Source organism: Nocardia australiensis (assembly GCF_020733705.1).
Classification (GTDB): domain Bacteria; phylum Actinomycetota; class Actinomycetes; order Mycobacteriales; family Mycobacteriaceae; genus Nocardia; species Nocardia australiensis.
The window spans coordinates 1,724,067-1,781,737 of the sequence record NZ_JAJFZM010000001.1; the positions used below are offsets into that span (position 1 = coordinate 1,724,067).

At 65.2% G+C, this 57,671-nt stretch carries 51 protein-coding genes and 3 tRNA genes (2 of these 54 cut by a window edge); 24 read left to right on the top strand and 30 right to left on the bottom strand.

Going from position 1 to position 57,671, the window contains the following annotated elements; translation table 11 throughout:
• Window positions 1–619 carry the 3' portion of a polyketide synthase Pks13 gene (pks13, locus tag LKE06_RS07750; RefSeq protein WP_227997937.1) on the top strand. The gene continues 4,841 nt to the left of window position 1, outside the view, so the window shows 619 of its 5,460 coding nt (coding positions 4,842–5,460); its start codon lies beyond the left edge, outside the window; the stop codon is at window positions 617–619.
• On the top strand, window positions 616–2,160 hold the full coding sequence (locus LKE06_RS07755) for an acyl-CoA carboxylase subunit beta (protein WP_227997938.1): 1,545 nt from the start codon (window positions 616–618) through the stop codon (window positions 2,158–2,160). The genes pks13 and LKE06_RS07755 overlap by 4 nt, the downstream gene beginning before the upstream one ends.
• A gap of 66 nt (window positions 2,161–2,226) precedes the next feature.
• On the opposite strand, the gene LKE06_RS07760 is transcribed toward LKE06_RS07755, so the two are convergent.
• Window positions 2,227–2,724, bottom strand: a complete 498-nt coding sequence (locus LKE06_RS07760; protein WP_227997939.1) for a peptidylprolyl isomerase — start codon at window positions 2,722–2,724, stop codon at window positions 2,227–2,229.
• 251 nt (window positions 2,725–2,975) lie between these two features.
• Between LKE06_RS07760 and LKE06_RS07765 the strand changes: the two genes are divergently transcribed.
• Window positions 2,976–6,338 carry an arabinosyltransferase domain-containing protein gene (locus LKE06_RS07765; protein ID WP_227997940.1) on the top strand — a complete coding sequence of 1,121 codons (3,363 nt, stop codon included), beginning with the start codon at window positions 2,976–2,978 and terminating at the stop codon, window positions 6,336–6,338.
• 96 nt (window positions 6,339–6,434) lie between these two features.
• Here LKE06_RS07765 and LKE06_RS07770 read toward each other — a convergent pair whose 3' ends face one another.
• The 6 genes from LKE06_RS07770 to dprE1 form a co-directional block, all read right to left on the bottom strand.
• A complete protein-coding gene (locus LKE06_RS07770) occupies window positions 6,435–6,596 on the bottom strand; it encodes a hypothetical protein (protein WP_227997941.1) in 162 nt (53 codons plus the stop codon).
• A 131-nt stretch (window positions 6,597–6,727) separates the two neighbouring features.
• A complete protein-coding gene (locus tag LKE06_RS07775; protein ID WP_227997942.1) occupies window positions 6,728–10,009 on the bottom strand; it encodes an arabinosyltransferase domain-containing protein in 3,282 nt (1,093 codons plus the stop codon).
• Window positions 10,010–10,045: 36 nt separating this feature from the next.
• Window positions 10,046–11,836 (bottom strand): DUF6541 family protein, encoded by a 1,791-nt coding sequence (locus tag LKE06_RS07780; protein WP_227997943.1) that lies wholly within the window; start codon window positions 11,834–11,836, stop codon window positions 10,046–10,048.
• A 149-nt stretch (window positions 11,837–11,985) separates the two neighbouring features.
• A complete protein-coding gene (locus tag LKE06_RS07785) occupies window positions 11,986–13,998 on the bottom strand; it encodes a galactan 5-O-arabinofuranosyltransferase (RefSeq protein ID WP_255648459.1) in 2,013 nt (670 codons plus the stop codon).
• 320 nt (window positions 13,999–14,318) lie between these two features.
• A complete protein-coding gene (gene dprE2, locus LKE06_RS07790) occupies window positions 14,319–15,080 on the bottom strand; it encodes a decaprenylphospho-beta-D-erythro-pentofuranosid-2-ulose 2-reductase (RefSeq protein WP_227997944.1) in 762 nt (253 codons plus the stop codon).
• Window positions 15,077–16,534: a decaprenylphosphoryl-beta-D-ribose oxidase gene (gene dprE1 / locus LKE06_RS07795; RefSeq protein WP_227997945.1), complete on the bottom strand. Its 1,458-nt coding sequence runs from the start codon at window positions 16,532–16,534 to the stop codon at window positions 15,077–15,079. The genes dprE2 and dprE1 overlap by 4 nt, the downstream gene beginning before the upstream one ends.
• Before the next feature lie 101 nt (window positions 16,535–16,635).
• On the opposite strand from dprE1, the gene LKE06_RS07800 reads away from it, so the two are divergent.
• Window positions 16,636–17,091, top strand: a complete 456-nt coding sequence (locus LKE06_RS07800) for a GtrA family protein (protein ID WP_308188317.1) — start codon at window positions 16,636–16,638, stop codon at window positions 17,089–17,091.
• A 172-nt stretch (window positions 17,092–17,263) separates the two neighbouring features.
• Here the strand turns inward: LKE06_RS07800 and LKE06_RS07805 are convergent, their stop codons facing one another.
• Window positions 17,264–17,746, bottom strand: a complete 483-nt coding sequence (locus LKE06_RS07805; protein WP_227997946.1) for a hypothetical protein — start codon at window positions 17,744–17,746, stop codon at window positions 17,264–17,266.
• Window positions 17,747–17,908: 162 nt separating this feature from the next.
• On the opposite strand from LKE06_RS07805, the gene LKE06_RS07810 reads away from it, so the two are divergent.
• Together LKE06_RS07810 and LKE06_RS07815 are read left to right on the top strand one after the other, a co-directional pair.
• A complete protein-coding gene (locus LKE06_RS07810) occupies window positions 17,909–18,235 on the top strand; it encodes a hypothetical protein (RefSeq protein ID WP_227997947.1) in 327 nt (108 codons plus the stop codon).
• Between the two features lie 220 nt (window positions 18,236–18,455).
• Window positions 18,456–19,331, top strand: a complete 876-nt coding sequence (locus LKE06_RS07815; RefSeq protein WP_227997948.1) for a helix-turn-helix domain-containing protein — start codon at window positions 18,456–18,458, stop codon at window positions 19,329–19,331.
• Here the strand turns inward: LKE06_RS07815 and LKE06_RS07820 are convergent.
• The 3 genes from LKE06_RS07820 to rfbA form a co-directional block, all read right to left on the bottom strand.
• The gene (locus tag LKE06_RS07820) at window positions 19,328–19,753 is read right to left on the bottom strand and encodes a MarR family winged helix-turn-helix transcriptional regulator (protein WP_227997949.1); all 426 of its coding nucleotides are present in this window, start codon (window positions 19,751–19,753) and stop codon (window positions 19,328–19,330) included. The genes LKE06_RS07815 and LKE06_RS07820 overlap by 4 nt on opposite strands.
• 125 nt (window positions 19,754–19,878) lie before the next feature.
• Entirely contained in the window at window positions 19,879–20,427 is a 549-nt protein-coding gene (locus LKE06_RS07825) for a dTDP-4-dehydrorhamnose 3,5-epimerase family protein (RefSeq protein WP_227999328.1), read from the bottom strand.
• Between the two features lie 2 nt (window positions 20,428–20,429).
• On the bottom strand, window positions 20,430–21,302 hold the full coding sequence (gene rfbA / locus LKE06_RS07830; protein ID WP_227997950.1) for a glucose-1-phosphate thymidylyltransferase RfbA: 873 nt from the start codon (window positions 21,300–21,302) through the stop codon (window positions 20,430–20,432).
• A gap of 183 nt (window positions 21,303–21,485) precedes the next feature.
• On the opposite strand from rfbA, the gene LKE06_RS07835 reads away from it, so the two are divergent.
• Both LKE06_RS07835 and LKE06_RS07840 read left to right on the top strand, forming a co-directional pair.
• Complete coding sequence (locus tag LKE06_RS07835; protein WP_227997951.1) at window positions 21,486–22,478, top strand: alpha/beta hydrolase; 993 nt, start codon at window positions 21,486–21,488, stop codon at window positions 22,476–22,478.
• Window positions 22,479–22,660: 182 nt separating this feature from the next.
• Window positions 22,661–22,912, top strand: coding sequence for a hypothetical protein (locus LKE06_RS07840; RefSeq protein WP_227997952.1), 252 nt, complete (start codon window positions 22,661–22,663; stop codon window positions 22,910–22,912).
• Between the two features lie 80 nt (window positions 22,913–22,992).
• Here LKE06_RS07840 and LKE06_RS07845 read toward each other — a convergent pair whose 3' ends face one another.
• Window positions 22,993–23,718 carry a DUF8020 domain-containing protein gene (locus tag LKE06_RS07845; RefSeq protein ID WP_227997953.1) on the bottom strand — a complete coding sequence of 242 codons (726 nt, stop codon included), beginning with the start codon at window positions 23,716–23,718 and terminating at the stop codon, window positions 22,993–22,995.
• A gap of 174 nt (window positions 23,719–23,892) precedes the next feature.
• Window positions 23,893–24,612, bottom strand: a complete 720-nt coding sequence (locus LKE06_RS07850; RefSeq protein ID WP_227997954.1) for a DUF8020 domain-containing protein — start codon at window positions 24,610–24,612, stop codon at window positions 23,893–23,895.
• Window positions 24,613–24,917: 305 nt separating this feature from the next.
• Between LKE06_RS07850 and rfbB the strand changes: the two genes are divergently transcribed.
• Window positions 24,918–25,931, top strand: coding sequence for a dTDP-glucose 4,6-dehydratase (gene rfbB, locus LKE06_RS07855; RefSeq protein WP_227997955.1), 1,014 nt, complete (start codon window positions 24,918–24,920; stop codon window positions 25,929–25,931).
• A gap of 332 nt (window positions 25,932–26,263) precedes the next feature.
• Here the strand turns inward: rfbB and LKE06_RS07860 are convergent, their stop codons facing one another.
• Window positions 26,264–27,892: a DUF2142 domain-containing protein gene (locus tag LKE06_RS07860; protein WP_227997956.1), complete on the bottom strand. Its 1,629-nt coding sequence runs from the start codon at window positions 27,890–27,892 to the stop codon at window positions 26,264–26,266.
• Window positions 27,889–28,893, bottom strand: coding sequence for a glycosyltransferase (locus LKE06_RS07865; RefSeq protein ID WP_227997957.1), 1,005 nt, complete (start codon window positions 28,891–28,893; stop codon window positions 27,889–27,891). Before LKE06_RS07865 ends, LKE06_RS07860 begins: the two co-directional genes overlap by 4 nt.
• A gap of 119 nt (window positions 28,894–29,012) precedes the next feature.
• Between LKE06_RS07865 and LKE06_RS07870 the strand changes: the two genes are divergently transcribed.
• A complete protein-coding gene (locus LKE06_RS07870) occupies window positions 29,013–29,567 on the top strand; it encodes a GtrA family protein (protein WP_227997958.1) in 555 nt (184 codons plus the stop codon).
• A gap of 192 nt (window positions 29,568–29,759) precedes the next feature.
• Window positions 29,760–31,661: a glycosyltransferase gene (locus LKE06_RS07875; protein WP_227997959.1), complete on the top strand. Its 1,902-nt coding sequence runs from the start codon at window positions 29,760–29,762 to the stop codon at window positions 31,659–31,661.
• A 61-nt stretch (window positions 31,662–31,722) separates the two neighbouring features.
• On the opposite strand, the gene LKE06_RS07880 is transcribed toward LKE06_RS07875, so the two are convergent.
• The 4 genes from LKE06_RS07880 to LKE06_RS07895 form a co-directional block, all read right to left on the bottom strand.
• The gene (locus LKE06_RS07880; protein WP_227997960.1) at window positions 31,723–32,241 is read right to left on the bottom strand and encodes an O-acetyl-ADP-ribose deacetylase; all 519 of its coding nucleotides are present in this window, start codon (window positions 32,239–32,241) and stop codon (window positions 31,723–31,725) included.
• A 62-nt stretch (window positions 32,242–32,303) separates the two neighbouring features.
• The gene (locus LKE06_RS07885; RefSeq protein WP_227997961.1) at window positions 32,304–33,155 is read right to left on the bottom strand and encodes an SDR family oxidoreductase; all 852 of its coding nucleotides are present in this window, start codon (window positions 33,153–33,155) and stop codon (window positions 32,304–32,306) included.
• 137 nt (window positions 33,156–33,292) lie between these two features.
• Window positions 33,293–33,877, bottom strand: a complete 585-nt coding sequence (locus LKE06_RS07890; RefSeq protein WP_227997962.1) for a hypothetical protein — start codon at window positions 33,875–33,877, stop codon at window positions 33,293–33,295.
• Window positions 33,878–34,130: 253 nt separating this feature from the next.
• Window positions 34,131–35,327, bottom strand: a complete 1,197-nt coding sequence (locus tag LKE06_RS07895; protein ID WP_227997963.1) for a DUF418 domain-containing protein — start codon at window positions 35,325–35,327, stop codon at window positions 34,131–34,133.
• A 115-nt stretch (window positions 35,328–35,442) separates the two neighbouring features.
• Between LKE06_RS07895 and LKE06_RS07900 the strand changes: the two genes are divergently transcribed.
• Window positions 35,443–36,168, top strand: coding sequence for a TetR/AcrR family transcriptional regulator (locus LKE06_RS07900; RefSeq protein ID WP_227997964.1), 726 nt, complete (start codon window positions 35,443–35,445; stop codon window positions 36,166–36,168).
• Here LKE06_RS07900 and glfT1 read toward each other — a convergent pair.
• The 4 genes from glfT1 to LKE06_RS07920 all read right to left on the bottom strand — a co-directional run bounded on the left by glfT1 (window position 36,165) and on the right by LKE06_RS07920 (window position 39,769).
• Window positions 36,165–37,190, bottom strand: coding sequence for a galactofuranosyltransferase GlfT1 (glfT1, locus tag LKE06_RS07905; RefSeq protein ID WP_227997965.1), 1,026 nt, complete (start codon window positions 37,188–37,190; stop codon window positions 36,165–36,167). The two genes, LKE06_RS07900 and glfT1, sit on opposite strands and share 4 nt — an antisense overlap.
• The gene (wzt, locus tag LKE06_RS07910) at window positions 37,187–38,026 is read right to left on the bottom strand and encodes a galactan export ABC transporter ATP-binding subunit Wzt/RfbE (RefSeq protein ID WP_227997966.1); all 840 of its coding nucleotides are present in this window, start codon (window positions 38,024–38,026) and stop codon (window positions 37,187–37,189) included. Before wzt ends, glfT1 begins: the two co-directional genes overlap by 4 nt.
• A gap of 12 nt (window positions 38,027–38,038) precedes the next feature.
• Window positions 38,039–38,905, bottom strand: coding sequence for a galactan export ABC transporter permease subunit Wzm/RfbD (gene wzm / locus LKE06_RS07915; RefSeq protein WP_227999329.1), 867 nt, complete (start codon window positions 38,903–38,905; stop codon window positions 38,039–38,041).
• A gap of 255 nt (window positions 38,906–39,160) precedes the next feature.
• A complete protein-coding gene (locus LKE06_RS07920) occupies window positions 39,161–39,769 on the bottom strand; it encodes a bacterial proteasome activator family protein (RefSeq protein ID WP_255648462.1) in 609 nt (202 codons plus the stop codon).
• Window positions 39,770–40,066: 297 nt separating this feature from the next.
• On the opposite strand from LKE06_RS07920, the gene LKE06_RS07925 reads away from it, so the two are divergent.
• Complete coding sequence (locus LKE06_RS07925; RefSeq protein ID WP_227997967.1) at window positions 40,067–41,269, top strand: cysteine desulfurase-like protein; 1,203 nt, start codon at window positions 40,067–40,069, stop codon at window positions 41,267–41,269.
• Window positions 41,270–41,286: 17 nt separating this feature from the next.
• Here LKE06_RS07925 and LKE06_RS07930 read toward each other — a convergent pair whose 3' ends face one another.
• Window positions 41,287–42,291 carry an NAD(P)H-quinone oxidoreductase gene (locus LKE06_RS07930; protein ID WP_227997968.1) on the bottom strand — a complete coding sequence of 335 codons (1,005 nt, stop codon included), beginning with the start codon at window positions 42,289–42,291 and terminating at the stop codon, window positions 41,287–41,289.
• 221 nt (window positions 42,292–42,512) lie between these two features.
• Here LKE06_RS07930 and LKE06_RS07935 point away from each other — a divergent pair, with 221 nt between their 5' ends.
• Both LKE06_RS07935 and LKE06_RS07940 read left to right on the top strand, forming a co-directional pair.
• The gene (locus tag LKE06_RS07935) at window positions 42,513–42,923 is read left to right on the top strand and encodes a MarR family winged helix-turn-helix transcriptional regulator (protein WP_227999331.1); all 411 of its coding nucleotides are present in this window, start codon (window positions 42,513–42,515) and stop codon (window positions 42,921–42,923) included.
• A 24-nt stretch (window positions 42,924–42,947) separates the two neighbouring features.
• Window positions 42,948–43,032 (top strand) — tRNA-Ser (locus LKE06_RS07940).
• Window positions 43,033–43,044: 12 nt separating this feature from the next.
• On the opposite strand, the gene LKE06_RS07945 is transcribed toward LKE06_RS07940, so the two are convergent.
• Window positions 43,045–43,185: a hypothetical protein gene (locus LKE06_RS07945; RefSeq protein ID WP_227997969.1), complete on the bottom strand. Its 141-nt coding sequence runs from the start codon at window positions 43,183–43,185 to the stop codon at window positions 43,045–43,047.
• 74 nt (window positions 43,186–43,259) lie between these two features.
• Here LKE06_RS07945 and nicT point away from each other — a divergent pair, with 74 nt between their 5' ends.
• Together nicT and LKE06_RS07955 are read left to right on the top strand one after the other, a co-directional pair.
• Window positions 43,260–44,309, top strand: coding sequence for a Nickel transporter NicT (nicT, locus tag LKE06_RS07950; protein ID WP_504787235.1), 1,050 nt, complete (start codon window positions 43,260–43,262; stop codon window positions 44,307–44,309).
• Between the two features lie 81 nt (window positions 44,310–44,390).
• On the top strand, window positions 44,391–45,458 hold the full coding sequence (locus LKE06_RS07955; protein WP_227997970.1) for an alpha/beta hydrolase: 1,068 nt from the start codon (window positions 44,391–44,393) through the stop codon (window positions 45,456–45,458).
• A gap of 159 nt (window positions 45,459–45,617) precedes the next feature.
• On the opposite strand, the gene hisC is transcribed toward LKE06_RS07955, so the two are convergent.
• Window positions 45,618–46,703, bottom strand: coding sequence for a histidinol-phosphate transaminase (gene hisC, locus LKE06_RS07960; protein WP_227997971.1), 1,086 nt, complete (start codon window positions 46,701–46,703; stop codon window positions 45,618–45,620).
• A gap of 93 nt (window positions 46,704–46,796) precedes the next feature.
• Between hisC and LKE06_RS07965 the strand changes: the two genes are divergently transcribed.
• The 3 genes from LKE06_RS07965 (at window position 46,797) to LKE06_RS07975 (ending at window position 47,827) form a co-directional block, all read left to right on the top strand.
• Window positions 46,797–47,537 (top strand): dienelactone hydrolase family protein, encoded by a 741-nt coding sequence (locus LKE06_RS07965; RefSeq protein ID WP_227997972.1) that lies wholly within the window; start codon window positions 46,797–46,799, stop codon window positions 47,535–47,537.
• A gap of 91 nt (window positions 47,538–47,628) precedes the next feature.
• A tRNA-Ser gene (locus LKE06_RS07970) sits at window positions 47,629–47,718 on the top strand.
• A 36-nt stretch (window positions 47,719–47,754) separates the two neighbouring features.
• A tRNA-Arg gene (locus tag LKE06_RS07975) sits at window positions 47,755–47,827 on the top strand.
• A 112-nt stretch (window positions 47,828–47,939) separates the two neighbouring features.
• Here the strand turns inward: LKE06_RS07975 and LKE06_RS07980 are convergent.
• Window positions 47,940–48,743: a maleylpyruvate isomerase family mycothiol-dependent enzyme gene (locus tag LKE06_RS07980; protein WP_227997973.1), complete on the bottom strand. Its 804-nt coding sequence runs from the start codon at window positions 48,741–48,743 to the stop codon at window positions 47,940–47,942.
• An 87-nt stretch (window positions 48,744–48,830) separates the two neighbouring features.
• On the opposite strand from LKE06_RS07980, the gene LKE06_RS07985 reads away from it, so the two are divergent.
• Window positions 48,831–50,405: an esterase-like activity of phytase family protein gene (locus tag LKE06_RS07985; protein WP_227997974.1), complete on the top strand. Its 1,575-nt coding sequence runs from the start codon at window positions 48,831–48,833 to the stop codon at window positions 50,403–50,405.
• Here LKE06_RS07985 and LKE06_RS07990 read toward each other — a convergent pair.
• The 3 genes from LKE06_RS07990 to LKE06_RS08000 form a co-directional block, all read right to left on the bottom strand.
• Complete coding sequence (locus LKE06_RS07990; protein ID WP_227997975.1) at window positions 50,402–51,109, bottom strand: DUF998 domain-containing protein; 708 nt, start codon at window positions 51,107–51,109, stop codon at window positions 50,402–50,404. The genes LKE06_RS07985 and LKE06_RS07990 overlap by 4 nt on opposite strands.
• A 238-nt stretch (window positions 51,110–51,347) precedes the next feature.
• On the bottom strand, window positions 51,348–51,719 hold the full coding sequence (locus LKE06_RS07995) for a very short patch repair endonuclease (protein WP_372477294.1): 372 nt from the start codon (window positions 51,717–51,719) through the stop codon (window positions 51,348–51,350).
• 47 nt (window positions 51,720–51,766) lie between these two features.
• Window positions 51,767–52,900, bottom strand: a complete 1,134-nt coding sequence (locus LKE06_RS08000) for a DNA cytosine methyltransferase (protein WP_227999333.1) — start codon at window positions 52,898–52,900, stop codon at window positions 51,767–51,769.
• 353 nt (window positions 52,901–53,253) lie between these two features.
• Between LKE06_RS08000 and LKE06_RS08005 the strand changes: the two genes are divergently transcribed.
• The 3 genes from LKE06_RS08005 to LKE06_RS08015 form a co-directional block, all read left to right on the top strand.
• Entirely contained in the window at window positions 53,254–54,504 is a 1,251-nt protein-coding gene (locus LKE06_RS08005) for a KasA/KasB family beta-ketoacyl-ACP synthase (protein WP_227997977.1), read from the top strand.
• A gap of 106 nt (window positions 54,505–54,610) precedes the next feature.
• The gene (gene fadD32, locus LKE06_RS08010) at window positions 54,611–56,515 is read left to right on the top strand and encodes a long-chain-fatty-acid--AMP ligase FadD32 (RefSeq protein WP_255648463.1); all 1,905 of its coding nucleotides are present in this window, start codon (window positions 54,611–54,613) and stop codon (window positions 56,513–56,515) included.
• 214 nt (window positions 56,516–56,729) lie between these two features.
• Window positions 56,730–57,671 carry the 5' portion of an ABC transporter ATP-binding protein gene (locus tag LKE06_RS08015; protein ID WP_255648464.1) on the top strand. Its footprint extends 879 nt past the window's final position, so only the first 942 of its 1,821 coding nucleotides appear in the window; it begins with the start codon at window positions 56,730–56,732; its stop codon lies beyond the right edge, outside the window.

Sequence of the window (57,671 nt, forward strand, 5' to 3'; positions counted from 1 at the left end):
GTTCGTGCTGTACGGCTGGTCGCTCGGCGCGGTATTCGCGTTGCAGGTCGCACAGCTTCTGCGGGCCGAGGGCGCCGACGTTCGCATCGTCGGGCTTATCGATCTGGCCATCCCGACCGAGGGTGAGGACAACAGTCCCGAAGAGCGGCTGCGACGCATCGAGCGCTACCAGGTGTTCGCGAAGAAGACCTACGGCGTCGAGGGGGAGCTCGATCGTGAGCAGCTCGAAACGCTGGCGGCGGCTTCGGATGAAGAGCAGTTCAAGATGATCAGCGATCTCATCAAGATCAGCGGCACCAAGATTCCCGGCGGTGTGCTCGAGCATCAGCGCACCTCATGGGTCGAGAGCCGTCACCTTGCCAAGACTCAGCTGTCGCACTACGACGGTGATGTCGTGCTCTACCTCGCCGATCGCTATCACGACGGCATGATCGAGCTCGAGCCTCGATTCGCCGAACGGCAGCCCAACGGTGGCTGGGACGACTACCTGCCGAACCTGGAGGTCATCCACATCCCGGGTGACCATCTGCAAATCGTTGACGAGCCGCGGATCGGCAAGATCGGAGCCGACCTCACCGCGAAACTCGCCACGATCGCGGAAACGAAAGGCGCCAAGTGAGCACCACGGCCGAGAAGCTAGCCGACCTGCGTAAAAGACTCGAATTAGCGCAGGAACCGGCGGGTGCGGCGGGGGTGGCCAAGCGGGCGAAGAAGGGAATCCCCAGCGCCCGCGATCGAATTAATATGCTGGTCGATCCGGGTACATTCGTGGAACTCGGTGCGCTGGTTCGTAAGCCAGGTGATCCTGAGGCGCTCTACGGCGACGGCGTGGTCACCGGGCACGGCCTGGTCGAGGGGCGGCCGGTCGCGGTGTTCTCACATGATCAGACCGTGTACGGCGGGTCGGTCGGTGAAATGTTCGGCCGCAAGGTCGCCTACATCATGGAATACGCGGCGAAGGTCGGGTGCCCGGTTGTCGGCATCAACGATTCCGGCGGCGCGCGCGTGCAGGAGGCCGTGACGTCGCTGGCCTGGTACGCCGAGCTCGGTCGCCGCCAGGAACCGCTGTCGGGCATGGTGCCGCAGGTTTCGATGATTCTCGGCAAGTGCGCGGGTGGCGCGGTTTACGCCCCGATCAATACCGATGTGGTGGTGGCGACCGAAGAGGCGTACATGTTCGTCACCGGCCCCGGCGTGATCCGGGAGGTCACCGGCGAGGATGTCAGCCTCGAGGAACTCGGTGGCGCGAATAGCCAAGCGCAGTACGGCAATATCCATCATGTCGCCAAAGATGAGGGTGCCGCGTTCGAATGGGTGCGCGCGTATCTGAGCTTCCTGCCGACGAGCTGCCAGGAGTTGGCGCCGGTGGTGAATCCGGGTATGGAGCCCGAAATCACCGACACCGACCTGGAATTGAATTCGATTGTCCCGGACTCGGACAATGCGGGTTACGACATGCACGACATTCTGTTGCGCATTTTCGACGACGGTGACTTCCATGAGGTCGGTGCGACCGCGGGACGCAATGTCATCACCGGCTTCGCCAGGGTGGACGGCCGCAGCGTCGGAGTGCTGGCCAACCAGCCGATGGTGTACGCGGGCGCGTTGGACGCGCGGGCATCGGATAAGGCCGCGCATTTCGTGCGCCTCTGCGACGCATTCGAAATTCCGCTGGTATTTGTCGTGGATACCCCTGGTTTCCTGCCGGGTGTGGAGCAGGAAAAGATCGGCGTCATCAAGCGCGGTGGCCGCTTCCTGTTCTCCTATGTCGAGGCCACTGTGCCGAAGGTGACCGTGGTGATCCGCAAATCCTACGGCGGCGGATACGCGGTGATGGGTTCGAAACAGCTTGGCGCGGACGTGAATTTGGCGTGGCCGACCGCGCGCATCGCGGTGATGGGCGCGGAGAGTGCGGTCAGCCTGATCGGGCGCAAGCAAATCGCGGCGGCCCCGGAGGATCAGCGCGCGGCGGTCCGTCGGCAGATGATCGATTTCTATAACGCGACGATGGCGACGCCGTGGGTGGCCGCCGAGCGCGGCTATATCGATGCGGTCATCGAGCCGTCGGCCACCCGGCTGGAGCTTCGCCGGGCGCTACAGCTATTGCGCGACAAGAAGCTTTCGCGCAATCCGCGCAAGCATCATCTGCTTCCGCTCTGAGCGCTCGCACGCGATCGGGCCGCACCCCAGCCGGGTGCGGCCCGATTCGCGTTGTGTGACAACAGGTCAGGCGATGGCCGCGGACTCGATGATCACATCGTCGCGCGGCACATCCTGGTGCCCGCTCTTCGAACCGGTCGAGACGGCGGCGATCTTGTCGACCACGTCGGTGCCATCGACAACCTTGCCGAACACCGTGTAGCCCCAGCCCTGCGCGGTCTTCGCGGAGTGGTTGAGGAAGTCGTTGTCCGACACGTTCACGAAGAACTGCGCGGTGGCGGAGTGCGGGTCGTTGGTGCGTGCCATCGCCACGGTGTACTTGTCATTCTTCAGGCCGTTATCGGCCTCGTTCTGGATCGGACGCTGTGTGGGCTTCTGCTGCATGCCCGGGGCGAAGCCACCGCCCTGGACCATGAAGCCCGGGATGACGCGGTGGAAGATGGTGCCGCTGTAGTGGCCGGAATTCACGTAGTCCACGAAGTTCGCGACCGTGCCCGGCGCCTTCTGCTCATCCAGCTCCAGCACGATCTGCCCGTAATTCGTCTCGAGATTCACCTTGGTCATACCCCTACCTTTCCATTGCCCCCACCACCCCCCAGCAGTTCGGGTCGATTTCCGCAAGAACTGCCCAGCTCACAGCCTCGCCCCCCGCCGAAACACCCCAGATCATCCGCCCAGCCCCCCAGACGTGCCCCCTCGCCACGCCCACAAATCCCGCGCGAACCAACGTCGAACCCTGAACTCCACACCTTCGAGCCCAGCGAACACGCCGCGCCGCAGGCGTCGCAAATTGAACACCGCTAGCATTGCCAACCGTGCCCGACGCCGCTACTGCTGTCTTGACTAAACCGCCTGCTGTGCCGGCGGCCGCGCGGAATGACTTCCGCACCGCGCGAATGATCGCGCTGTTCGCAGGGGTACTCGGGGCGCTATTCGCGCTGGCGAGTCCGTTCCTGCCCGTCACGCAGACCACCGCCGTGTTGAACTGGCCGCAGGACGGGCAGCTCGGCAGTGTGCAGGCGGCGCTGGTATCGCAGGTGCCGATCGAGCTGAACGCGACGATTCCGTGCTCGGCGGTCGCGCGGCTGCCCGAACAGGGCGGCATGCTGCTCGCGACCGCGCCGTCGCAGGGCGATCGGGCGGCGCTTGAGGCTTTGTTCGTCCGGGTGTCGGACACCACGGTGGATGTGATCGACCGTAATGCGGTGGTCGCGTCGGCCCCACGCTCGCAGCTGGGTGATTGTTCATCGATCACGATCAGCTCCGATATCGACCGGACCACGGCCGCGTTCACCGGTCTCACCACGACCGTAGAGAAGCCCGCCGAGGGTGGTGGCGCAGCCGCGCAGCCGGTATCCGTGCCGGTGCAGGGGCAGTTGGGCGGCGATCTGCGGCCGCAGGTTGTCGGAGTCTTCTCCGATCTGGAGGGCGCCGTACCGGATGGACTGTCGTTCGAGATGACAGTCGACACCCGGTTCTCGTCGACCCCGACCGCGATCAAGCTGATCGCGATGATCGCCGCGGTGTTGTGCACGCTGATCGCGCTCGGTGCGCTGGCTCGGCTCGACGGTAGCGATGGGCGCGGGCACCGCCGGTTCCTGCCCGCCAACTGGCTGAAGCCGACCTGGACGGACGGCGCGGTCATCGGCACCCTGCTGGTGTGGCATTTCGTTGGCGCCAACACCTCCGATGACGGCTACATCCTGAGCATGGTCCGGGTCGCGCCGCATGCCGGCTATATGGCCAACTACTTCCGCTGGTACGGGGTCCCCGAGGCGCCGTTCGGCTGGTACTACTACGTGATCCAGGTGTTCTCGGAGATTTCCACTGCCAGCGCGTGGGTCCGCCTGCCCGCCTTGGCCTGCGCCATTCTCTGCTGGATGGTCATCAGCCGCGAGGTTGTGCCACGCCTGGGACGCGGGGTGCGCAATAGCAAGGTGGCGCTGTGGACCGGTGGCCTGGTCTTCCTGGCGTTCTGGATGCCGTTCGACAACGGTCTGCGATCGGAGCCGATCGTCGCGCTGGGTGCGCTGCTGACCTGGGTGTCGATCGAGCGTGCGATTGCGACGGGTCGACTGCTGCCCGCCGCCACCGCGGTCTTGGTCGCCGCGTTCACTTTGGCGGCGGCGCCGACCGGATTGATGTGTATCGCGGCATTGCTGGCCGGTATCCGGCCACTGGTCCGGATCGTGGTGCGACGGCACCGTGAGTTCACCGCGCGTGGCGTCGGGCGGTGGGGTTCGGCGCTTCCACTGCTCGCCCCCATCGCGGCGGCGGGCCTGCTGGTGTTGATCGTGGTCTACAGCGACCAGACCTTCGCCGGTATTCAGGAAGCCAACCGGGTGCGTCAGGCGACCGGCCCGAACCTCGCATGGTACGAGGACTATCTGCGCTACTACTACCTATTCGTCGAGACTGTGGACGGCTCGCTCCCGCGCCGGTTCGCGTTCCTCATCATGCTGCTGTGCTTGTTCACCACCATGCTGGTGTTGTTGCGGCGCAGGCGGGTTCCCGGCATTGCCAGCGGCCCGACCTGGCGGCTGATGGGTGTGGTCTTCGGAACCATCTTCTTCATGATGTTCAACCCGACCAAGTGGACCCACCACTTCGGCGCGTATGCGAGTATCGCTGGTTCATTGGCCGCGGTCACCGCGGTTGCGGTCTCGGCGAGCGCGTTGCGGGCGCGGAAGAATAGGGCGATCTTCCTGGCCGGGTTGTTGTTCGTGCTGGCGATCGCGTTCTCCGGCATCAATGGCTACTGGTACGTGTCGAGCTTCGGTGTGCCGTGGTTCGACAAGCGGATCTCGCTGCACGGCTACCAGTCCAACACCCTGATGCTCGTGCTCTTCGGTCTGGCGCTCGCGCTGGTCGGCTGGTACGCGCTGCGTGAGGACTACACCAAGCCGCAGCCGTCGGCGAAGACCGCGCGCGGCAAGCGGATTCGCAAGTTCGCCGCGATTCCGTTGACCGTTGTCGCCGCGTTGATGGTGGCCATCGAGGTGCTCTCGCTGGTGAAGGGCGCTTACACCCAGTACCCGGCCTACTCGCTGGCGAGGTCGAATTTCGACGCGGTCGGCGGCAATACCTGCGGGCTCGCCAATGACATTCTGGTGGAACCGAATCCGAACGGCGGCGCATTGCAGCCGATCATCGACCCGGCCAACCCGCCGAAGGACCCCAACGATCCGCTGGCGGGCGCCGACCAGGTCGGCTTCGACCCGAACGGGGTGCCCAAGGACCTCTCGGCCGACAGCGTCGAGGTGAAGCCGGGTACCGGCAATACCTCCACCCAGTCGGTCGGTGCGGCGTTCGAGAAGGGCCAGAGCGCGGGTACCGGCGGCGGTGAGGGTGCGCGTGGCGTCAACGGCAGTACGGTGGCGTTGCCGTTCGGGCTGGACCCGGCGACGACGCCGATTCTCGGTAGCTACCAGGAGGGCGTGCAGCAGCCCGCGCATGTGACCTCGAGTTGGTACCAGTTGCCCGCTCGCTCGGACGACACTCCGCTCGTGGTGATCTCCGCGGCCGGGCGCATTCTGTCGGTCGACGACACCGGTTCGGTCAAGTACGGCCAGTCGTTGACGGTCGACTACGGCAAGCATCTGCCCGACGGCAGCGTCCAGCCGCTCGGCACCTACCTGCCGCGCGATATCGGCCCGTTCCCGTCCTGGCGGAATCTGCGCGTCCCGCTCGACCAGATCTCGCCGGAGGCGGACGCGGTGCGGATCGTCGCCAATGACCCGATCCTGATCGGTGACCAGTGGCTGGCCTTCACGCCGCCGCGGATGCCGAAGTTGCAGTCGCTCAACACCTTTATCGGTTCCGATCAGCCGGTGCTGCTGGACTGGGCGGTGGGGCTGCAATTCCCGTGCCAGCGTCCGTTCGATCACAAGAACGGTGTCGCGGAGGTGCCCGGCTACCGCATCCTGCCGGATCGTCCGCTGGCGGTCAGTTCCACCAATACTTGGCAGGCCGAGGAGTTCGGTGGCCCGCTCGGCTTCACCCAGATGCTGGCGAAGTCGGTCACCGTCCCGACCTATATGAAGAACGATTGGGCGCGCGACTGGGGCTCGCTGGAGCGCTACGACCAGTACGACCCGAAGGCGAAGCCCGCGCATCTGGAGACGGGCACGACCGATCGCTGGGGCCTCTGGTCGCCGGGACAGCTCCGGGTGTTCTGACCCCACACATAACGAAAGGCCGTCGCACCGGTGTTCAACCGGTGCGACGGCCTTTCTGCTCTCAATGCTTCGCCGGGGGTCTCAGACCTTTGTTCCTCAGACCTTTGTCATCCGTAGGCCGAGTTCGCGGCGGAGCAGCTCTTGGGAGGGGTGGCGGGCGAGCACACGTAGCACCGCCGGGCGTATTTCCCGTTGCTCGTCGGCGGTGAGGAGTCCGACGAGGTCGCGTAGATCCATGTCATCGAAGGCCGAGGTCATGAATGACAGATTACGGTTCAACCGCCCGTTCGGCAGGGTTTCGTGTAACCATGCGTGGGGGTTGTCCGCAGATGTCCGCTGCCGTAATTGCGCCGATTCACCGTCGTATGTGCACGCGCCGCCCCTCTCGTCTATCCGCGTTCTCGGATCGGGTCGGATTTGGCTCGGCCGCTCCGGGATTCGACGGTGACGCCGATGGTGGCCGGGGTCGCGGTGGGGTCGTGGGGGGTGAATCTTTCCAGGGAGCCCCAATCTCGGGTCCAGTCGCGGTCGAGGTAGGTGGGGATGGTTTCGGATTCGAGCAGTAGGCCGGTCCAGCCGAGGGGGCCGCCGCCGATGTCGTCCTGCCAGGCGTTGGAGGCGTCGGAGCCGACGCGGTCGGGCAGGATGCGCCAGTCGGGGACCTCGGCGACCCCGTCGTGATGGTCGAAGGGGCGCTGGCAGGGGAAGGAGAGGCCGACGTGCCAGTCGAGCAGGACCGGATCATTGGATCCGACAACGGAATTCAATGTTGTCAGCCTGGGCAGGCGTGGCGGGGTGACGGCCAGCCATTGCTTCTGGGTGATGTCGTTGTCCGCGGCGACCAGACGCACCGCGTTGACCCCGGGTGGCAGCTGGTCCAGCGGGACACGCAGATTGCGCCATGACGGCGCCGGGCCGATGTCGAGCGGGTTCACCGAACCGATGCCGGTGACCGCGCCGTCCGGGCCGCGAGTGCCGTATTCCAGGCGAAGTTCCTGGCCGTAGGTGAGGACGCCGTCGTGATCGATCGAGCGGATTCGGCCCGCGGCGGTGATCGCGAGGACCCGGTATGCGGGGTCGTTGCGCATGCTGTCGGTGAGGTCGAGGTGATACCACTGCGAGGTGAGCTGCGCCTGCTGCTGATCGGTGTCCTGATAGCTACCCATGACCGGCGTCCGTCCCGAGTCCAGTCCGAACGGCAATGCCACTGTGCTGCCGTTGATTCCGGGTTCCTGGCTGGTGCCACCACCGGTGCCGGCGCCGGTGGTCTTGGTGGTCTTGTTCTTCGATTCGGTGTTGACCGAGTTCGCGCCGCCGGTCACGGTTTCCTCGGCATCGGCGGTGAGATCGCTCGCGACACCATTGGGCGTGAATCCCTTTGATTCCGCGGACAATCCGTCGGCGGGCGAGCCCGTGAACGGCTGTAGCAGTGAGTCGGCGGTGTTCGTCTCCACCAGCACCTCGTTCGCCAGCGCGCACGTATTGCCCGACAGCGATTGCAGATTCGATTTGGCGATCGAGTATGCCGGGTACTGGGTGACGGCCGCCTTCGCCAGCGAGGCGACCTCGAACAGCACCAGGATCGCCGCCGCGATGGTCAGCGGTGCCGAGGCGAAACGATCGAAACGCGTTGGGCCGCCGTCGCGGGGACGGCGATACGGCTCGCGATAATGCAGCCATACCGCGACAACCAGCGCCACACCCGCGAGCCCGAGGAACAGAGTCGAGATACCCTTGCCCGCCACCAGTGGTGCCTTGTCCCACCACGGCACGCCGTAGCTCGAGACGTACCACCAGCCATTGGAGCCGGTGAACGTGATCGCGAGCAGGAACAATATCGCCGACGCGAACAATGCCCGGTTGCGCGGCACGCGAATTCCCTCGCTGCCCACCGCGACCGCGGCGAGCGCGGCCAGCGAACCGGCCAGTCCGGCGTACACGCCGAAGTGGTGGGTCCACTTCGTCGGTGTGAACATCATCAGCAGCAGCGATGCGAACACAATGCCGAGAATGCGCACCGACGGCCCGCGTGAAGTCCCCGGAATCCGTCCCTTGCGCAGCACCTGCAGCACGCAGACCAGCAGGCACAGCAGCATCACCAGGACGCCGAAACGGCGGGCGAGCGACCCGTCGGGCGACAGCGCCAGCAGCGAATCCCAGCGGGTGCGCTCATCGAACCAGGCCACATTCGGTCCGACGACGGTGCGGACCCGGGTGGCTTCCATGACCGTTGCGAGTGTCTGATCGGCGAAAACCACTATCAGCACCAAGGCGCCGGCGGCCAGCCCGGGCGCGATGAGCGCGGCGTAGCGGAAGAATGCGCCGAGGCGCGAGGCGCTTCGCGCCCCGCCGAGCGTGCCCGCCGCGTCTCGTGCCCGTCGAATGATGATCTGTAGTACCGGCCGTGAACCGGCGATCAACGCGGCGATGCAGATGAGCCCGGTCGGCCCCGCGGCCAGCGAGAACGCCGCGATCAGCACCGCGACGGCGGCGGGGAGCAGCCGGCCCGTCGCAATGGCGCGTTCGATCGAGCACCAGGTCAGCAGCGCGCCCGCGGCGATCAGCGGCTCGGGGCGCAGGCCATTGTCGTAGGGCAGCCAGAAGGCGAGGAAGACCAGCCCGGCCGTCCACAGCGCCACCCTGTTGCGCCGGACACGAGCGCCCAAGCGGGGCAGCACTTCTCGGCTGATCACCAGCCAGCACACGATGCCCGACAGCAGCGCGGGCAGCCGCATCCATGGGCTCGCGTCCGAGATCCGGGTCATCCAGGCGAGTACCTCATATGACCAGCCGAACGGCGCCTCGGGTACGCCGAACCATCGGTAGTAGTTGGCCATGTACCCAGCGTGTTCGGAAGCCCGCGCCATATTGAGGATGTAGCCGTCATCGGAGGTATTGGCGCCGATGAAATGCCAGATCGCGAGGACACCGAGCACAACGCCGTCGGCCATGGTGAAGCGCCACCAGTGTGCGGGCAAGAAGCGGCGGGGACGCCTGCCGTCGGCGTTGTCCAGCAGGTGCAGCGCGATCAACGCGACGATCGTGAGTACGGCCGCGGCGATCATCGCGCCCAGCTTCAGTGCCGAAGGGGTGGAGGAGAAGCGCGAGTCGATATCGGCGTGCAGCCGGGCACCGTCCACTTGTGCGGCATCGAGATCGGTGAACACCCCGACCACCTGCGGCCGGATATCCCGGCCGACGGTATTGCGAAACGGTGTGCCGTCCTTGCGTTCGGCCCCGGTGAATTCGGCCGTCGTGGCGGACGCGGTCGAGGTGACCGTGATCGTGTCGCACCCGGCGATCTCCTCGACCGGCGCCGAGAGCAGCGGAACGTCGTGCAGGATGAGCGAGAGCACGCCGTCGTTCACCGAGACGACCAGCCCCTTGGCCGTCGCCTGGCCGGAAGCCTTCGGCACGGTCGAGAGCAGCGTGCCCGGCGCGCCGTCGCGCACGACCGCACACGGCAGCGTCGCGCTGAGCCGCTGCGGCACATAGGACACCAGCGGAGCCTCGACGCTGCTGGCCCCGGCCTGGGGCCAGTCCAGCGTCGCCTGCTCCTGGTGCACCGGCAAAAGCGGTGTGAGCAGCGCCAGCACGAATCCGAGAAGCCCGGAGACGAGGGCGATCAAGCGGTTACGGGTGAACGCTGCAGAAGATCGGTCCGGTCGCACGGGGGTGATGCTATCTACCGTTGCCCGCGATCCCCGCTACCGCAGCGCCCGAACGTCCCAGAGCCACACATCGTCGACCGGTTTCGGCTCGGTACCGAGCAGTTGCGTCACGGTCGAGCGCAATACGGCGGAGTTGCGCGAAGGCGGCAGGACCAGCACGTCTGCCTGCCAGAATTCGAGGTCTTCGCGGGCTTGGGCGCGGGTGGTGTCGTCGATCGCGGGCACGACGCCGGTGTCCTGCGCCCTGACGAGTAGACCGGCGGTCGGCCGGATCTCCGGCCCATAGATGCCCTTCTTCGTCGCGACGATCGGGCCGACGAAGTAGCCCCCGGCGAGCGGGAAACCGAAGTTCGCGTCGGCCTGCCAGCGCAGCGCTCGCGCGTCGGGCGGCCACGGCGGCGGAACCATCACCACCGAGCCGTCGTCGACGAAATTCCGCACCGTCGCGTCGGCGAAGAATTCGGGTGTCGGCGGACGTTCGACGACCGGCAGAATGGTCGGCACCAGCGGCAGCAGCGCCATCGTGAGGGCCGCGAACCAGGCCAGCGGCGTCGGGTCGCTTGCCGAGCGCTTCCACGCCGCGAGCGCGCGATCGGTGGCCAGTGCGAGCACCACCGCGATGGCCGGGACGGCGGCCATGGTGAGCCGGGTTTCCAGCACCGAATTGAGCAGCGGAATCTTCTCGGCCCAGCGCCATGGCAGTTCGATCCCGGTGGGTTGCTTGCCGAACGTGGCGACCGCGCCGAGCGAGAGCACCCCGAACACCGCCATCACCGCGACGGCCGCGCGAACCACCCGCTGCCGCCACAGCCACACCACGGTCACGGCCAGCAACAGCAGCAGCGGCCAGCCAAAGTAGGCGTTCTGCTCGGTATCGTTGATCGCGACGTACTGTCCCGGCGCGAATATGCCGCCGAGAGATTCCGACGGGAACTGCACGATCGCCTTCAGGTCATTGCCCACCGGTCCGTGATCGATGGAGCGGTAACTCTGCGGCCCGAAAAACTGCCACCACAGCGGTATTTCGGTGAGCATCAGGGTGATCACCGCGGCCAGTGCGACTGTCGGAAGCAGCGTGCGCAGTGCGCGCAAACCGGTGCGCGGTGTGTGCAGGTAATACACAACGGCGAACAGTCCGAACGCGAGCGCGAAGATCAGCAGCGGTTCTTCACCGAGCGCGATCTGTGTCGCGACAAGCAGGCCGAGCGCTACCGCATCGCGAATACGCCTGCGCGGCTTCCCTTTTTCTGTCTCGCCGCGTCGTGCCAACCGGATGAGCAGGCCCGCGATAATCGGAAGCAGCGTCAGCGCGACAAAATTTGGATGCGCATTGGCATGCGAAATCATCGCGGGGGCGAATCCACAGAACAGTCCACCGATGGCGGCGGCGAACCGGGAGTCGACGAGCTCGCGGGAAATCAGCCAGTACCAGGCCAGCGCCGTCGTGCTCAGCCCGAGCGTGAGTACCAGCACGAAGGTGACCGTCGGCCCGAACAGCAGGGTGACCGGCGTGAGCGGCACTCCGACCCCGAACATGGCCGTGTTGGCCATCATGTTCACCCCGGCCGGGAAGTTTTGCAGATTCGTGCCCAGCGGGTTCTGCAAATGTGCCACCGAATGCGCGGTGACCGCGAAGAACCATTCCCACATGGTCTGGTCCTGACCGCTTTTGATCAGGTACCCGCTCTGTGTATTGCGCCACTGCCCGGACAAAACCGTGACGGCCAGCGCGAGATATCCGACCGAAACGATCAGATCGCTGCGATCGACCCGAATCCGCGGCAGTCTGCGTTTCTCGACCAGCGTCCGCTGGTCCGGTAGAGACACGTCCGGTGTCGTTTCTCCTGATTCGACGCCAGAAGCAGCACGTGTATCAACCCGCAAAACGAACTTCTCCTCCAAAAGGCTTGAACCAGCTGCCCAAAGCACCCAACCACTCTATGAACACCCTGACAAGTGGTAGCGCGAGGAGATCTTTACCGGTTGACGGTGATGAGGGTGAACGGTCCGATGTCGGTGCTGGTGAAGGCCGGGTCGGTAAAGAGTTTCTTGGGGAAGCTCACGGTGTACCGCTTGACGTTGGGGTCGTTGGGGTAAACGTCCTTGGCCAGGCGCAGGGTGTAGTCGTCGCCGCTGCGGCGGAACAGGAAGGCGTCGGGGGCGCGCCAGGGGCTCGCGGCGAGCGCGTCGAGCATGGCGTGCGAGGAGTCCAGCTTGCTCCATGCCTCGATGGTCGCGGCGCGACCGGCGAAGTCCGCCAACGGGTTCGCGTAGTGCGAGGTGAGGCCCTGGAAGCCGTAGTAAGGGTAGAACGAAAGGAAGCTGGTGTCGGCGGTGAGGACCACCGTGTCCGAGCGTGGTCGTCCGGTCTGCGCGAGCAGCGCGGCATCCACCTCGCGATAATTGGACACCGCTGATGGGCTGCGCTTATCGGCGCGCTCACCGTTGCCGTCGGTATCGGTGTAAGCGGTGGTGATTTCCGATGCGAGCACATGCGGAATGTTCTGGGTGAACGCGAGCGCGCCGACAGTGGCGACGACGATCACCGCGAGCCGGAACCGACCCGGCTCATTGAATGCCTGATACACCGCCCGCGCGCCCTCTACGAATCCGAACGCGCCCGCGGCGGCGAGCAGCACCAGTAGCACCGGCTCCAAACGGAAGGAAAGCAATGTGGTGCCCGCGGCGGTCGCGGCCATGGACAACAGCGACCACAGATAGATCGCCACCACGCCGATACCGAGTGACTGGGCCCGTCGAGACGACCCGGCCCGGACCACCAGCCATACGATGCCGATCAGGCACAGCGCGCCGCGCAGCGAGAATTCCGCCATCGGCAGCGGTAATTCGGAGCCCGCTTCGGGGAGATAGTGGAATGCCGTCCCGGAACTGGGGATGCTGCCACTGAGCATCTTCAGCAGGAATGGCAGATAGACCGTCAACGCGACGACTCCGGCGATCGCCGCGATCACGACCAGCCGGACCAGCAGGGCGAGCGCGGCGCGCCACACGGGAGCATCGCCGACCGCTTCGGCCGTCGTGGTGCCACGCGAACCGGTGGCAGCGCGCCGCTCGCGCACGGCGAGCCAGGCGGCGAGCAGCCCCATCAGCCCGACGGTGAACGCCGCGAATCCGAAATACAGCGTGTAAAACGTGGCGGACAGGCCGAGGAACAGGCCGACGCCGATCACCGCGCCCCACCCGTCTGCCGTCGCACGCTGGATGCTGTGCTTACGTGGCCGGTAGAGCGCACCCCACGCGAGCACGAAGGCGGGCGGTACCAGCACGATGATCACCGCGCTATATGCCTCCGGCGAGGCGTATGCCACGGTCATAGCGGTGACCGCGGCGGTTACGCCGATCGCCCAGTCCGCGCGAATCAGCTTCGACCACAGCACAAGTGAGATGACCGACGCCACCGCGAGAGATCCGATCGCGTAGGGCTTGAACGCCTCCCAGCCGTCCATCCCGAGCACGTTCGCTACGCGCCCACCGATCCAGAACCATCCGGCCGGGTAGAACGGCGGCAGATCGGCGTAGGTCATATCGTGCAGTGCCGGGCTGTCGGTGAGCCTTGTCAAGTACTCGGTACGGAACTCCTGATCCACCGAGACACCGAACAGATACAACTTGGTAGCGGCCAGCGGCAGGCCGAGGGTGACGGTGACGAATGTCGAAATCCCTGCCCACGACAGCAGTTTCGCCGCCCACGGCCAGCGCCGAGTACGGATGAGTCCGATCGCCACCGCCACCATGACCGCGGCGGCGACCTGCCCGACCGTGGTCAGCGCGCGTGTCACATTCGACGAGTTGAACGCGGGCCACTGCACCATCGAGAACGCCACCAGCCCAACGGCCGCCACGATTGCGGCAACCACGGCGGCGAGCACCGCCTCGCCGATGCCCGAGCCGATATGCCGGGCTGTCGACGACCGCCGCCCTGGCGCTGGTGTCGGTAGCGCGTCGCGCTCTAGGGTTTCGGTGCTCAACGGCTTACTCCGTACTCGCTGCGGTCGGACCGGGTCGAGTCGTGGCGCGTCCGGTTGCGACGGGTCAGGTCTGGTCCGACTACTCGCATCGCGCCTCCGGATTCACTGGGTCGGCTGTTGATGGCGTGCGGCCCGATGGTCGCGCCGAGCACATCTTCCACGGCGTCGGTGGTGACGGCGTGGCACCGCGATGATGGTATCGACCGAGTACCGTGCCGCATCCCGCGCAGGTCCCGGACACGCGTCGCCGGGATACAACGAGCCGCACCCGGGGCGTCCAGCGGCGGACGCGCGGACAGTTCGGGTGCGGCTCGGCGAAATCAGATGGGCAGCTTGCGGAAGATCGGGCGCGGGATGTGGCGCAGGACCATCATCACGAAGCGGAAGGGGCCGGGCGCCCAGACGAGCTCCTTACCCTTCTGCGAGGCCGAAACCGCGAGCGTCGCGATATCTTCCTTATCGATGGTGAGTGGCGCTTCCTTGACGTGCGCCGAAAACCTGGTCCGCACCATGCCGGGCCGGATCACCAGCACGCGCGGGCCGTACTGGCGCAGCGCCTCGCCGAGACCGAGGTAGAAACCGTCCAGGCCGGCCTTGGTCGACCCGTAGACGAAGTTCGAGCGACGAACCCGCTCACCGGCGACCGACGACATGGCGATGATGCGCCCGAATCCCTGCGCCTTCATCTTCTCGCCGAGCAGTACGCCGACGGAAACTGCTGCGGTGTAATTGATTTCGGCGACCCGCACGGCCTTGCGCTGGTTTTGCCACAGTTCTTCGGGATCGCCGTCCAGTGCGAACGCGACGATCGCGACATCCACGTCGCCGCCATCCCAGGCCGCGTCGATGACCTTCGGATGGCTCTCGGTGTCGAGCGCGTCGAAGTCGATGACATCGACCTGGCTCGCCCCCGCCGCCTTCGCCTGCGTGACCGCGGCCTCACGCAGCGGGTCACCCGGCAGGGCCGCCAGGATGATTCGCGCGGGCCCCTTCTTCAGGTACTCGGCGCAAATCGCCAAGCCAATTTCCGAGGTACCGCCCAACAGCAGGATGGTCTGTGGGTTGCCTACGGCATTAATCACTGGAGCTCCAGCCTTCTCGCCATATCGGACATGAAAACGCCTGTGGGATCGACACTTCGGCGAACCTTGATCCACTCGTCGATCCGCGGGTACATCTGATGGAAAGCCGCCGCGGTGGTACGCGAGTCCTTCGCGGTATACAGCCGCCCGCCGAACTCCATGACACGGCGGTCCAGCTCGCTCACCAAGTCGTTCAGACCCGGCTTGATCGGGAAGTCGACACAGATGTTCCAGCCCGGCATCGGGAAGCTCAGCGGGGCCGGATTACCTGGTCCGAACAGCTTGAAAACGTTCAGCGCCGAGTAGTGCCCCGAGGCCTGGATATCGATGATGATCCGCTTGAACTCCTCGACCGCCTCGGTCGGCACCACGAACTGGTACTGGAGGAAGCCATTGGAGCCGTAGCCGCGGTTCCACTCCGCGATCATGTCGAGCGGGTGGTAGAACTGCGTCAGATTCTGCACCTTGCCGGTGTAGTTGCCGCCCATGGCGTAGTACGCCTCGCCGATGGCCTGGAGCGTGAACTTGTTCATGGTCCAGTTCGGGAAGATATCGGGCACCGTCATCAGTTGCGGCGCATCGAATTTCAGCGGCTTATTGCGCAGACGCTTGGGTAGTTCGTCGACCTTGGCGAGGCGGCCGCGGGTGATGGTTGCCCGGCCGAGCTTCGGCAGCGGACTGATCACGTCGAACCACGCGCTCGAGTAGGTGTAGTTCGCCTCGCTGCCGTCGCTGTGCGCGGCGATGGTCTCGTCCAGCGTCGTGGTCTTGACGCCATCATTGAGGAAGTACGCGGTCTCGGTGACCACCATCTCGATGGTCGCGCGCAGGATGATGCCGGTGAGGCCGTTGCCGCCGACGGTCGCCCAGAACAGCTTGGCGTTGCGCTTAGGGGTCAGGTGCTGCACCTGACCGTCGGCGGTGAGCAACTCGATCGAGCGCACGTGGTTGCCGAAGCTGCCCTCGCTGTGATGGTTCTTGCCGTGGATATCGGAGGCGATGGCGCCGCCGATGGTCACCTGACGGGTGCCGGGCAGCACCGGGACCCACAGCCCGAACGGCAGCGCGGCCTTCATCAGCTGATCCAGGCTCACGCCGCCGTCCACATCGACGATGTGGGTGTCGGCGTCGATGCGGTGGATGTGGTGCAGCGCCGTCATGTCGACGACGAGGCCGCCGGCATTCTGGGCGTGATCGCCATAGGAGCGGCCGAGCCCGCGTGCGATCACGCCGCGGCGCAGATGAGCCGGCTTGCTGTCGTTGTCCTCGGCGACCATGGCGACTGCCTTGGCGATCAGTTCGGGATCGCTCGTCGAGAGGACTTCGGAAGAGGTTGGTGCGGTGCGACCCCACCCGGTCAGCGCGCGAGTCCGCGTCGGCAAAGCGAACGCGTGATCGGCGGTGGGGCCGGGGTTGATACCGGTAGCGGTGGCGGTCGGAGCTTTCGTGGACATCGGGATAGAGGCTACATGCATAGCCGGACCTACGGTTGGCGTCGCTACCCGCGACGGTGGGGATCGGGGCCTGTCGTCGGCGGCGAGGCTACGCTCGTCGCGTGCATGCCGAACCCCACCTTCCGCTCCCGGCCGAGCTGCCGCTGGTCGACGAGCCAGGCGGTACCGATGTCGACTTGAAGACCCAGATCATTCGCTTCGCGCTCACTGGCGGTTTGTCGGCGATTGTCGACTATGGGATTTACAGCCTGCTGCTGAATCTGATCGGACTGCCGGTCAGCGTCGCGAAATCGATCAGCTTCATCGCGGGGACCACCACCGCCTACTTGATCAATCGCCGCTGGACTTTCCAGGCCCCGCCGAGCCGCGCGCGTTTCATCGCCGTCGTCGGGCTCTACGCGATCACCTTCGCGGTCCAGGTTGGTATCAACGCTGTGCTCTATCACACGCTGTCGGACGAATGGTGGCGTCAGCCGCTGGCTTTCGTCATCGCCCAGGGCACCGCCACCGTCATCAACTTCATCGTCCAGCGCGTGGTCATTTTCAAGATTCGCTGACATCGACACCCGTTGCGGCGGGCGGTGGATCGATGGCCGGGGCTCGCGCCACCAGCTGCCGCGCGCACGTGGGGACGGTTACCGGAACGCCAAATGACCGATACCCGCGGATAGCGGGTATCGGTCGTTGTCGGCCGGGTAGTGCGGGCCCAGCCCTACCTCCGGAGGTTCCTCAGCAGGCGATACTGGTGAGCTGTTCGCGCTTGCGGGAGCTCGCCGACCGGACGGCCGCGCTGATCGTGACGACCGGCGGGATCCAGCGGGCTTCGTTCGGCGCGACACCCCAGCACGCCGAGCCGGCCATCAGCTGAGTGGGCGGCAGCGGGATGCCCGCGCCGTCGGTGTGGACGGTGGCGCCGGCCTCGCGCAGCGCTTCCAGCGCCATCGCGGCCTTGCGAAGTCCGGTGACTAGGTGGATCTCTCGACGCTCGGCGCCGGGGATCTCGATCACCGGACCGGTCAGGTTGTTCGCCCGAAGGAAGCGCCGGACCTCGACGGCGAGTTCGCCGCTGACCTCGATGCCCGACAGATCGGCATCCGTGATCAAGCAGATTCCGTTCGTCGTTTCAGCGATCGTCCACCCGCGCTGGATGTAGTCCTGCGCAGCGGCAGTCATAGCTGCCGCCGAGACGGAAGTCGGAAACGTGGTGCGCACTGTCTTTCTCCATTCCCCGATAGATCTGGGTCCTGCATACATGGGTCGTATCGGCGTCGGCCGGTACGAGCGTTACGGGTTGTCCGAAAATTCTTCTGGGCTGTCGGCTGGATCTCATTTCCGGCCGATCTGCTATGGCGGATTCGGTCGGAGGATCGCGACATGCCCGATGAGTCCAACTGGGTTCCCGCGCCGGATTCGGATGAGTTCGATTCCGAATCGCGCTGGATCGCATGGAAGGGGCGATTCGCCCGCGCTCCCATCGTCGAGGAGGAGCCAGCCGAGCCCTTCGGGAGCCCGCGAGCGTTCGGGAAGTGGAGTGCCGCAACGAATGCTTCGCGGCTGGTCACCAGGGTGGAGCACATCAGTGACCTCGCAGACGATCTGTTCCAGGAGTTGTCGGACGTCGCGGAGCCGGTCAACCAGCTCACCGAAGACGTTCGTGCGGTGCAGTTCTGGCGCTTCCGCAGGGGCGGGTCGCGCAAGTAGCAACCATACTGGATTGCCGCAAATGCTTCGGCTGGAACATATTCGGCGTAACTCCGTCGTCGGCGTCTCTGCGACATGCGTGCTATCCGTCGCGAGATTTACTGTGAAACAATGCCGTTCAAGTGTCGGATATCAAGGTTGGATGTCCGGTAGGGAAGCGTCGATTTCGCGCGTACGGGAGGTCCGCGACCCATAACGACGCACGGCACCAGGGGGAAACATGCCTTCAGCACACGCCACCACCGGTTCGACCATGCCCCGCAGGCAGCTCGGCCGCCACCTTCGCGATCTACGCAATCGCGCCAGGATGACCACCAGAACCGCTGCCGCGCAGCTGGAATGGTCCGAGGCCAAGATCTGGCGGATAGAGACGGGACAAACCTCGCTGCGCAGCCTCGATGTCGAGGCGATGTGCAAGATCTACGGCGCGCCGGGCGATCTCGTCGGACCGCTGACCGCGCTGGCCAGGCAGACCAAGGCCAGGGGCTGGTGGACTGCCTACAGTGATGTGGTCGCCGAGGGTTTCGAGGTGTACCTCGGGCTGGAGGAGTCCGCGCGCGGGCTGTCGACCTACGAGAACGAACTCGTCCCCGGACTGTTGCAGACCGAGGCGTATGCCCGCGCGCTGCTGACCGCGGCGCGCCCGGAGGCATCGGCCGCCGAGATCGATCGGCGGGTGCGGCTGCGGATGGCCAGGCAGGCGTTGATCACCCGTGCCGAATCACCGCTGCAATTGGACGTCGTCATCGGCGAGAGTCTGCTGTGGCGGCGTCTCGGCGGGACCGAGGTGACCGCGGATCAACTCGACCATCTGCGCCGCGTGTGCGATCTGCCGAATGTGCGAATCAAGGTGGTGCCCGCCGATTCCGGCTACCACGACGGCATGGACTCGGGCCGGTTCGTCCTGCTCGATTTCGCGGAAGCGGGCGTGAACGGGATCAACGAGCCGTCGGTCGTCTACGTCGAGGCGTTCACCGGGCCGGTATACCTGGAAAAAGAGCATGAAATCGACAGGTACCGAGGGGCTTTCGCCAATATCAAGGCGACTGCGGTGGATGCGCGCGCGGGGATCGAGGAGGCGCGTAACGCGCTCTAGGCGCAGGTGATGGAGGTGTTCCAGGTGTTCGCGAGTACCGAACGGTGGGTCGGTCGCGCCTGCTGGTAAACCTCACGACCCTTGTCGGTGAGGCAGACGAAGATCGCGCGCCGGTCGTCGGAGCACATGGTGCGTGAAACCAGCCCGTCGCGTTCCAGGCGTGCCACCGCGCGCGAGAGTGCGCTCTGGCTGAGGTAGATATCGCTGGCGAGATCGCTCATCCGATAGTTGCCGCAATCGGCGTCGATCAGCCGGTCCAGGGTCTCGAACTCGCTCAGGCCTATCTCATGCTTGCCCTGTAGCGCTTTTTCGAGTGCGCAACACACCGCCGCGTGCCGGTCGAGCAGCTCGCGCCACTGGCCAACAAGTCCGGTCGGCGCGACGGTGCGCCGGGCTGCGTCTGGAGTCGATACCTTCGACATGGGCCCATCCTAGTGGTCGAGACATTTTGATGCAACCGCATTAGTTGCTTAAGCATTTAATGCCTTCGCATATATTTCGGCCGCTGACGGCCCGGTCATATGGCTTCGGTCCGATATGCCGCCCGCTAGGAAAATGCCGGGGCCGCGGTGTCCTTGGCTGAGCGTACGAAGCGCAGCGGACTGCCGTCGCGACCGGCGGTCGGCCACTCGATCCCCAGTCGCGCATCGAAAGCGTCGATGTCCCTGTCGAATTCGGGGGTGTACTCGAGCGAGCAGAGGTAGGTGACCGTCGAGCGGTCTTCCAGAGAGAGGATCGCGTGGCCGAGCCCCTCGGCGAGAAAAACCGCGCGGCGGTTCACATCGTCGAGCACCACGCTGTCCCAGCGGCCATAGGTGGGGGAGCCGGGGCGCAGATCGACAACCACGTCGAAGAATGCGCCGCGCACGCAGGATACGTATTTCGCCTGGCCGGGTGGGTCTTCGGTGTAATGAATACCGCGCAGCACGCCCGCGGCCGAGACCGAGCAATTGACCTGACGCAGATCGAACCGACGACCGGTCGCCTTCTCGAATTCGGACGCCTTGAATGATTCGAGGAACAAACCGCGCGCGTCGCCGACCTGGCGTGGAGTGATCACCCAGGCGCCGGGCACGGCGAGCTCACGGAACTCCATGGTCACTGGCCCCAGCCCCGTGCGAGCAGGTCGAGCAGGTAGTTTCCATAACCGGAGCGGACCAGCGGTTCGGCCAGTGCGCACAGTTGCTCGTCATCGATGAAGCCCATGCGCCACGCGACCTCTTCCGGCACACCGATTTTCAGGCCCTGCCGTTGCTCGATGGTGCGCACATAATTGGCCGCGTCCAGCAGCGAATCGAAGGTGCCGGTGTCCAACCACGCCGTGCCGCGCGCCAATACGTCGACCCGCAGCCGGTCCTGTTCCAGGTACGCCAGATTGATGTCGGTGATCTCGTATTCGCCACGCGCGGAAGGTCGTAGCGTGCTCGCGATGTCGACTACGTCGTTGTCATAGAAATACAACCCGGGGATCGCGTAATTGGAGCGTGGCGATTTCGGCTTCTCCTCGATGGATACCGCACGCCCGTCGGTGAATTCGACGACTCCGTAGGCGGTGGGGTCCGACACCCAGTACGCGAAGACCGCGCCGCCGTCGATCCCGGAAAATCGGTTCAGGCTGGTGCCGAGGCTCGGCCCGTGGAAGATGTTGTCGCCGAGCACCAATGCCACACTCTCGGTGCCGATATGGTCGGCGCCGAGCACGAACGCCTTGGCCAGCCCGTCGGGCTCCGGCTGCACGACATAGCTGATCGACAGGCCGAACCGGCTGCCATCGCCGAGTAACCGGGTGAATGCTTCGGCGTCCTCCGGAGTGGTGATCACCAGGATGTCCCTGATGCCCGCGAGCATAAGTGTGGACAGTGGGTAGTAGACCATCGGCTTGTCGTAGACCGGGACCAGCTGCTTGCTAACCCCGCGCGTGATCGGGTGCAGCCGCGAACCGGTGCCGCCCGCCAAAATGATTCCGCGCATGCCGAGGAGTCTGCCAGTGCGGCCGGTCTCGGAGTCGGGGAGGTTCCGACTCGCCCACAAATTGATTACAAACGTTTGGTGACCGGGCGTGGTGGACGATTGTTGTGTGAGATGTCAGCGTCGACAACTTGCCGATGGAACCTCCGGCTTGGGGCGGCGCGCCAGTTGTGAGGTAGGTACGCGATGGTTGCGATCGAAGTCGGCGATTCCGGTGTGGTGATGAACCCGGACAGGCCGAGTGGAGCCTCGCGGATCTTGCTGGCGACCTGCCTCGGCGTGGTGCGGCCTGCGTTGCGCGTCGCGCCGATCACCAGGGCCACCATTCCCATCGGCGCTGTCGCCATCGACACCCTGGCCAGGCTGCGGCCGCTGCCGCGCGGTATCGATCGTGAACAGGTCGCACTGAATGGATTCGGCCTGGAGATCCTCCGGCCTGCGGGCGGTTCCCGGGCGCTGCGGCACGGTGCAGTGCTGTACATGCACGGCGGCGGCTTCGCCATCTGTGGGCTGCGCACCCACCGGCCGATCGCGGCCAGCCTGGCCAGGCGAACCGGGTTGCCGGTGGTGAATGTGGACTACCGGCAGTTACCCGCGCAGAGCATTACGCAATCGGTCGAGGATTGCCTGGCCGCCTACCGCTGGCTGCTTCGGCACGGAGCCGATCCGGCGCGCATCGTGTTCGCGGGCGACTCGGCGGGTGGCTACCTGAGCTTCGCGACCGCTTTGCGGGCGATCGAACTCGGGCTGCCCAGCCCGGCGGGGCTGATCGGATTGAGCCCACTGCTCGACCTGGACTATCGCGCCAAGCAGGACTACGTCAATGCGGCGCGTGATCCTTATATACCGATATCCGCGCTGCGTTCGCTGGTGCGGATCGGCACGGAGGCCGATCACAGACTCGATCCGATGCTGTCACCGGTCAATGGGGCGCTCGCGAGTCTGCCGCCGGTGCTGCTGATCGCCGCCGAGGACGAGGTGCTGCGCTACGACTGCGAATTGATGGCGCGACGGCTCACCGCGGCGGGCGTACCGAACGCGCTGGAGCTGTGGCGCGGCCAAGTACACGCGTTCATGAGCATCTTCCCCAACCTCCCCGAGGGCAGAGCGGCGCTGGCGCGGGTCTCCCGTTTCGTCCGCGCCCGCCTCGAGCAACAGGAGCAGGCTCGGACGGCTTGACCAGGATCGGCCGGACGAGTCGAACCTCCCGGATCTCCGGCGTGGGGTTCGGTGCTTGCGGGGCTTTTCGGTGTTGCGTTGACGTCGGCGAGAACATTTAGCGTCGGGTATTTGGTGCACGTCGCGTGCGGACCGGTCTGCGATGAGTTTTGCGCCGGTAGGCGCGGATTCGAGGAATGCTCATGAGATTCGCGATCAGTTACCGCACACCGTTCAACGGCACCGATCCAGACCGGCTCGCGGAATTCGCCGCGCATTTCGAGCGCTGTGGTTTCGAGGGTTTGTACGTGCGGGACCACATCGCGTTGTATCCCGTGCGAGTTACGGCGCCGGTGAATTGCCGCCGACGTATTTCGACCCGATCGACTGCGCTGGTCTCGTCGCCGCGTGCACGCGGCGGATTCTGCTCGGTACGGGGTACTGCCTGGATTTGATCGAGGCGCTGTCTGCCGCGCTTACGAACCGCAACGAACCCCGCCCCGGCTGCGCGGGGCGGGGTTCGTGCTTACCGGATTTACTTGGCCGGAGCGGGAGCGGGAGCGGGAGCGACGAACGGCTGGTTGATGGTGGCGAAGTACTGGATCGCCGCGCCGATCGCGACCGGGGCGGTGACCAACAGCTGGCCCGCGATGGTACCGAGGGCACCGATCGCGACAATGCCGCCGAGGCAGCCGATGGCTGCGGCGGGGATGAACGGGCCGAACATGCCGATAATGGTGGCCGCCGCGACGGTCGCGCCGGCGATGCCGCCGAGGACGCAGCCGACGGCGCCGCCGGCGATGCCGCCGACCAGGGTGCCGATGGTGGCGCCCGCGCTGATCGTGCTGGTCAGCCGGCTCCAGGCCGCCTGCTCACGGTCGTATTCGGTCTTCCAGGGTGCCTTGTCCTCGTAGGGGAGGGCGACCGGCTTGTAGACCGCCTTCGCCGGGTCGAGTTGCGGGGTCAGGGTGGCGGTGCGGTCCGCGATATCCGCGGCGATCGGGAATTCGAATTCGTCCACGCGGAACGACAGCGGAGTGCCCGCCAGCACGGCGCCATTGGCGGCCTTGATCTTGAAAACGCCGTCCTCGACGACCATCGAGCCGGCGTCGGTCTTGACGACCGTCGATGCGTCGGTGGATTCGGCGGTGAAGTTGACCGGTGCCTCATCGGCGGCGGGAGCGGCGTTGACGGTGCCTGCGGCGATACCCATCGAGGCAATCAACATGGCTGATGTGGCGGCAAATCTCTTGAAACGCATAGCTTTCTTGTTCCCTCATCAGGTGTGGACTATATATTATCGATTGGAACCATAGCTCGCAAACCTTCAGTGATCTAGCCCTTGAAACAAAACCCTGCCCGGTCGGCAGCCGGGCAGGGTTCCGGGCTCACAATTCAGTTATGCGAGTTCAGTTGTGTGCGAAGCGTTTTCGTCCTACTTGGCAGGAGCAGGGGCGGGGGCGACGAACGGCTGGTTGATGGTGGTGAAGTACTGGATCGCCGCGCCGATCGCGACCGGGGCGGTGACCAGCAGTTGGCCCGCGATGGTGCCGAGGGCACCGATCGCGATGATGCCGCCGACGCAGCCGATGGCTGCGGCGGGGATGAACGGGCCGAACAGGCCGATAATGGTGGCCGAGGCGACCGTCGCGCCCGCGATGCCGCCGAGGACGCAGCCGACGGCGCCGCCGCCGATGCCGCCGACCAGGGTGCCGATGGTGGCGCCCATGGCGATGGTGTCCTTCATGCGGTTGAAGGCGGCCTGCTCACGGTCGTATTCGGTCTTCCAGGGTGCCTTGTCCTCGTAGGGGAGGGCGACCGGCTTGTAGACCGCCTTCGCCGGGTCGAGTTGCGGGGTCAGGGTGGCGGTGCGGTCCGCGATATCCGCGGCGATCGGGAATTCGAATTCATCCACGCGGAACGACAGCGGGGTACCCGCGATTACATTGCCGTTGGCGGCCTTGATCTTCAGAGCGTTATCCTCGACAACCAGCGAACCGGAGTCGATATTGATGATCGAATGAGTGTCTGTGGAGTTCGCGGTGAAGTTGACCGGCGCGTCGTCGACCGCGGGTGCGGCATTGGCGGTTCCGGCGGTGACACCGATCGCGGCGATCAGCAGCGCCGACGTGGCGGCGAATTTCCTCATCAGCATTTTGTTTGAACCTCGATGTGAAGCGTTCGGAGGGGACTAGACGATCGAAATCTAGAGCAGCTAACGAGCGGTGAACCCCTTGTGACCGTTTATTCAAATTTTGTTCACCATCGCGACTTACGGCGCGGTTGGGTCACGGAAATGAAGGTGCCGACGAGGGTTTTTGCCGGAAAACCGAACCGGTCGCCTTTGAATGAATTCAAAATTTGAGACGAATATCACAGAGTAAGACTCTGGAACCCGTTTACCGACCCGCGGGGAGGCTCGGCCATCGGGAGAGCCTTCGATGGACGTACTGTCGTGGGGTGCGATTGCTCGTAACCGGCGGTGCCGGATTCATCGGTGCGAACTTTGTCCAGCAGACCGTGCTCGAGCACCCCGACGTCACGGTAACGGTCCTGGACGCGCTTACCTATGCCGGCAATCGGGCCTCGCTCGATCCGGTGGCCGGTCGGGTCAACTTCGTGCATGGAGACATCGCCGATCTCGATTTGGTCGACGAGCTCGTCAGCGGTGTCGACGCCGTCGTCCATTTCGCCGCTGAATCGCATAACGACAACTCTCTGGCCGACCCGTGGCCGTTCGTGCAGACCAATATTGTCGGGACCTTCTCGTTGTTGCAAGCGGTGCGCCGCCACGAGGTGCGCTTTCACCATGTCTCCACCGACGAGGTGTACGGAGATCTGGAACCCGACGACGCCGCGTTCGACGAGACCACCGCGTACAACCCGTCGAGCCCCTACTCCGCGACCAAGGCTTCCAGCGATCTGTTGGTGCGGGCCTGGACCCGTTCGTTCGGCGTCCGCGCGACAATCTCCAACTGCAGCAACAACTATGGGCCATACCAGCATGTGGAGAAGTTCATTCCGCGCCAGATCACCAACCTGATCGGCGGAGTGCGACCGCGACTGTACGGCGCTGGACATCAGGTGCGGGACTGGATCCACGTCGACGACCACAACCGGGCGGTGTGGGCCATCCTCGAGCGCGGCCGGATCGGCCAGACCTATCTGATCGGCGCCGACGGGGAACTCGACAACAAGTCGGTGGTGCGGATGATCCTCGAGGCATTCGACCTCGACCCGGACGGATTCGATCACGTCACCGATCGGGCCGGTCACGACCAGCGCTACGCGATCGACGCGACCCTGCTGCGCACCGAACTCGGCTGGACTCCGCGCTACCGCGACTTCCGTACCGGACTGGCAGCGACCATCCAGTGGTACCGCGACAACGAACCATGGTGGCGCCCGTACAAGGCGTCGGCCGAGCGCGCCTATGCCGCCGCGGGCGAAACCGAGATCAACCCCGTGCTCTGATCGAAACCCGAACCCGCCCAGCGTGATTGCCGGGCGGTTCGGGGTTATTCGGTTTTCGAATGGCCCTCGGTTACTTTGGCGGACGCTTCGAGCGGCTGGTTGATGGTGGCGAAGTGCTGGATCGCCGCGCTCGATGCACTTCGTTCGGAGTGGACTCCGTAATGGAAATCGAGGTCAGCTAATTTGCGGTGAATCACGTATCGTTGTTATCGATTTTGCGTTCACCTGGCGGACCGGATGATCTGTTAATCGGTTGGAAACTATTGCCCGCCAGTGATTTTCATGCTCGATATCAATTAGGTGAGCATTCGGCAAACCATCGATTGTTGTCGTCAGCCCCAAACGATGGAGTAGTACTTCCACAGCGCGGCGATGAGCGCGATCGCAGCGGCCGCGATGACCGTAATCGCCGGGCCCCGCGTCGGGATGACACCATCGGAGTTGGTGAGCCGCAATGGCATCCAGCGCAACAGCACCGCCACCGCGACGATCGCCAGCGGCACGAAATAACGGCCCTGCACGCCATCGATGATGTAGTAGCCGACCGGCGTGAACGACATGTACAGCGTCACGTAGATCATTGCGACACTGGCTAATACGGTGAGCGCGACGATCACGGTGCGCCACGTTGTCGCGGTGTTCTTGTTCATCCGATCCGCGATCCCGGTGCTCACCGCGAAGGCGAGGAGGCAGGCCAGCATGGAAAACGCGGGAACATCGACATAGCTGAAGCCGAGCTCGCCGAAGAACTGGCTGAACCACCGCTCGTCGCGCAGCGCGATGCTCTCGCCGAAGACATTCACGAAATGCAGGGGGTCGGTGATGATTCCGTGCAGCTGATCGCTGGGCCGCACCGAATTCCACTGCGCGGGCGGGCGCATCAGGCCCATGCCGTCGCCGGTCGGTGCCGCGACCTTCATCCAGGCCGCGAAGGACGCCAAACCGGCGGCCGCGAATCCCCACGGGATCCAGCGCCGCCAGCCGACCGATCCGCCGTTCGCCGCGGCACCGGTGAACCCGAGCCGATGTGCGGGGACCACCACGACAAGCATCGCAAGCAGCACGTAGGTCGGCTTGCTGATCGGTAACAGGATGGTCGACGCCAGCAGCGCGGCCGTTTCCAGCCGCCCCAGCCCTTCGCCGAGGAACAACGCCTTGACCAGCAGCGCGGACACCAGTATCGCGAGCGCGTTGGTCATGGTGTCGGCGGTGACAGTGCCGGCCTGGAACACCGCGATAGGCAGCACCGCAACCGTGAACGCCAGCCACTGCACCCGATGCGCGCGCAGCGCGTACAAGCCGAAGCCGACGACGAGTAGATAGCCGGCCAGCCCGGCCAGCCGGGTCAGTGTGATCGTGCCCACGACATCAAGGCCGAGCAGGTCGGCCGCCCGAATGCCGATGGCGGCGGGGACATACGGCACCGGCGAGTACGCGGCGGTATTGGTGAACCAGACCGGTTCGGTGGCCGCGGAAACCTCGGCGCTGCCCAGCCGGTCGTAACCAGCGGGATCGTCGACCATGGCGCCCGGCTCTTCCGGGTTGGTGGTGTAGTCGTGCAGGGCGTAGCCCATCATCGCGGTGATGCTGACGGGTACGTCACCGCCGTAGGAGATCCCCCGATCGTCGGCGATCCGTTCGGGCAGGAACCCGCCGTGGGCGACCTGATAGGCACGGCCGAACTGGGTGATTTCGTCATGGCCCCAGAATGGTGGCGTGACGACGGCGAACAGCGCCCCGAAGAGGGTCGCGATAATGGTGAACGCCACCGTCGCGGCGCCGAAGCGGGTCACGATGCGTTGGGTCAGGCGTCGGACCCAGCCTGCTCTAGTTGTCGAATCGGAGTCGGAGTCGGTCGAGCCGTGCGAATTCGCCCGTGCGGCAGCGTTGCCGGAATCGGCGGTCGTGCCCGCAGTGGGATCCGGCGCGTCGGTGGCGGTCCGGTCGGCGGAAGTGGTCACCGCTCGGCACCGTCGGCGCGCTCGTCAGCGCCACGGCGACCGCGGGCGATCGCAGGCGAATCGTCGGCGCCGACGGCCGAGTAGCGCAGGTAGACCAGGCGGGATGCCTCATGCCTCGACCGGCGGATACCGTCCAGGATCAGGCCCGCGGTCCACGCGAGGCTGCCGAGCAGCAGCAGGGTGAAGGCGAGGAACAGAGTGGGGAAGCGTGGCACCTCGCCGGTTTTATAGAACTCGACGATTATCGGTATCGTCAGCACGATCGAGATCAACCAGCTCAGCGTGCCGAACACGCCGTAGAAGGCGACCGGCCGCTCATGTCTGGCCAGGCCGATGATCAGTGCCAGGATCTTGAATCCGTCGTGATAGGTGCGCAGCTTGCTTTCGCTGCCCGTCGGACGATCACGGAAACCGACCGGAACCGCGGTCCGAGGTACCCGCAGATGCAGCGAATGCACCGTCAGCTCGGTCTCGATCTCGAACTCCCGTGATACCGCGGGGAAGCTCTTCACGAACCGGCGCGAGAACACTCGGAAGCCGCTGAGCATATCTTCGACGTTCTCACCGAACACCTTGCCGACAACGCCGTTGAGCACCCGGTTACCGGTTTCGTGGCCGGCGCGATAGGCCGAGGCGCCATCGGATTCCTGCCTGCGGACGCCGAGCACATGGTCGTAGGGGCCCTCCAGCAGCGTCTTGATCATCAGCGGCGCTGCCGACGCCTCGTAGGTGTCGTCGCCATCGATCATCAAATAGACATCGGCCTCGATGTCGGCGAAGGCCCGGCGCACCACGTTGCCCTTGCCCTTGGTGTGTTCGTGGCGCACGATCGCACCGGCGGCGCGGGCGCATTCGGCCGTCTTATCGGTGCTCAGGTTGTCGTAGACATAGACGACAATTCCCGGCACGGCAGCCTGCAGGTCGGCGACGACCTTGGCCACCGAGGCCTCTTCGTTGTGGCAAGGCACCACGGCGGCAATTCGAAGCTCGGCGGAGTCCACCCGGGTCAATCCTCGATGTCGGCGGTGTGAATGGGAACACCGGGAGGGTACAGGGCTGTGAGCCGCCGCGCGTAGTCGGCAAGGATCCGTGTGCCGACCTTCTGAGGTAGGTTCGCTCCGTGTCCTACCCCGAGCAGCCGGTGTCATTGCCCGAGCGGACCGGCTCTGCGCAGTCCCCGCCGACCGGCGAGCGGCCTGCCGCGAAACTGATTGCCGCGCTGCGGCGCGGTGGGGCGTTTCTGGTTGTCGGCGCGATCGGCTTCCTCGTCGACGCGGGCACTTACAACCTGCTGGTGTTCTGGGGTGGCGAGGGTGTGCTCTACCACTCCCCGCTGATCGCCAAGATCATCGCGATTGCCGTCGCCACGGTGGTGACCTACTTCGGCAACAAGTGGTGGACCTTCGCGCACAAGAAGACCGATAACCCGGGACGCGAATATCTGCTCTATGCCGTCTTCAATGTGGTCGCGATCGGCCTGCAACTGGGTTGCCTCGGGTTCTCCCGGTATGTGCTCGACCTGTCTACCCCGCTGTCGGACAATATCTCCGGCACTCTGATCGGGCAGATCGTCGCGGTGGTCTTCCGATATTGGGCCTATGACAAATTCGTCTTCGTGGGTGGTGACGCGGCGAAAGACCACAGTTCGGCGAACGACGAGCAACAAAAACGATAGCGGCACCCGCTTGCTGAAAAGGCATGCGCCGAGGCCGGTTGATATCCTCGGGCCGCCGCGTACGGCTTCCAGGGGTGTGTCTGCCCCGTCGGCATATGGCGGCGCGAGCGACGCGACCGGAGGCGGTAGCTTGCGTGACCACGGAGGTCGCCGGGAGCGCCGCCAATCGATACTGAGGATTTCGAGGATTTCATGGATCAGTCGGCTATCCAAGCCGTTACCGAAACGAACGACAGCTCCTCGGCCGGTGCGGCGCCCGCTTCGCTGCGCGCCGACCATCGCGCGCCGGACCGGTTGCTGCTGCAGCGCGGCATCTTTACCGGGCCGTCGGCGAAGGTGAGTGACGAGCTGTATGCCGTCGTCAAGGGCCGGGCGCATAGGGAGCGACTGGAACTGCGACTCGATAAGGGTGCGACAGCGCACACCAACACCTACTTCGGTCGGTTCGCCGCCAGCTACTGGCAGCGCTGGACCACCGTCACCGAGGTGCGGGCGACGATGGTGCTCGACGTGACCAAATCCGCGTGTGTGCGGGTGGTCGCCTCCGATATCGCCGGACACCGCAGGATCATCCAGACCGCCGAGATCACCACGAGCGGTCCGCTGACCCTCTCCGCGCCGCTGGATCAGTACGTCGACGGCGGCGCGCTGTGGCTGGAATTCGACGCCGTCGGTGGTGAGCTCTCCATCACCGAACTCACCTGGACCTCGGTGGCACCCGATCACGTACGCCCGGTCGCGATCGCGATCTGCACCTTCAATCGGGCCGAGGACTGTGCCAATACGGTCGCCGCCCTGGCCTCCGACGAGACGGTGCTCGCCGCCATCGACGCGGTGTATGTGGTGGATCAGGGCACCGATCTGGTGGAGAACCGCCCGGTATATCAGGACACGTTGCCGACCTTCGGTGACAAGTTGCGCTACATACGGCAGCCGAACCTCGGTGGCGCGGGCGGTTTCACCCGCGGACTGTACGAGGTGTCCGCGGTCAACGAGCATGCCGACGTCATCCTGATGGACGACGACATCCTGTGCGAGCCGGAAACGGTATTACGGCTCAATGCCTTCGCCAATATGACGGTGGAACCGACACTTGTCGGCGCGCAGATGCTGTTCCTGCTCAACCCCGACTACCTGAATGTCGGCGCCGAAGAGGTGCGTCTGCATGAGCTCAAGCATGGCCAGAAAGTGCCGAAGGCGCTGCGCAACACCAGCATGCTCAAGAAGAATCAGGAGCGTCGTGTCGACGCGGGCTACAACGCCTGGTGGACCTGCCTGATCCCGGCCGAGGTGGTCGCGAAGATCGGTTTGCCGGTGCCGATCTTCTTCCAGTGGGACGACGTCGAATACGGCGTTCGCGCGCGCGAGAACGGATTCGTCACGGTCACGCTGCCGAATGCCGCGGTGTGGCACGCCGATTTCTATTGGAAGGATTACGACGACTGGGCGCGCTACTTCAGCACGCGCAATTCGCTGATCGTTGGTTCGATGCACGCCGATCTGGACGGCAAGGCGATCACCCGTCAGCTGTTCCGCAGTATCGCCGAACATCTGGTCGCGATGCAGTACGGCCTGGTGCACACCACGTTGCAGGGTATCGAGGACTTCCTGGAAGGCCCGAAGGTGTTGCGCGACGGCGGTATCGACGCATTGGCCGCCGCCCGCACCAGTCGCGGTGACTACACGGAGACGCTCAAGCATCCGGCCGCGACTCCGCCGGTGCACGGCGCCGATATCCAATTGCGCCGTGCGGGCGGCGAACCGAGCCGGGTGACCCTGGTGCTGGTCAAGCGCGCCATCAACCAGTGGTTCGGTCGCACCCAGCACGGCCTCGTCGGTGTCACCCGTGAAGACGCGCACTGGTGGCATGTCGCGCTATTCGATCATGTCGTGGTGACCGATGCCTCGCAGTCCGGTGTCCGGGTCCGGCAGCGCGACAAGGCAAGGGCGCGGGCACTGCTGCTGCGCACGTTCCGGGTGCTGCGCCGCGTGCGCCGCGAACTGCCCGCCCTGCAGGAGCAATACCGCGCCGCGGTGCCGGAGCTGACCAGCCGCGCCAACTGGGAACGGCTCTACGGCATCAAGCCGAATTAGCCTGCCGCCCAACGACTGACGAGCCGCACCCGCAAATCGTGTGTGTGCGGCTCGTCGCGTGTTACAGCTCGGCGGCGAAGGCCGCGTACGCCCGTTCGTCGAAGAGCACGAATCGAGCCTCCGCGACCGCGGTCTTCGCGTTGCGTACGGTTTCGATCGCGATCCGGGCGCCATCGTCGATCGGCCACCGGTAGACGCCGGTCGAAGTGGCGGGAAAGGCGACGGTGCGCGCACCCAATTCGTCTGCCACCCGGAGGGATTCGCGGTAGCAGGAGACGAGTAGGTCGGAGCGGTCCTCGGTCGGGGACCACACCGGCCCGACCGTGTGGATTACCCAGTCGGCCGTCAGCCTGCCCGCGGTGGTCGCGACGGCCGCGCCGGTCGGCAGTCCACGGCCATAGTGGCCGGCCCGCAAGACGCGGCAGGCGTCGAGGATCGCGGGGCCGCCCGCACGATGTATGGCGCCGTCGACGCCGCCGCCGCCGAGCAGCGATGAATTGGCCGCGTTGACGATGACATCGACCGCCTGTCGGGTGATGTCGCCGCGGACCAGGGTAATGGCGACAGGGTCAACCTGCATACCGGAAGGCTACCTTCGGCCCCGATGCGATGCGGGAGCCTTCCGGTCTTCGGCGGAAACCGTCAGAGGAACAGGTCGATGGTCAGCGGGCCGTCGCCGGGAACCACTCGGTACTTGTCCAGGTCGGTGATGCCGTGGGCGGCCAGTACTTCGTCATCCAGGAAGAAGTTGCCGGTGGTCTGTTTCGCGGGGGAGGTGAGGACCAGGTAGGCGGCGTCGGCGTAGATGTCGGGGGTGCGCGAGGTGGCGACCATTTCCTCGCCGCCGAGCAGGTTCTTCACCGCGGCGGTGGCGATGGTGGTGCGCGGCCACAGTGAGTTGACGCCGATGCCATCGCCTTTGAGTTCTTCCGCCAAACCCAGTGTGGTCAGCGACATTCCGTACTTGGCGATGGTGTAGCCCAGCGAGGCGCCCGCCCATTTCGGATCCAGGTTCAGTGGCGGGGACAGGGTCAGGATGTGCGGATTGCGCCCGGCCGCGGCGGATTCTCGCAGCGCCGGAATGCTCAGTTTCGCGAGCAGGAAACTGCCGCGGCAGTTGATGTCCTGCATGAGGTCGTATTTCTTCATCGAGATGGCGTCGGTGGGGGAAAGGTCGATTGCCGAGGCATTGTTGACCACGATGTCGATGCCGCCGAACCGCTCCACCGTCTGGCGAACGGCCTCGGCAACCGACTCATCGATGCGCACGTCGCCGACGAAGGGCAATACCTGACCGCCTGCGGCCTCGAGCTCCGCCGCCGCGGTGTGGATGGTACCGGGCAGCTTGGGATGTGGCTGATCAGTCTTGGCGATCAGGGTGATGTTCGCGCCGTCGGCCGCGGCGCGCTTGGCGATCTCCAGCCCGATTCCCCGGCTGCCGCCCGACATGATCATCGTTGTGCCCGCGAGCGGCTTCGATCCCGTTTCCGTCATGCCCTGCTCCTGTCGTATGTGCCGCGGGTGGCGTCCCTCGGCATTCCGCACCTCGACACTAAGGTTAGACCACCCTATGCAATCAGTTGCATAGGGTGGTCTAAAGGGCGAGTGGTCCGAGTGCCTCGGATCGCCGGTCAGACCGAACTGGCGGCGATAATGCTCACGAACGACAACAGTACGATCAGTGCGACGAATGCCCAGCTGACGTAGATGAATGCGATGCCGGGCGTCTTCTGCGGAACCATGCCGATGGCTCCATTGAGGAAGAACACCGCTGGCGTGCGGTAGTAGACCTTGGTGCCGGGACCGTCGTTGACCTGAACCGGCATCTGATTCGAGCCCATGTCGAACAGCCACGGTGTGGCCACCCACACCTGGTAGGTGCCCGGCCCGACCGGGATATGGGTCGGACCCCACCTGGTTGCGGGGACCTGCTGACCGTTGATCTTGATCTTGGGTTTGGTCAGCAGCCCGAGTAGGAATGCCATCGGTGTATATGACGAGTCGACGGTGATCCCCGGCGGAACGGGCGCCCCGGGTCGGCCACCGTAGGGTGTCTGCGGCGCGAATTGCGGTGCGGGCCCGCCGAATTGCTGCGGCTGACCGTAGGGCGGAGCCGGTTGCCCATACGGCGGCTGCCCGGTCGGGGGTTGGCCGTACGGCGGTTGCCCGTAGGGAGCCTGTCCGGCCGGCGGTTGCGCCAGATGAGGTTGACTCACCGGCGGTCCCGGAGCGTATTGCGGTGGCGCACCATAGGGTGGCGCACAATAGGGTGGCGCGCCGGGCCCGGCCTGCGATGCGGGCTGACCATATGCCGGTGGCTGTCCAGGCCATTGCCCGGACTGCTGGCCCTGAGGCGGATATCCGCCGGGGTAACTCATCCAACCCTCCAATCAGCGATTAAATGCGTGCCGACCCTACCGTGATTCGGCCGAATCAGCGTCGCGAGCGTCGTTCCTGGTAGAGCTGCCGTTATGGGACGGGAGTTTCGACCGGCGTGCCCCGCCAGGCCGGCCGGCGCCCGATGGTGATCCAGCGCAACACCCACTCGGCAGGCCCATATCGATACCGGCGCAACCAGATTGCGCTCACTACGAGTTGCGCCACGAAAACCGCGAGCGCAAGCAGCATCGTCTCCAGGGGCGATAGGCTCCCCGCCGCGCCGAGTCCGATACCGGTGAAGATCAGCAGCCCGATCGCGGATTGTCCGAGATAGTTGGTGAGTGCGATCCGCCCCGCGGGCGCGAGCGCCGAACGGATCCATGCTGTGCGCGGACTGTGCATCATGCGCAGCAGCGTCGCTATGTAGGCGGCCGCGAGGAACGGAGCGGTCGCGACACTCGCGGCGACGGCGAGCGCATGGCCGGTACCCCCACCGATCGTGAACACCGCGCTGCCCGTCAAACCCACCGGGTAGCCGATCCATTGGATACGCCGCAGGATCGGTTCGTCGCCGCGCACTCGCGCCAGCAGTTGGCCCCGACCCGCGACCAATCCGAGTAGGAACATCGCGAGCGCGGTCGGGCCCTGCAATGTCACTGCCTGCATGACGAGCAGCGGCAGTCCGCTCAGGTTTTCTCCGATGACATCGCCCCAGCCGCCGAGCATCGCCGCGGTCGCCTGCTCGGCATTCGCCCGCGCCACATCGGTCGCGGGCAGTATCGCCGAGGTGTCGAGGAATATCCCGCTCAGCACCAGGCTTGCCAGCACCAGGCCGTATAACGCGGCGGCCACTCGCAACGCCGTGCGGTTGGTAACCGCGCGCATCCAAAACAGCACCAAACATGCCAGTGCGTAGGTCGTCAGCACGTCGCCCGCGTAGAGGAACACAATGTGCAGCACTCCGAGGGTGAACAGTCCGGCGATCCGGCGCAGCATGCGTGGTTCGAAGGCGGCGCCCGCCGCGGCCGCCGACTTCATCTGCAAGGTGAAGCTGTAGCCGAAGAGGAAGGAGAACAGCAGGTAGAACTTCATATCGACGAACAGCAGCGACAGGTCGTGAACGGCATGGTCGAGGGGTGCGGAGTAGGCGGGGTCAGTGACCAGGTTGCCCGGATATCCCGAGGCCATGAAGGTGATGTTGACGACGAAGATCCCCAGCAGCGCGAAGCCGCGCAGGGCATCGACGTCGTGCACCCGAGATCTGGGTGCGACCGGTCGATCGGTCATGAAGGTTGCCATTCTCTGTAGTAGTTAACTATCCAAGAGATACTATCTCAGGGAAACTATATATGCCGATAGTATTCGGCAACACGCTCACGAACCCGAGGAGGTAGGTGCCGCGATGGCGGACGAGGCGGTGCCCGCCGACCTGGGCAGGCTGTGGCGAATCCAGGATCGGGCGCGGTTGGGACGACCGGCGGAACTCGATGTCGAACGGGTCGTGCGCACAGCGGTCGAACTGGCCGACCGAGACGGCCTCGGCGCGGTGACCCTACTCAAAGTCGCGTCGGCACTCGGCTTTACGAAGATGGCGCTGTATCGCCATGTCGGTTCGAAGGACGAACTGTTCGAGCTGATGAACGATCTCGCCCTCGGTCCGGCTCCCGACCTGAGCACCGAGTGGCGCACCGGGCTTCGGCAGTGGGCCCATGCCATGCGGGCGAGCTACCTCGAGCATCCGTGGATACCGCAACTGCCCATCACCGGGCCGCCGCGTGGCCCCAATGGGATCGGCTGGATGGACGCCGCCCTGCGCACCCTCGCGGCGACCGGTCTGGATTGGGCGACGAAGGTCGGCGTTCTGATGCTGCTGAGCGCGCATGTGCGCCAATCGTGTCTTATCACCCAGCAGTTGACCGACGCCAGGCGCGGCACCGGCCTGGACGAGGCGCAGTCCAACCAGATCTACGGCCGGGCATTGGCCGGACTGGTCGATCCGGAGCGCTACCCGGAGGCCGCTAAGCTTTTCGCCGCGCCGCTGTTCCAGTCGGCGACGGACGAACCGGCCGATAGCGATTTCGTCTTCGGCCTGGAGCTGATCCTCAAGGGTGTTGCCGCGGAACTCTAGTCGGGCTTGCCGAATTGTTCGTTACGGCCGAGGCTGCGCAGATGGAACCATTCGCGCAGGCCGGCGGGGTCACGACGGGTGACAAGGAAGAACCAGGAGAAGCGAATCCATTCCTGAGGCAGCAGTTTCCGCATGCCGGGCTGGGCCATCAGATAGCCGCGGTTGCGGTAGGTGAAGTAACGCTTCACCGGATCGTCGGGGTACTGGGTATGCATGCGCCCGCCGAGAATCGGTTTGAATTCCTCGGCACCATTCGGGTGCAGGTAGGCCGTTCGCAGACAGGTGCCGAAAGGCAGCCCGGAGCGGACCAACCGGCGATGCACCTCGACCTCGTCGCCGCGAACGAAAAGACGCAGATCGGGGACGCCGATCACGTCGACCGCCCGTGCGGAGATCAGGGCGCCGTTGAACAGTGAGGCGATACCGGGCAGGAAGTCGTCCTCGCCCGCGGTTTCCGGTGAACTCAGCTCGGAGCGCAGCCGCCGCCACACCAATCCGCGGCGCAGCGGGAACGCGAGTCGGTCGGGTTCATTGATATCGCAGACCACCGGCGAGACCTCGGAAAGTCCGTGCCGGTCCGCGCAATCCACCAGGATAGACAGCACCTCGGGGCCTTCGGGCCTACCGTCATCATCGGCCAGCCAAACCCAATCCGCGCCGAGCGTCAGCGCGTGCAACATACCGAGCGCGAAACCGCCCGCGCCACCGAGATTGTGCGCCGAACCAAGATAGGTCGATTCGATCGGCTGTTCCCGGACCAAATCGGCGACCTCGGCCTCGTTGCCGTTATCGATGACGATCAGATGATCAACCGGCCGTGACTGCGAGGTAACGACTTTCAGCGATTCCGCCAGCAGCTCGCGCCGTTTGTGCGTCACGACAACGGCCACGATGCGGGCGTCGGGACCGGTATTGACGGGCGGGAAATCCGCCGCCGCGTCGGCAGCGGGCGCAGCCGCGTCATCGACCGGGGACGGATCCCCTTCGACGATCGGGGATTGCTGCCCGGTCGGCTCGATCATGCCTCGTTCCGCTCCAATTCTCGTTCGGTGCCAATTGTCCGCTCGGCTTCCATTTCGCGCAGCACGGTGGCGACGTGATTTCCCGCGTCCGGTCCTTCGTAGGCGCGCACCACTTCTTCGATGCTGCCCTGCGAACGGATTTGCCCGTGATCGATCCACATGGCCGTATCGCAGAGTTGTGCGAGGAATTCATTGGAATGGCTGGCGAAAACCAGGATGCCGGATCTGGCCACCAGTGATTGCAATCGGATCCTGGCCTTCTTCATGAATTCGGCGTCGACCGCGCCGATCCCCTCGTCCAGCAGCAGGATCTCCGGGTCGATCGAGGTGACAACACCCATCGCCAGCCGCACCCGCATACCGGTCGAATAGGTGCGCAGCGGCATCGACAGATACTCACCGAGTTCGGTGAAATCGGCGATCTCATCGATCTTCGACAACATCTGTTTGCGGGTCTGCCCGAGGAACAGGCCACGGATGATGATGTTCTCGTAGCCGGAAATTTCCGGGTCCATGCCGACACCGAGATCGAACACCGGTGCCACGCGGCCACGGATCCGCGCGCTGCCGCGCGAGGGCTCGTAGATTCCCGAAAGCAGCCGCAGCAGCGTCGACTTGCCCGCGCCGTTGTGCCCAACGAGGCCGACCTTGTCGCCCTCTTTCAGCGAAAGGGTGATATCGCGCAGCGCCTCGACCACCACCACATCGGACTGATTACGCCCGATCGCGCCACCGGCCTTACCGAGGAATGCCTTCTTCAGCGATCGTGATTTGGCGTCGAAAATTGGGAACTCGACCCACGCCTGGCGGGTCTCGATACTCACATGATCGGTCATCGACCCCGTCTCCTATACCCAGTACGGCACGCGCGAACGGTACTGCTTCATGGCGAAGATTGCCACGATCCAGCCGACCACGGTGATCGCGCCGACGATCACCCAGTGATACAGATGCTGATCGTCGCCGAGTAATGGCGCCCGGATGATCTCCAGGTAGTGGAATGTCGGGACGATTTCGGCCAGTTTCGCTCGCTCGCTCACCTGACCGCCCTGTGCCTCCAGGCTTTTCGTATTCCACATAACCGGCGTCAGCACGAACAGCATCAGTGTGAGGCTGCTGAGGATCGGCGCGATATCGCGGTAGCGGGTGCTGAAGATGCCGAAAACGATCGACACCCACATCGCGTTGAGGAACAGCATGCCGAGCGCGGGGATCGCGAAAATCGCGGTCCAATGTAGTTTCTCCCACACCCCGAAGGCGACGAGCACCACCAGATAAATCAGCAAGTTGTGCGCGAAAAACAGCAACTGTCGCCAGACCAGGCGATAGACGTGCACGCTCAATGCCGAGGGCAGCTGTTTGATCAGCCCCTCGTTGGCGATGAACACCTCGGAGCCCTCGAGAATGCTGGCATTGATGACATTCCACACGATGATGCCGACGGCCACATACGGCAGATAGTCCTTGATCGGCTGACCGAGCAGCGCCGCGTACAACAGGCCGATCGCGCTGGCCTGTACACCGGTCGCGATGGTGATCCAGAACGGTCCGAGTACCGATCGCCGGTAGCGCTGTTTGATGTCCTGCCAGCCGAGCGAGAGCCAGAGCTCGCGCTGCGCGAAGCCGCCGCGGAAGTCCTGGAAGGCCCGCTGGAAGGTTTGCGAATCCGACACGATCGGTGTCTCGACCACGACGGAGGCATCGTCGTCGACCACCGGCCGGTCGTCGGTGGTCGCCGGATTCTCTGACGTCTTGTCCGCTTCGGCGGTCTTTTCTTCAGGACGCACGGAGGTCTCTTGGGAACTCTCGTCGGAATATGCGGGGCTGGTATTCGAACGCACTGGGCTCTCTTCAGGACGCGCGGTACTCACATTGGAAACCGAGTCGGGGCGAGCGGCAGCGGCAGGCACGGTGCACGACACTACCCCTGCAAATCCCGACGGGCCCGCGTGGTGCATGCGGGCCGAGGCTCAGAGATATTGCCCCGTCCCGCCAATGGTCTGGCCGGGCTGACCGGTACGGGGGTCGACGGCGTGGATGCCGGACGGCAGCGCGCCCTGACGCATCTGCTCCAACTGCGCCCGCGCCGCCATCTGCTGGGCGAACAAAGCGGTCTGGATGCCGTGGAACAGTCCCTCGAGCCAGCCGACCAGCTGAGCCTGAGCGATGCGCAGCTCCGCGTCGGTGGGGACGGCGTCGTCGGTGAACGGCAGAGTGAGCCGCTCGAGCTCTTCCCGCAATTCGGGCGCGAGGCCCTGCTCGAGCTCGCGGACCGAGGATTTGTGGATCTCGCGCAGGCGGGTGCGGCTGGCGTCGTCGAGCGGAGCCGCGCGCACCTCTTCGAGCAGCTGCTTGATCATGGTGCCGATGCGCATGACCTTCGCGGGCTGCTCAACCATGTCGGCGAGCGATTCGCCGGAGTCGTCCTTATCTTCCGAATCGTCGGATTTCTTATCGTCGTCGGACATCACCTGCGCGGTGAAGGGCGTGTTCGCCCCCGCGTGCGCTGGGATCTCCAGTGGCCGGCCGTCGGGTCCGATCACGACGATGGATTCCGGTGGCTCATCCGAATGCGTCATGAATCCCATCATGTCGCGTTGCGAGTAAACGCGCTAAGGCGGCTGCCTCGCCTCCGCTCCGCCCGGCGCTGCTTGCGGCTGCGTCGCCTCCGCTCGGTGTGGGCGTGGGGAGGATGGTGCGCGCATGCTCTGGCGTCGTGGTGGCGTTCTATCCTGTTCTGGTCGTGTGGTTCGGATTTGTTGAAAGTCGGTTGCCATGCAGAGTCCCAGGTCGCTGTGCTCGCGCTCGTCGGTGTCCAGCTCTCGGAGACCGAACGCGGTTACACAGGCTCGGCCGATGCCCTTAGAGTGGCCAGCATGACTTACGACGTCGCGAGGGTTCGGGGCCTGATTCCGTCCCTGGGCGACGGCTGGATCCATCTCGCCCCGCAAGCGGGCATGCTGGTGCCGGATTCGGTATCTCGCGCCGTATCAACAGGTTTCCGCACGTCGTCGTTTTCCCACATCGGACGCAATGGTGCTGCCATGCGCAGCGCCGAAATCCTGCACGCCGCGCGCGAGGCCGTCGCGGATCTGGTCGGCGGTGATCCGGCGGGCGTGGTGCTCGGCCCGGATCGTGCGGTCTTACTTGCCTGGTTGGCGGAGTCGCTGAGTTCGCGGCTCGGTCTCGGCACCGGGATCGTGTTGTCGCGGCTGGACGACGAAGCCAATGTTGCGCCGTGGTTGCGGATCGCGAATCGCTATGGCGCGCACGTGCGCTGGGCCGAGGTCGAGATCGAGACCTGCGAGATGCCGTCGTGGCAATTCGAGGAATTGATCGGCCCCACCGCGCGACTGGTCGCGCTGACCGCCGCGTCTCCTATCGTGGGGTCGGCTCCCGCGGTTCGCGTGGCCGCGGACCGGGTGCATGAGGTAGGCGGTCTGCTGGTGGCCGACGCGTTCGGTGCGTCGCCCTACGCGCTGATCGATATCGACGAACTCAACGCCGACGTCGTCGCGCTCAGCGCGCCCGCATGGGGTGGCCCGCAAATCGGCGCCCTGATTTTCCGCGATCCCGCCTTCCTGGACCGCATTCCGTCGATGTCGTTGAACCCGTACGCGAAAGGCGCCGAGCGACTAGAGGTGGGTGGCCACCAGTACGCACTGCTCGCGGGCCTCACCACCTCCATCGACTTCATGGCCGGTCTCGATGAGCGCGCCACCGGCACTCGGCGCGAGCGTCTGGAGATGTCGATCACCTCGCTGCAGGACTATCACGATCAGCTCTTCGAGCATCTGATGGACGTGCTCGACAAGATCCCCAACCTGACTGTCATCGGCCGCGCCTCCACTCGTATCCCGACCGTCAGCTTCACCCTCGGCGGCATGCAGGCCGAGAAGGTCGCCGCCAAACTGGCCGACAGCCGCATCGGCACCGTCAGCGGCGTCCACGGTGGTAGCCGACTGCTCGATGCCCTCGGCGTCAACGACGAGGGCGGCGCGGTAACCGTCGGGCTCGCGCCCTACACCACCAAGTTCGAGATCGACCAACTCGGCCGCGCATTGACCGCGCTGGAGTGAACACCGCCTGCTCGGGCTCACAGGTCGCGCACGCGCAGGATCACCTTGCCGAAGGTGTCCGACGAGTCGAGTAGCCGATGGGCTTCGGGGGCGTCGGTGATCGGGAGTTCCGCGTGGATGACCGGAAAGATGGTGCCGTCGCCGATCAACGGCCAGAGGTGACGGTTCAGCTCGGCGACGATGCCTGCTTTGCTGTGGTTTCCGGTGGCGGGTCTCTTACGCAGGTTGTTGGCGTGGATGGTCCCCCACTTGCCGAGCAGCGTGGCCAGATTCAGTTCGCCATTGACGCCACCCTGCATACCGATGACGATAAGATGGCCGTGTGGTGCCAGCGCGTCCACATTGCGCGGCAGGTACGCGGCGCCCATATTGTCGAGAATGATGTCCGCGCCGGGACCGCCCGCGCCTGATCCCTCGGCGCGGATTCTTTCGACGAAATCTTCCTCGCGGTAGTTGATCAGCACACTGGCGCCGAGATCCTTACACAAATCCAGCTTGCGCTGCGATCCGGCGGTCACCGCGACGCGCGCACCGCGGTTCACCGCCAATTGGATTGCATGCGTGCCGATTCCGCTGCCGCCGCCATGCACGAGCACCAGCTGACCGGCATGCAATCCGGCCGTGGTCACAAGGTTCGACCACACCGTGGCGGCCACCTCCGGCAGCCCGGCCGCCGCGGCGAGGTCCAATTCCGCGGGCACCGGCAGTACCTGGGTCGCGGGCACAACGACCCGTTCGGCGTATCCGCCGCCCGACAGCAGCGCGCACACCCGATCGCCAGCCTGCCAGTCCCGCACCCCGTCGCCGACCTCGGCGATCACGCCCGAGACCTCCAGGCCGAGGATGTCGCCCGCACCGGGCGGTGGTGGATAGAAACCCTGGCGTTGCAGGAGATCCGCTCGATTGACACCGGCCGCGGCGACCTCGATCAGCACCTCGCCGTGCCCGGGCGCCGGATCGGGCGCCTCGCTCCACTCCATTACCTCGGGACCGCCGAAACCGTTCAGGTTGATAGCTCGCACCCGATCCATACTGCCGGGTGCTGGGGCGGACCGCTGACCGGTCCGGACGGTTCATCGCGGATCGCCGGCCTCGCGCCCGCCACGCTGGTGAAACGCGTACGGATTTGCCCAGTTCGGCCGCGCCTACAATGGTGAGGGTGCATCGCGAACCGAGCCGTCGCACGTCTGCGGCCGAGCTGAATTGGCTCACCCCCGCACAGCAGCGCGCATGGCGGGCTTATATGGACGGCCATCTACGCCTGATGACGGTGCTGAATCGTCAACTCCAACGCGATAACGACCTCAGCGTCGCCGAATACCGCATCCTGGTACTGCTCTCCGAGGCACCTGAGCGGTCGCTGCGGATGAGTGAACTCGCCGACGGGGTGCTGTCGTCCCGAAGCAGGCTGACCCATCAGATCCGTCGCATGGAAGCGCAGCAACTCGTGCGCCGCAATACCTGCCCTGACGACGGCCGTGGCGTGATCGCCGAACTCACCGACGAGGGCGTGCGCCGCTTGGAAGCCGCCGCACCCGGCCACGTCGATACCGTCCGCCGCAATTTCATCAATCAGGTCAGCTCGGCCCAGCTCGAGGTCATCGGCGAGGTCTTCGCTCGCGTCGACCAAGCAATCGGCGAGCGTGCCGATTAACCCGTCCGCTACCATCGTCACACTGGAGACGTGGCAGAGCGGCCGAATGCACTCGCCTTGAAAGCGAGCGTCGCGAGAGCGACCGGGGGTTCAAATCCCTCCGTCTCCGCTTTTCGTTCGGTTATTCGTCGCACGCCTGGATCGAGGTCTGGCCGATGATTCGGCCGTCGCGCAGGTCCGCTACCGAACTGACGAGGACGCGAACTCCGTCCGGGTACTGACAGGACTCCATGATGGCCACGTGGTCGCCGTCGAGCACCACGCTTTCCAGCTTGTGGGTCGTCTCCCGCGATACGGTGGATCGGTTCGGCTCGTCCAGCAGTAGGGGTTTGACACGTGCGCAGTGTCGTGGGAATGGCCGTCGCCGTCATCGCACTCCATGTCCTCGGGTGGGGGACATTGTTGGTATTCGTGGTGCCGGGGCATCACATCGTGCAGGGGGCCGTGTTCGGGGTGGGGCTCGGTGTCACCGCGTACACGCTCGGCATGCGCCACGCCTTCGATGCCGACCATATTGCCGCGATCGACAACACGACGCGAAAGTTGGTGGCGGACAACGGTGGTAAGAAGGTCCAAACGGTCGGCTTCTGGTTTGCGCTCGGCCATTCGAGCGTGGTGTTCGTGCTCGTCGCGCTGCTGACATTCGGGGTGCGGGCGCTCGCGGCGAACCTGACGAATGAGGATTCGACGTTGCAGCGGTGGACCGGGCTGTGGGGAACCAGCATCTCGGGCACCTTCCTGATCGTGATCGGCTTGTTGAATCTCGCGTCGCTGCTTGGGATTTGGCGGGTCTTCCGGCGACTGCGCGACGGCGAGTTCGACGAGGCGCGACTCGAGCGTGAGCTGGACAACCGGGGCCTGCTCAATCGGGTGCTCGCACCGGTCGTGCGATTGGTGGGCAAACCGTGGCAGATGTATCCGGTTGGGGTGTTGTTCGGGCTCGGTTTCGACACCGTCACCGAGGTCGGCCTACTGGTGATCGCGGGCGGTGCCGCCGCGACCGGGCTGCCGTGGTACTCGATTCTTGTACTGCCCGTGTTGTTTTCGGCGGGCATGGCCTTGTTCGACTCGCTGGACGGTTCGTTCATGAGCTACGCCTACGACTGGGCATTCGCGAAACCGATCCGAAAGGTCTACTACAACCTGGTGATTACCGGCTTGTCGGTGATGGTCGCCCTGCTGATCGGCGGGCAGGAGATCATCTCGATCTTCGCCGACAAACTCGAGGTCGAATCGGGCGTCGTCGCGTGGATCGGGAACCTCGATCTGGGTGACCTCGGTTACATCGTCGTCGGGCTGTTCGTGGCCACCTGGGCGATCGCGGTGGCCATATGGCGCTTCGCCGGAGTGGAACGCCGCTGGCAGGACCGACTTCTCGCCGACTGAACCGCCGGTGGAGCCGATCATGCAGTTCAGTGCTGGGAATGGCAGCATGTCGAGGCCGTCTTCTCTGGCAGGATGGTGGCCATGCTGTCTCGACGCGGGGCGCGGCGTTGGTTCTCCAGCGTCATGGTGAGTGTCGCACTGCTATCCGGTGCGGCGGCGGTTGGTGCTCCAACGGGATGGGCGGCACCGGGTGCCGCACCACCGGCCGACACCGGATCATCGGCAGGTCCCGACCCGGCCGCGCCGAGCACGCCATTCGCCGCACACCCCACCGTGGATCGCATCGAACCGATCAACGACCGCTGGCTGCGGGTGTACGTGAACTCACCGGCCATGCAACGCTCCGTCGAGGTGCAGGTACTGCTGCCGCGCGACCGAAGCCACCCCCGCCCAACGGTGTACATGCTCGATGGCCGCAGCGCTGAACCCGACCGCAACAACTGGACCGAACAGGCGCACGCGGAGGAGTTCTTCGAGGACAAAGACGTCAACGTGGTACTCACCGTCGGCGGCCCGGCCAGCTTCTACACCGACTGGCAGCAGCCGGATCCGGTGCTCGGCGTCAATATGTGGGAGACGTTCCTGGCCCACGAACTGCCGCCGCTGATCGACGCGACGTTCGACGGCAACGGGCGCAACGCGGTGGTTGGTGTCTCCATGGGCGCCGAGGCCGCCATGATGCTCGCCTTCAGGCAGCCGAAGCTCTATTCGGCGATCGCGGCGCACAGCGGATGTTTCTCGGTGGGAACCGATCTCGGACAGGTTCAGGCTCGCGCCGTGGTGTCCACCTACCGCGGTAAGCCTGACAACATGTTCGGTCAGCAGCACGACTCCGACTGGCTCGACCATGACGTGCTGCTACACGCGGAAGGCTTGCGCGGCAAAGCGATCTACCTATCGGTAGGCAGCGGCCTGCCCGGCCAGTACGACACCCTCGGCAGCCCCGATATCGCCACCACTGTCGGATTCGGCGGACCACTCGAAGCCGCCACCAATGCCTGCACCCATCGCCTGGCCGACCGCCTCGCCACCCTCGGCATCCCGGTAACGGCACACTTCCGCCCAACCGGCACCCACTCATGGCCCTACTGGCGTGACGAACTCGCCCGCTCCTGGCCCACCATCTCCCGCCCACTCGGCGTCGCCTGATCCGAGCCGGCGAACAGCGCCCCTACGTTAGCGCCCGACCAAACCACAGCACTTATCTGTGTACAGAAACAGTCGGTCCCGCACCAGCTCCCCACGTGCCCACTGGGCACGACACCAGTTTCGAGCGTAGCGAGATCGAGTACTAGAGTTCGCGAGCCTTCAGGGCCGCGAACCCGCCGCGCCAGCGGCCAAAAAACCCAGTGCGAAGCGCAGGAACTGATCGTTCTCATGGGGATCCCCAATGCTCACCCGCACCCCGTCGGTGCCGAAGGGCCGCACCAGGACTCCGGCCTCCGCGCTGGCCTCACCGAACTCGGCGCTGCGTGCGCCCAGCGGCAGCCAGACAAAGTTGGACTCTGTCGGCGGTACCCGATAACCCGCCGCAAGCAGTGCGTCGCGGACCCGGTCGCGTTCGACGATGACGTTGTCGGTTCGATCGAGCAGTTCGTGCCGTGCCTCCAATGAGGCGATCGCGGCGGCCTGTACGACACGGTTCACGCTGAACGGAATGTGCACCTTCATCAGGGCGGTGATCACGGCCGGGTCGCCGACCGCGTATCCGGCGCGCAGGCCCGCCAAGCCATACGCCTTGGAAAAGGTGCGCAGCACAACGACATTGGAGCGCGTCCGGCCGAGTTCGACACCGTCCGGGTGCTGCTGCGGAGACAGCCGCAGGTATTCGTAGTACGCCTCGTCGAGCACGATCAGCACCCGCTCGGGGACCGCGTCCAGGAAGCGCTCCAACTCGGCCTTGGCGACGGCAGTGCCGGTCGGATTGTTTGGGTTGCAGACGAAGATCAGCTTGGTGTGCTCGGTGACCGCTGCCGCCATCGCATCCAGATCGTGCACCAGTTCGGCGGTGAGCGGGACTCGCACGGCGGTCGCATTGCCGACCTGGGCGATGATCGGATACGCCTCGAACGAGCGCCAGGCGAATACCACCTCGTCGGCCGGTGAACTACAGGTGATCTGCACCAGCTCTTGGCACAGCGCGACGCTGCCGCAACCGACGGCGACGTTCGCCGGGGCGACGCCGAGAAAGTCCGCGAGTGCCGCGCGTAGTTCCGTAGCCTGATTGTCCGGATACCGGTTGGCCAGTTCGGCGGCCTCGGCGATGGCCTTGGCAGCGGCCGGGAGCGGACCGAACGTGGTTTCGTTACTGGCCAGCTTGACCGCGCCGGGATGGTTGCGCCCGGGGACATAGGCCGGGATCGAATCGAGGTCGGGCCTAATCTTCGCACTCACAGTCCTACCCTAGCCGCGCATCGATCGGCGCCGGATCAGGGCCGCTCACGGTATTTTCTCGCCAAGGTCAGGAACTGGCAATACGCTGGTTTCATGTCGGGCACCTATGACGATATTGCCCCGCTACGCGGTCGCGACGAAAAGATTTCCGAGCAAAACGCGAAATCAGCGGTCGAAGATCGGCGGCAGGCCGAAAGTAAACATGTGCCTATCACGGTGGTCGAGCCGGAGGGCAACTCCCGTGGCGGGATCGTGGTGCTGCACGAATCCCGGGAATTCACCGGCGCATTGTTAGGGCTTATGCGCGCGCTGGCGTCCGAGGGCTGGACGGTGGTCGCGCCCAACCTGTTCCATCGAGGCGCCAGGGACTTAGCGGCCGAGGTGTTCGGCGACAAACTCTTCGAGGATTTCGACGCCTGCTTCGACTGGCTGACCCGTCGTGGCGTATTCCCTGACTGCATCGGTGTGCTCGGCTTCGACCACGCGGGCACCGCCGCCTTCCTGGTCGCCACCAACCGCCCGATCGGCGCGGCGGTGAGTGTGGCCGCGCCCGGCATCGTCGAACCGCTCACCGCGGAGGCGGACGCTCTGGTGCGGGCGGCGCCGAACCTGCAGGCGCCGTGGCTCGGTCTCTATGGCGCCGACGACCCGACCACCCCGCCCACGCAGGTCGACCAGCTCCGGGACGCCACCGCGCGCGCCTCGGTGGCGAGCCTGGTCGTGAGCTACCCCGGCCTGCGCCATCGGGCCGACACCCTGGGCGCCGACGACGACTACGGTTTTATCGATTCACAAATCAGGATCTTCGACTGGTTCGACAGCAATCTACGCTGACGACCAGGCGTTTTGCGATCTGGTCAGAGGCTACTGTAACCTTCCTAACCGGCGGTTCGAAAGGACCGGTGCCCTCGAAGAGAAGGCTCCAGGAGGCGTGCCAGAGCGGCCGAATGGGACTCACTGCTAATGAGTTGTCCCTTCACGGGGACCGGAGGTTCAAATCCTCTCGCCTCCGCCACACCCGGGTAAAACCGGGCAACAACTGAATTACCATGCGCCCGTAGCTCAACGGATAGAGCATCTGACTACGGATCAGAAGGTTAGGGGTTCGAATCCCTTCGGGCGCACACAGATAGAAGGCCCCTCCCGGGAAATCGGGAGGGGCCTTCTCGCTTGTTCGAATGGGCTGTCCACCTGTCACCGCGGTATTGCCGAGCTGGGCCGGTCGGACTCAGGGGACTATTTCCAGTTGGGGAGGGTCGGCTGGTCGCCGGTGAGGTCGGCGCCATTGGAACGGCCGAGTAGCCAGGCCAGCAGAGAGTTCGCTGGGCCGGTGATGACGGAGGTGGGGGAGTCGGTGCCGATGACGGCGGTGATGGCGCTGTCGGTGGCTCGGATCTCGAATGTTGGAGTCGCGGGCGCGGCTTTGGTCAGGTCGGCGGCGGCTCGGGGGAGTAGGCGGGTGACGAAATCGGCTGGCCAGTCTGCGGGTTGGTAGGCGGCGGCGAGGTCGGCGTGGTGGATCTCCACCTCTTGCAGCCGCATCCAGATGACCTCTGTCGCCGCGATGGAGTTGCCCTGCCTGGTGCGTACGGTTGCCGACCAGGCGTCGGCGGGGAGGGACCGGGCGAGGTCGAGCCAGCGGTTCGCGGCGGTTGTGTTGTCGGCGAGCTGCTCGGGCAGCGGGCGTGGCGCGCCGGCTTCGATATCGGCGTCGCGGCCGGAAATGCTTGCGTATTGTGGCGTTTCGATGCCGGTGCGCGCCCAGTTCAACAGGTTGACCAGACTGTCGGCGTTGCGCGCCAGATGCGCGAGGACGTGGCCACGCGACCAGCCGGGTAGCAGCGAGGGGACGGTCAGGTCGGCGTCGAGCCCGCGGACGGTTTCGAGCAGACGGGTCGTCGCCTCGGCGACGGTGTCGAGCGGGACGGTGGTCTCGGGAGCATCACTGGTCACGAGACCGACCCTAGCGATGCCGGCACGGGAGTAGCCGACGACATTTTCGAACTCGGAGGCCGACGAGATATTCACACGATCACCCACGACGACAGCATGGCATGGACCGTGTTCGACACCATCTGATCACTCGGACGTTCAGTGCACGTCGGTCGAACAGAGTAAGCAGACACGGTGAACGCTCCCTCTCGTCCTCGAATTACCGCGCTCGCCGTCTTGTGCGTCGGTGTATTGGCCGCAGCCTGTTCGTCTTCGGACACGAAGGCGGATTTCACGGTGGCCAAGGACCAGCCGCTGGTGATTTCCCTGGATGACCTGATCGCCGCGACCGGCGGTAGTGCCGCGGTCGCGGTCGCCGATCCCGAACACGGTTCGCTGACCCGCCGTCTCGATGGCGCGCTGGTCTATCAGCCGGAGGCCGGTTATACGGGCACCGATGAATTCGAGGTCACCACCACAGACGCGGTCCGGCTCTACACCACCGACATTCCGCCGCTCGGTGATTTCGGCGCAACCACTGTGCAGGGCAGCGGTTTCGGCTCGGCGTGGACCCCGGTGCCCGGCAGCTCGGACGAGTTCTACGGCCTCACCGATCGTGGCCCGAACGTCGACGGCCCCGGCAAGAACGAGAAGCTCGCGCCGACACCGAATTTCGTCCCCAAGATCGGCCGTTTCAGGTTGGCCGGAAATCGCGCGACGCTGCAGTCCTCGATCGATCTGCACACCGCGAACGGCACTCCGTTCAATGGTCAGGTCGATATCGCCGCGAGCACCGGCGAAACCATTCGCGATCTGGCGGGAAATGTCTTGCCGCCCACCGATCACGGCCTCGATCCGGAGGGGCTGGTCGCATTGCCCGACGGGACGTTCTGGGTGTCCGACGAATACGGTCCGTTCCTGGTGCATTTCGACGCCAAGGGCGTCGAAATCGAACGGTTCGGCCCAGGTTCCGGCCTGCCGAAGGAACTTTCGCTGCGCACCCCCAATCAGGGTATGGAGGGTCTGACCGTCACTCCGGACGGCGGCACGCTGGTCGGGTTGGTGCAGAGCGGCCTGAAGACCCCCGGCCTGGACGGCTCGGCCAAGGATGTGCCGATGACCCGCATCGTCACATTCGACCTGAAGACCAAGGCTGTCAAGGAATTCCTGCTGCCGCTACAGGATCCGAAGAACACCAAGGTCGCCGACTCCGAGATCACCGCGTTGAGCGCGACCACCTTCCTCGTCGACGAACGCGACGGCAATCTCGCCCCCAAGGCTGACAAGAAGCTGTGGACGGTGGACATCGCGGGCGCCACCGATGTCGGGCCGGAGTCGAAGGTCGCTGGCGCGCAATACGATCCGGAACGCGGCGGGCTGCTGGTCGAAGGCAAGCCGCTGGAGACCCTGGTCGGCACCGTCGCGACCGCCGATGGCGTCGCCGCGCTGACCAAGGCGGGCATCACTCCGGTGGCCAAGATTACGAACCTGGATCTGGCCGCCCTACTGAACGGTCTCGACGCCGACGGCAACTTCTACGGCCACGACAAGATCGAGGGCTTGGCGACCCTGGACGGCGGTAAGACCCTCTATATCGCCAACGACAGCGATTTCGGCCTCGCCGCGAGTACCGGTGACCAACCGCCGTTCGGGCTGAAGCCCAAGACGCTGCCCAACGGGGTACAGGGCACCGGTGAGATCCTCTTCGTCGACACCACAAAGCTGCCCGCGAGGCTCGACACCCACACAGTCGCGCTGAAGATCGGCTAAATATTCGGATCGATCCATTCGCGGCCCTCCAGCACCACCGCCGCCGCGAGGGTGATCAACCACAGCGACATCGATCCGACCTGGATTCGTTGTGCGACACCGAGCGCGTAATGGCCTGGCAGGTTGTCGGCGACCAGCATCCACACCGTCGCCGCCGAACCGAGCACCAGCACCACGAGCCCGGCCTCCCGCAGGATTCGCCAGTGGTGGTACCGGAATGCGGCCACGCTGAACGCGAACGTCGCCACGGCGATCGCGGTCACCGCGATGGTGCTGGTCAGCGCGTGCGGCTGATGCAGTTGCGGGAACAGTCCGCTGCCGCCACCGCCGCACGCGCTGTTATCGGCCGGAGTGCAGTCGCGCAGCGGGAGCATCACATCGCCGATGGTCGCACTGGCGAAACAGAACAGCGCGACCCAGCCGACGGTGGTGAATCTGCGGCGAGGAAACAGCAGCAGCCCGGCAATCGACGCCGGGATCAGCAGCACGCCCACGATCTTGTCCGCCGTCGAGAACACCACGCGATAGGGCTTGCCCTCGGCGTCGAGTTCGCTGAGAAACGTATTGACCGCGTCAATGTGGATGGGCAGGACGAACTCGAGCAGCCAGGAGGAGTAACAGAGTCCGGCGATGGCGATGGCCGCCGCAATGAACCAGGAGACCACGCGTACGCGCCGTTCGGCGATCTGCTCGCTACCGGTCACGGGACCCATTCTCCTGCTTTCCACTGGTCCGGTGCTCAACGGTAGGTCGGTGTGTCCTATTCCTAGTCGGCGCACAGGGTCCTGTCAGGTCGATAGGACATGCTGGGATCGACGAAGGAGGAATATCCATGGTTGCTTTCGTAACGGCGGTGGCCGGTGTCGCGGTGGTGGCCGCGATGGCGGTGTCGGGCTATATGGCCGCGCACGCGCCACGCAGGCTGGTTCGAGTGCGTAGCCGCTAGCCGGCATCGAGGCTGGCCTGGACCCGGTCCGCGGCGGCGACAGCGTCCTCGTGCTCCCAGACCCGGACCACCACCCATCCCGCGTCGGCCAACGCCGCGTCGGTCGCGCGGTCCCTGGCCACATTGCCCTGTAGTTTGTCCGCCCACCACCGCGCGTTGTTCTTCGGATCGGTCGCGTGCTGTGGGCACCGATGCCAGAAACATCCGTCGACATAGACCGCGACCCGCCGCCGGGGAAACACCAGATCGGCGCGGCGACGCTGGCCGGGTAGTGGTGCCCGATCGACGAAATACCGCAGGCCCCGCCGGTGCAGTTCCCGGCGCAGCGCAAGTTCGGGTTCGGTGCCGCTGCGTCGTTGCTTCGCCATTCGCGCACTCGTCGCCGCGTCCGTCGTGGGCCGGTGCGACCGCTGGCTCATGCCGCCCAGCCGCCCATGCGATCGAGATGACTTTCCATATCGGCGAGGAATCCGGGCGGAAACCGGAGGCTGCCCATGCCGGTGCGGCGCAGGAATCCGGCGGTCGCGCGAGCTGATAGCAAACGGGAATCGGTGAGGAAGTTGTGTAGGTCCTCGTAGGGTTCGTGGACCGGCCACGTCGATACCGGCACCCGGTGGGCAACCCCGTGCCCGCCCCACGCGGCACTTGGCCACGGCGTGCCCGGTTCGAGCGGCTCGTCATCGGGAATCGAGTCCAGTGGTGCGGCCAGCCGGGCGCCGACCCACTCGGCCATCCGCACATTCACCGCGTTGCCGACCAGCTTCCACCGATGCCCGTCGCGCACGCTCGGCGCGTCGGTCGCGGGCGCGGTCCAGCCGGAATCGAAGCCCTGCAACCGTTCTCCGTCGATGATGCCCGGCGTGACCACCTCTCCCGACGGCAATCGCACCGCGGGTGGGCTGGCGATGCCGAGCGCCGAACCGCCCTTGATGGTCGGTATCGCGTTCACCGCCCAGCCGAGGCCGCGCACGCCCTCGGTCCAATAGAAGCCGCAGGGATCGCGTTCGGGATCGCCGAGAATGCGTGGGCCCGCGTCGTCACCGAACAGCACCGGCCGCGGATCCTCGGTGCGGGAGGCGAGCATCAGTACCCGCTGCCTGCGCTGCGGCAGCCCGAACGCGCGTGCGTCGACAACCCGGTAAGCCCAGGTGTAGCCGAGTTCCTCCAGTGCCGCGGTGATATGCCGCATGGCGGCGCCACGCCCGAGTTGCAGCATGAACGGGACGTTCTCGATCAGCAGCCAGCGTGGCCCACGCCGCCTGCGCACCAGCCGGAACACCTCGTCGACCAGGCCGGAGCGTTTGCCGGTAATGCCCGCGGTGCGCCCGGCTTGTGACAAGTCCTGGCACGGGAAGCCGGCCGCGACCAGTTCGGTCCCGGCTGGAATGGCGCGCAGCCTGGTGATATCGCCGTGCAGCGGCACCTCAGGGAAGCGCGCGGCGAGCACCGCCTTGGCGCCGGGTTCGATTTCGCAGAGCAACTCGGTGTCCCAGCCGTGCGCGCCGAGTCCGAGCTCCAGCCCGCCGATTCCGGCGAACAGCCCGACCATCCGCCCGCCCGCCACAGTCATCCCTTTCCGCGATTCCACGACGGGGCGGCGGCAGATCGCTCGAGTTGCTTGCAGATCGCTCGAGACCGCGCGCTCCGTGCTCGTAGGAGCAGGTTACTCGAGTCGTGGTCGTCGCGATGGCGACGGCCGGGTGTCTTGCCGTGGGTCCTGGCGGCTACCGCTGATCTCAAGCGGCATAATGCCTGCAGGCCGAGTCACGTCATGGCCCGCTCAAAGGCCAGGAGGCGTATCTGCTCCTGACCACTGCTGATCTCCCGCCGCTCCAGCTCTACCGCTCGAGTATCGACGCGCAGTCCCCGGTTCTTCCAAGTGATGCCAGGAAAGTGAGCGAGATGCAGATTCCGTCCACCAAGAACGGGAACTATCCCAACGTTGTCGTGACCAGCCTCGCCGCGACCACATCGATTGCGGGCGATGTCGATTCGACCTGGAAGGGTCTGCTCAACGGCGAGAGCGGCATCGACCTCCTCGAAGACACTTTCCTCGACGACTTCGGCCTGCCGGTGCGTATCGGCGGCCATCTGAAGGTCGCGCCGAGCGCGGCGCTGTCGCGCAGCGAGACCAGGTACCTGTCGTATGTGGAGCAGATGGCGATCTGCCTCGCTCGCGAGGTGTGGCGCAACGCGGGCAGCCCGCAGGTCGACCCCGAGCGGCTCGGGGTTGCGATCGGCACCGGACTCGGTGGTGCCGAGGCGATCATCGATGCCCGCGACAAGCTGGAAAACGGTGGCTACCGCAAGGTTTCGCCACTGACCGTGCAGGCGATCATGCCCAACGGTGCCGCCGCGTGTGTCGGATTGGAGCTCGGTGCGCGTGCTGGAGTCGTTACCCCGGTTTCGGCCTGCTCGTCGGGTTCGGAGGCGGTGGCCAACGCGTGGCGGATGATCGTCATGGGCGATGCCGATATGGTCGTCACCGGTGGTGTCGAGGGTTCCATCCAGGCGCTGCCGATCGCGGCGTTCACCATGATGCGCGCGATGAGCACACGCAACGACAACCCGAAAAGCGCCTCGCGGCCCTTCGATTCCGACCGCGACGGATTCGTGTTCGGTGAGGCCGGGGCGATGATGATCATTGAGACCGAGGAGCACGCCAAAGCGCGTGGCGCGACAATTCACGCGCGGCTGATGGGGGCGGGTATCACCTCTGACGGATTCCATCTGGTCGCCCCTGATCCCGATGGCACCGGCGCCGCGCGTGCGATGACGCGTGCGCTACAGACCGCGGGATTGTACAAAAGCGATGTGAACCACATCAACGCGCACGCGACCGCGACCCCGATCGGCGACACCGCCGAGGCACGCGCGATCAGCAAGGCTGTCGGTAGTCATGCGTCGGTGTACGCGCCGAAATCCGCGCTCGGTCATTCGATCGGCGCGGTCGGCGCACTGGAGTCGGTGATCACGGTGCTGAGTGTTCGCGACAGCATCGTCCCGCCGACCCTCAACCTGGAAAACCAGGATCCTGAGATCGATCTGGACATCGTCAAGGGGCAATCGCGCCCCGGTCGGATCGACTACGCGGTGAACAATTCCTTCGGCTTCGGCGGGCACAACGTCGCGCTCGCTTTCGGCCGGTACTGAGTGCCCCGGGGCCGGGAAACCTGCTAGCCTTCCCGGCGCTTCCGGTGTCGATCTGTGTTCGGTGTCACTGCACGTTTTCGTGCGGGCGTTGGAAAAGGATGGGGCGATGATCGGCGAGACCTTTGACGATTATTTGGACGAACAGGGCAATATCAAGATCCTGGGCGACAAAACCTTGATCGATTTCGTCGATAAGCACAGCGCGGAGAACGGGGACGGGCTCGCGTACCGCTACATCGACTATTCGCGTGAGCGCGATGGCGATTATCAGGACCTGACCTGGCGCGAGTTCGGGGTTCGACTGCGCGCGGTCGCGGCCAGGCTGCAGCAGGTGTCACAGCCGGGGGACCGGGTCGCGATCCTGGCCCCGCAGGGACTCGACTATGTCATCTCCATTTTCGCCGCCGTATACGCGGGCAATATCGCGGTTCCGCTGTTCGATCCCGAGGAACAGGGGCACACCGATCGCCTGCACGCGGTGCTCGGCGATTGCGCGCCCGCGGTCATCCTGACCGTCGGCTCCGCCGCGTCGGGGGTGCGAAATCTCTTCCGGCACCTGTCCGCGGCGCAGCGACCGCGCATGATCGCCGTCGACGCGATCCCCGACAGTGTCGGCGCCACCTGGGTGCGGCCGGAGATCAATATCGACAGCGTCGCGTATCTGCAATACACCTCGGGGTCCACCAGAACCCCCGCGGGCGTGGAGATCACCCATCGGGCGGTTGGCACGAATCTGCTGCAGATGATCGACGCGATCGGCGTCACCGAGAACTCGCGTGGCGTCACGTGGCTGCCGCTGTTCCACGACATGGGCCTGCTGTGCGTGATCCTGCCGACGATCGGCGGTGGATTCATCACGATCATGTCGCCGAGCGCCTTCGTGCGTCGCCCGTATCGCTGGATCAAGGAATTGGCCGCCGCCTCCGACGGTGCCGGAACCTTTGCCGCCGCACCGAACTTCGCGTTCGAACATGCAGCCGCCCGCGGCAAGCCGAAGGCAGGTGAGTCGCTCGATCTGTCGAATGTGATCGGGCTGATCAATGGCAGCGAGCCGGTTTCAGTGTCATCGATGACGAAGTTCAATGACGCGTTCGCACCCTATGGCCTGCCCAAGACGGCGATCAAGCCGTGCTACGGGATGGCCGAGGCGACATTGTTCGTTTCGGCGACCAAGGCCGAGGACGACGCGAGGGTCGTCTACGTCGATCGGCACGAATTGAATGCCGGACGTATGGTCCAGGTCGATTCGGGCACCGATAACGCCATCGCCCAGGTGTCGTGTGGTTATGTCGCGTTGTCGCAGTGGGCGGTGATCGTCGATCCCGAGACCGGCACCGAGCGGGCCGACGGCCGGGTCGGCGAGATCTGGTTACACGGCGAGAACATGGGCATCGGATATTGGGGACGCCCGGAGGAAACCGTGCAGACTTTCCACAACACGCTTGCCACCCGGCTGCCCGAAGGCAGTCATGCCGAGGGGACCGGCGCGGGCGCGCAGTGGATGCGGACCGGCGACTTCGGCGTCTATCTCGACGGCGAGCTGTATATCACCGGGCGGGTGAAGGATCTGGTGATCGTCGACGGTCGCAATCACTACCCGCAGGACCTGGAGTTCTCCGCCCAGGAGGCCAGCACCGCGCTACGTCCCGGCTTTGTCGCCGCGTTCTCGGTGCCAGCGAACCAGTTGCCCGCGTTGGTATTCGAGCACGGAAGCAATTCCGGCCTTGCCTTCGGCCCCGACGACACCTCCGAGCAACTCGTGGTCGTCGCCGAGCGCGGTACCGGGGCGGCTAAGGCAGATCCGCGGCCGATCGCCGATACCGTCCGGGCGGCGATCGCGCAGCGCCACGGCGTAACCGTGCGCGACCTGCTGCTGGTTCCCGCGGGTTCGATTCCGCGGACCTCCAGCGGCAAGATCGCCAGGCGCGCGTGCCGGGCGGCCTATGTCGAGGGCACGCTGCGCGGCGGATATCAGCAGCAGGACTTCCCGGACGCGTCGGCCGAGCCGTAGACACGACGCACAAGTGTGTAGTTGACCCTTGACCTCGAGATTGCTCGAGGTTGTTGGCTGTGGGGATGAGTGTGGTGCGACGGTATCGGCCAACCGAAAAAATCGGTTGGCCGATCCGGGTGTCGATGCGACGCTGGAATGTCGGACCCCGGTGCGAACATCACCGCGTGGACCGTTCGCGACACCGCCAATCCACGGACCACGAGGGGGAGCATTGTCAGTCGCACTCGATAGGCCATCGGTCGAATCGGAGGCCGATAGACCGGAGCGGCCCGCCGCCGCGCCGCCAGGTCGCCTGCATTCGCTACGCCGCCTGCTGCCCTACCTGCGACCGCATCGCGTGCCGCTGCTCGGGGCAACCGCGCTCGCCGCGGTCGCATCGTTGACCGCGATCGTGATTCCGTTGATCGTCGCGCGAATCATCGACGGACCGATCGCGCAGCGCAATGTCGCGGGCGTGGTGTTGCCGGTGCTCGCGGTACTGGCTCTCGGGTTATTGGAGGCGCTGGGCGTGTGGGGGCGGCGGTGGCTGGTCTCCAAGCCGGCGGCGCAGTTCGAAATCAACATGCGCGCCAAGATCTTTCGCAAGTTGCAGGCGCTTGCCATCGGACGCCACGATGCCTGGGAATCGGGTCAGCTGCTTTCGCGTGCGATCGACGACATGGCCACGTTGCGCCGGTTCGTCGCTTTCGCCGGGCCGTTCCTGATCATCCACTCCATCATCATTCCGGTCGGCCTGGTCGCGCTGTGCGTGCTGAACTGGCGGATCGGCCTGATCTTCGGGATCATCGCGATTCCACTGATCTACATCTGCGCCCGCTTCGAGCGGCGCTATTCGGTGGCGTCGCGGCGCTCGCAGGATCAGACCGGCGATCTGGCCACAACCGCCGAGGAATCGGCGCAGGGTGTCAGGGTTTTGAAGGCGTTCGGTCGCGGCGCTTTCTTCGGTGCCCGCTTTACCGCGCAGTCACGCGAACTGCGGCAGACCGAACTGCTGAAGGTGCGGTTGGACGCGACGCTGTGGTCGGCAATGGTGTGCTTGCCGCAGTTGGCCATTGCCTTCGCGCTCGGTTACGGGAGCTACGCCGTCGCGCACGCCACGATGTCGCTCGGCACTCTGGTCGCGGCGATCACGCTGGCGACCTTCCTGCAGTGG

What these genes read in the sequence shown, in the direction of transcription:
- LKE06_RS07760 (WP_227997939.1), bottom strand. Translation starts at nt 2,724, where the DNA reads ATGACCAAGGTGAATCTCGAGACGAATTACGGGCAGATCGTGCTGGAG.
- LKE06_RS07770 (WP_227997941.1), bottom strand. Translation starts at nt 6,596, where the DNA reads ATGACCTCGGCCTTCGATGACATGGATCTACGCGACCTCGTCGGACTC.
- dprE1 (WP_227997945.1), bottom strand. Translation starts at nt 16,534, where the DNA reads ATGTCCACGAAAGCTCCGACCGCCACCGCTACCGGTATCAACCCCGGC.
- LKE06_RS07810 (WP_227997947.1), top strand. Translation starts at nt 17,909, where the DNA reads ATGCCCGATGAGTCCAACTGGGTTCCCGCGCCGGATTCGGATGAGTTC.
- LKE06_RS07815 (WP_227997948.1), top strand. Translation starts at nt 18,456, where the DNA reads ATGCCTTCAGCACACGCCACCACCGGTTCGACCATGCCCCGCAGGCAG.
- LKE06_RS07820 (WP_227997949.1), bottom strand. Translation starts at nt 19,753, where the DNA reads ATGTCGAAGGTATCGACTCCAGACGCAGCCCGGCGCACCGTCGCGCCG.
- LKE06_RS07825 (WP_227999328.1), bottom strand. Translation starts at nt 20,427, where the DNA reads ATGGAGTTCCGTGAGCTCGCCGTGCCCGGCGCCTGGGTGATCACTCCA.
- rfbA (WP_227997950.1), bottom strand. Translation starts at nt 21,302, where the DNA reads ATGCGCGGAATCATTTTGGCGGGCGGCACCGGTTCGCGGCTGCACCCG.
- LKE06_RS07835 (WP_227997951.1), top strand. Translation starts at nt 21,486, where the DNA reads ATGGTTGCGATCGAAGTCGGCGATTCCGGTGTGGTGATGAACCCGGAC.
- LKE06_RS07840 (WP_227997952.1), top strand. Translation starts at nt 22,661, where the DNA reads ATGAGATTCGCGATCAGTTACCGCACACCGTTCAACGGCACCGATCCA.
- LKE06_RS07845 (WP_227997953.1), bottom strand. Translation starts at nt 23,718, where the DNA reads ATGCGTTTCAAGAGATTTGCCGCCACATCAGCCATGTTGATTGCCTCG.
- LKE06_RS07850 (WP_227997954.1), bottom strand. Translation starts at nt 24,612, where the DNA reads ATGCTGATGAGGAAATTCGCCGCCACGTCGGCGCTGCTGATCGCCGCG.
- LKE06_RS07875 (WP_227997959.1), top strand. Translation starts at nt 29,760, where the DNA reads ATGGATCAGTCGGCTATCCAAGCCGTTACCGAAACGAACGACAGCTCC.
- LKE06_RS07880 (WP_227997960.1), bottom strand. Translation starts at nt 32,241, where the DNA reads ATGCAGGTTGACCCTGTCGCCATTACCCTGGTCCGCGGCGACATCACC.
- LKE06_RS07885 (WP_227997961.1), bottom strand. Translation starts at nt 33,155, where the DNA reads ATGACGGAAACGGGATCGAAGCCGCTCGCGGGCACAACGATGATCATG.
- LKE06_RS07895 (WP_227997963.1), bottom strand. Translation starts at nt 35,327, where the DNA reads ATGACCGATCGACCGGTCGCACCCAGATCTCGGGTGCACGACGTCGAT.
- LKE06_RS07900 (WP_227997964.1), top strand. Translation starts at nt 35,443, where the DNA reads ATGGCGGACGAGGCGGTGCCCGCCGACCTGGGCAGGCTGTGGCGAATC.
- glfT1 (WP_227997965.1), bottom strand. Translation starts at nt 37,190, where the DNA reads ATGATCGAGCCGACCGGGCAGCAATCCCCGATCGTCGAAGGGGATCCG.
- wzt (WP_227997966.1), bottom strand. Translation starts at nt 38,026, where the DNA reads ATGACCGATCATGTGAGTATCGAGACCCGCCAGGCGTGGGTCGAGTTC.
- LKE06_RS07920 (WP_255648462.1), bottom strand. Translation starts at nt 39,769, where the DNA reads ATGACGCATTCGGATGAGCCACCGGAATCCATCGTCGTGATCGGACCC.
- LKE06_RS07925 (WP_227997967.1), top strand. Translation starts at nt 40,067, where the DNA reads ATGACTTACGACGTCGCGAGGGTTCGGGGCCTGATTCCGTCCCTGGGC.
- LKE06_RS07935 (WP_227999331.1), top strand. Translation starts at nt 42,513, where the DNA reads ATGGACGGCCATCTACGCCTGATGACGGTGCTGAATCGTCAACTCCAA.
- LKE06_RS07955 (WP_227997970.1), top strand. Translation starts at nt 44,391, where the DNA reads ATGCTGTCTCGACGCGGGGCGCGGCGTTGGTTCTCCAGCGTCATGGTG.
- LKE06_RS07965 (WP_227997972.1), top strand. Translation starts at nt 46,797, where the DNA reads ATGTCGGGCACCTATGACGATATTGCCCCGCTACGCGGTCGCGACGAA.
- LKE06_RS07995 (WP_372477294.1), bottom strand. Translation starts at nt 51,719, where the DNA reads ATGGCGAAGCAACGACGCAGCGGCACCGAACCCGAACTTGCGCTGCGC.
- LKE06_RS08000 (WP_227999333.1), bottom strand. Translation starts at nt 52,900, where the DNA reads ATGGTCGGGCTGTTCGCCGGAATCGGCGGGCTGGAGCTCGGACTCGGC.
- LKE06_RS08005 (WP_227997977.1), top strand. Translation starts at nt 53,254, where the DNA reads ATGCAGATTCCGTCCACCAAGAACGGGAACTATCCCAACGTTGTCGTG.
- fadD32 (WP_255648463.1), top strand. Translation starts at nt 54,611, where the DNA reads ATGATCGGCGAGACCTTTGACGATTATTTGGACGAACAGGGCAATATC.